The organism is Paracoccus methylovorus (genome assembly GCF_016919705.1).
Classification (GTDB): Bacteria; Pseudomonadota; Alphaproteobacteria; order Rhodobacterales; family Rhodobacteraceae; genus Paracoccus; species Paracoccus methylovorus.
The window spans coordinates 57672-110728 of sequence record NZ_CP070371.1; the positions used below are offsets into that span (position 1 = coordinate 57672).

The 53057-nt window shown below is 62.8% G+C and carries 63 protein-coding genes and 1 other RNA gene (2 of these 64 cut by a window edge); 39 read left to right on the plus strand and 25 right to left on the minus strand.

Annotated features, from left to right (window positions below; genetic code table 11):
* Positions 1 to 139: the end of a ribonuclease R gene (gene rnr, locus JWJ88_RS13415; protein ID WP_205296295.1), read on the plus strand. The gene continues 2123 nt to the left of window position 1, outside the view; the window shows 139 of its 2262 coding nt (coding positions 2124–2262); its start codon lies off the left edge, out of view; it ends in the stop codon at positions 137 to 139.
* Between the two features lie 216 nt (positions 140 to 355).
* Here the strand turns inward: rnr and JWJ88_RS13420 are convergent, their stop codons facing one another.
* Positions 356 to 1954: a phosphoenolpyruvate carboxykinase gene (locus JWJ88_RS13420; protein ID WP_205296296.1), complete on the minus strand. Its 1599-nt coding sequence runs from the start codon at positions 1952 to 1954 to the stop codon at positions 356 to 358.
* Between the two features lie 224 nt (positions 1955 to 2178).
* Between JWJ88_RS13420 and JWJ88_RS13425 the strand changes: the two genes are divergently transcribed.
* The 6 genes from JWJ88_RS13425 to JWJ88_RS13450 all read left to right on the plus strand — a co-directional run bounded on the left by JWJ88_RS13425 (position 2179) and on the right by JWJ88_RS13450 (position 5441).
* Positions 2179 to 2598 carry an HPr kinase/phosphorylase gene (locus JWJ88_RS13425; protein WP_205296297.1) on the plus strand — a complete coding sequence of 140 codons (420 nt, stop codon included), beginning with the start codon at positions 2179 to 2181 and terminating at the stop codon, positions 2596 to 2598.
* An 8-nt stretch (positions 2599 to 2606) separates the two neighbouring features.
* Entirely contained in the window at positions 2607 to 3566 is a 960-nt protein-coding gene (rapZ, locus tag JWJ88_RS13430; protein ID WP_205296298.1) for an RNase adapter RapZ, read from the plus strand.
* A 24-nt stretch (positions 3567 to 3590) separates the two neighbouring features.
* Positions 3591 to 4016 carry a PTS sugar transporter subunit IIA gene (locus JWJ88_RS13435; RefSeq protein WP_205296299.1) on the plus strand — a complete coding sequence of 142 codons (426 nt, stop codon included), beginning with the start codon at positions 3591 to 3593 and terminating at the stop codon, positions 4014 to 4016.
* A complete protein-coding gene (locus tag JWJ88_RS13440; protein ID WP_205296300.1) occupies positions 4013 to 4303 on the plus strand; it encodes an HPr family phosphocarrier protein in 291 nt (96 codons plus the stop codon). Before JWJ88_RS13435 ends, JWJ88_RS13440 begins: the two co-directional genes overlap by 4 nt.
* 9 nt (positions 4304 to 4312) lie before the next feature.
* Positions 4313 to 4924 (plus strand): TetR/AcrR family transcriptional regulator, encoded by a 612-nt coding sequence (locus JWJ88_RS13445; RefSeq protein WP_205296301.1) that lies wholly within the window; start codon positions 4313 to 4315, stop codon positions 4922 to 4924.
* A 100-nt stretch (positions 4925 to 5024) separates the two neighbouring features.
* Positions 5025 to 5441, plus strand: coding sequence for a DUF2852 domain-containing protein (locus JWJ88_RS13450; RefSeq protein ID WP_205296302.1), 417 nt, complete (start codon positions 5025 to 5027; stop codon positions 5439 to 5441).
* Positions 5442 to 5474: 33 nt separating this feature from the next.
* Here JWJ88_RS13450 and JWJ88_RS13455 read toward each other — a convergent pair whose 3' ends face one another.
* From JWJ88_RS13455 to JWJ88_RS13475, 5 genes are read right to left on the minus strand one after another with little or no spacing between them, the layout of a single operon-like run.
* On the minus strand, positions 5475 to 6854 hold the full coding sequence (locus JWJ88_RS13455; RefSeq protein ID WP_205296303.1) for a glutamate--cysteine ligase: 1380 nt from the start codon (positions 6852 to 6854) through the stop codon (positions 5475 to 5477).
* 49 nt (positions 6855 to 6903) lie between these two features.
* On the minus strand, positions 6904 to 7419 hold the full coding sequence (locus tag JWJ88_RS13460) for a hypothetical protein (protein ID WP_205296304.1): 516 nt from the start codon (positions 7417 to 7419) through the stop codon (positions 6904 to 6906).
* On the minus strand, positions 7416 to 7835 hold the full coding sequence (locus JWJ88_RS13465; RefSeq protein WP_205296305.1) for a GNAT family N-acetyltransferase: 420 nt from the start codon (positions 7833 to 7835) through the stop codon (positions 7416 to 7418). Before JWJ88_RS13465 ends, JWJ88_RS13460 begins: the two co-directional genes overlap by 4 nt.
* Positions 7832 to 8980, minus strand: coding sequence for a succinyl-diaminopimelate desuccinylase (gene dapE / locus JWJ88_RS13470; protein ID WP_205296306.1), 1149 nt, complete (start codon positions 8978 to 8980; stop codon positions 7832 to 7834). Before dapE ends, JWJ88_RS13465 begins: the two co-directional genes overlap by 4 nt.
* Before the next feature lie 27 nt (positions 8981 to 9007).
* Positions 9008 to 9781 carry a sulfite exporter TauE/SafE family protein gene (locus JWJ88_RS13475; RefSeq protein WP_205296307.1) on the minus strand — a complete coding sequence of 258 codons (774 nt, stop codon included), beginning with the start codon at positions 9779 to 9781 and terminating at the stop codon, positions 9008 to 9010.
* A 234-nt stretch (positions 9782 to 10015) separates the two neighbouring features.
* On the opposite strand from JWJ88_RS13475, the gene JWJ88_RS13480 reads away from it, so the two are divergent.
* Genes JWJ88_RS13480 through prpB form a run of 4 tightly spaced genes read left to right on the plus strand, consistent with a single transcriptional unit; the run spans position 10016 to position 14035 of the window.
* Positions 10016 to 10435, plus strand: coding sequence for an acyl-CoA thioesterase (locus JWJ88_RS13480; RefSeq protein WP_205296308.1), 420 nt, complete (start codon positions 10016 to 10018; stop codon positions 10433 to 10435).
* On the plus strand, positions 10422 to 11933 hold the full coding sequence (locus JWJ88_RS13485) for an MmgE/PrpD family protein (protein WP_205296309.1): 1512 nt from the start codon (positions 10422 to 10424) through the stop codon (positions 11931 to 11933). Before JWJ88_RS13480 ends, JWJ88_RS13485 begins: the two co-directional genes overlap by 14 nt.
* A 10-nt stretch (positions 11934 to 11943) precedes the next feature.
* On the plus strand, positions 11944 to 13116 hold the full coding sequence (gene prpC, locus JWJ88_RS13490) for a bifunctional 2-methylcitrate synthase/citrate synthase (RefSeq protein ID WP_205296310.1): 1173 nt from the start codon (positions 11944 to 11946) through the stop codon (positions 13114 to 13116).
* 1 nt (position 13117) lies between these two features.
* Complete coding sequence (gene prpB, locus JWJ88_RS13495) at positions 13118 to 14035, plus strand: methylisocitrate lyase (protein ID WP_205296311.1); 918 nt, start codon at positions 13118 to 13120, stop codon at positions 14033 to 14035.
* Between the two features lie 130 nt (positions 14036 to 14165).
* Here prpB and JWJ88_RS13500 read toward each other — a convergent pair whose 3' ends face one another.
* The 3 genes from JWJ88_RS13500 to JWJ88_RS13510 all read right to left on the minus strand — a co-directional run bounded on the left by JWJ88_RS13500 (position 14166) and on the right by JWJ88_RS13510 (position 18133).
* Positions 14166 to 15836 carry an ABC transporter permease gene (locus JWJ88_RS13500; protein WP_205296312.1) on the minus strand — a complete coding sequence of 557 codons (1671 nt, stop codon included), beginning with the start codon at positions 15834 to 15836 and terminating at the stop codon, positions 14166 to 14168.
* 54 nt (positions 15837 to 15890) lie between these two features.
* A complete protein-coding gene (locus JWJ88_RS13505; RefSeq protein ID WP_240200316.1) occupies positions 15891 to 16922 on the minus strand; it encodes an extracellular solute-binding protein in 1032 nt (343 codons plus the stop codon).
* 161 nt (positions 16923 to 17083) lie between these two features.
* The gene (locus tag JWJ88_RS13510) at positions 17084 to 18133 is read right to left on the minus strand and encodes an ABC transporter ATP-binding protein (protein WP_240200317.1); all 1050 of its coding nucleotides are present in this window, start codon (positions 18131 to 18133) and stop codon (positions 17084 to 17086) included.
* A gap of 263 nt (positions 18134 to 18396) precedes the next feature.
* Between JWJ88_RS13510 and JWJ88_RS13515 the strand changes: the two genes are divergently transcribed.
* The 3 genes from JWJ88_RS13515 (at position 18397) to JWJ88_RS13525 (ending at position 20981) form a co-directional block, all read left to right on the plus strand.
* The gene (locus JWJ88_RS13515; protein WP_205296313.1) at positions 18397 to 20052 is read left to right on the plus strand and encodes an acyl-CoA dehydrogenase family protein; all 1656 of its coding nucleotides are present in this window, start codon (positions 18397 to 18399) and stop codon (positions 20050 to 20052) included.
* A 77-nt stretch (positions 20053 to 20129) separates the two neighbouring features.
* Positions 20130 to 20546 (plus strand): META domain-containing protein, encoded by a 417-nt coding sequence (locus tag JWJ88_RS13520; RefSeq protein ID WP_205296314.1) that lies wholly within the window; start codon positions 20130 to 20132, stop codon positions 20544 to 20546.
* 51 nt (positions 20547 to 20597) lie between these two features.
* A complete protein-coding gene (locus JWJ88_RS13525) occupies positions 20598 to 20981 on the plus strand; it encodes an META domain-containing protein (protein WP_205296315.1) in 384 nt (127 codons plus the stop codon).
* On the opposite strand, the gene recO is transcribed toward JWJ88_RS13525, so the two are convergent.
* Positions 20953 to 21678 (minus strand): DNA repair protein RecO, encoded by a 726-nt coding sequence (gene recO / locus JWJ88_RS13530; RefSeq protein WP_205296316.1) that lies wholly within the window; start codon positions 21676 to 21678, stop codon positions 20953 to 20955. The genes JWJ88_RS13525 and recO overlap by 29 nt on opposite strands.
* Positions 21679 to 21741: 63 nt before the next feature.
* Between recO and ade the strand changes: the two genes are divergently transcribed.
* Entirely contained in the window at positions 21742 to 23529 is a 1788-nt protein-coding gene (gene ade, locus JWJ88_RS13535) for an adenine deaminase (RefSeq protein ID WP_240200318.1), read from the plus strand.
* Positions 23530 to 23574: 45 nt separating this feature from the next.
* On the opposite strand, the gene recF is transcribed toward ade, so the two are convergent.
* The 6 genes from recF to mutM all read right to left on the minus strand — a co-directional run bounded on the left by recF (position 23575) and on the right by mutM (position 29879).
* Entirely contained in the window at positions 23575 to 24657 is a 1083-nt protein-coding gene (recF, locus tag JWJ88_RS13540; RefSeq protein ID WP_205296318.1) for a DNA replication/repair protein RecF, read from the minus strand.
* Positions 24654 to 25772 carry a DNA polymerase III subunit beta gene (dnaN, locus tag JWJ88_RS13545; protein ID WP_205296319.1) on the minus strand — a complete coding sequence of 373 codons (1119 nt, stop codon included), beginning with the start codon at positions 25770 to 25772 and terminating at the stop codon, positions 24654 to 24656. The genes recF and dnaN overlap by 4 nt, the downstream gene beginning before the upstream one ends.
* Before the next feature lie 92 nt (positions 25773 to 25864).
* Positions 25865 to 27208 carry a chromosomal replication initiator protein DnaA gene (gene dnaA / locus JWJ88_RS13550; protein WP_240200319.1) on the minus strand — a complete coding sequence of 448 codons (1344 nt, stop codon included), beginning with the start codon at positions 27206 to 27208 and terminating at the stop codon, positions 25865 to 25867.
* Positions 27209 to 27715: 507 nt separating this feature from the next.
* Positions 27716 to 27985 carry a 30S ribosomal protein S20 gene (gene rpsT, locus JWJ88_RS13555; protein ID WP_205296321.1) on the minus strand — a complete coding sequence of 90 codons (270 nt, stop codon included), beginning with the start codon at positions 27983 to 27985 and terminating at the stop codon, positions 27716 to 27718.
* A 151-nt stretch (positions 27986 to 28136) separates the two neighbouring features.
* Positions 28137 to 28913, minus strand: a complete 777-nt coding sequence (locus JWJ88_RS13560; protein ID WP_205296322.1) for an enoyl-CoA hydratase — start codon at positions 28911 to 28913, stop codon at positions 28137 to 28139.
* A gap of 120 nt (positions 28914 to 29033) precedes the next feature.
* Positions 29034 to 29879, minus strand: a complete 846-nt coding sequence (mutM, locus tag JWJ88_RS13565; protein WP_205296323.1) for a bifunctional DNA-formamidopyrimidine glycosylase/DNA-(apurinic or apyrimidinic site) lyase — start codon at positions 29877 to 29879, stop codon at positions 29034 to 29036.
* A 99-nt stretch (positions 29880 to 29978) separates the two neighbouring features.
* Between mutM and ubiE the strand changes: the two genes are divergently transcribed.
* From ubiE to JWJ88_RS13585, 4 genes are all read left to right on the plus strand, one after another.
* The gene (gene ubiE, locus JWJ88_RS13570; protein WP_205296324.1) at positions 29979 to 30731 is read left to right on the plus strand and encodes a bifunctional demethylmenaquinone methyltransferase/2-methoxy-6-polyprenyl-1,4-benzoquinol methylase UbiE; all 753 of its coding nucleotides are present in this window, start codon (positions 29979 to 29981) and stop codon (positions 30729 to 30731) included.
* Between the two features lies 1 nt (position 30732).
* Positions 30733 to 32268 (plus strand): 2-polyprenylphenol 6-hydroxylase, encoded by a 1536-nt coding sequence (gene ubiB, locus JWJ88_RS13575; protein WP_205296325.1) that lies wholly within the window; start codon positions 30733 to 30735, stop codon positions 32266 to 32268.
* 67 nt (positions 32269 to 32335) lie between these two features.
* Positions 32336 to 33154 carry a TIGR00282 family metallophosphoesterase gene (locus JWJ88_RS13580; RefSeq protein ID WP_205296326.1) on the plus strand — a complete coding sequence of 273 codons (819 nt, stop codon included), beginning with the start codon at positions 32336 to 32338 and terminating at the stop codon, positions 33152 to 33154.
* A 99-nt stretch (positions 33155 to 33253) separates the two neighbouring features.
* On the plus strand, positions 33254 to 35032 hold the full coding sequence (locus tag JWJ88_RS13585; RefSeq protein ID WP_205296327.1) for an SLC13 family permease: 1779 nt from the start codon (positions 33254 to 33256) through the stop codon (positions 35030 to 35032).
* Positions 35033 to 35035: 3 nt separating this feature from the next.
* On the opposite strand, the gene JWJ88_RS13590 is transcribed toward JWJ88_RS13585, so the two are convergent.
* From JWJ88_RS13590 to JWJ88_RS13600, 3 genes are all read right to left on the minus strand, one after another.
* The gene (locus tag JWJ88_RS13590; RefSeq protein ID WP_205296328.1) at positions 35036 to 35869 is read right to left on the minus strand and encodes a lysophospholipid acyltransferase family protein; all 834 of its coding nucleotides are present in this window, start codon (positions 35867 to 35869) and stop codon (positions 35036 to 35038) included.
* The gene (locus tag JWJ88_RS13595; RefSeq protein WP_205296329.1) at positions 35866 to 36645 is read right to left on the minus strand and encodes a GNAT family N-acetyltransferase; all 780 of its coding nucleotides are present in this window, start codon (positions 36643 to 36645) and stop codon (positions 35866 to 35868) included. Before JWJ88_RS13595 ends, JWJ88_RS13590 begins: the two co-directional genes overlap by 4 nt.
* A 138-nt stretch (positions 36646 to 36783) precedes the next feature.
* Positions 36784 to 36963, minus strand: a complete 180-nt coding sequence (locus JWJ88_RS13600) for a DUF3553 domain-containing protein (protein ID WP_205296330.1) — start codon at positions 36961 to 36963, stop codon at positions 36784 to 36786.
* A 41-nt stretch (positions 36964 to 37004) separates the two neighbouring features.
* Between JWJ88_RS13600 and JWJ88_RS13605 the strand changes: the two genes are divergently transcribed.
* Positions 37005 to 37661 (plus strand): histidine phosphotransferase family protein, encoded by a 657-nt coding sequence (locus JWJ88_RS13605; RefSeq protein ID WP_205296331.1) that lies wholly within the window; start codon positions 37005 to 37007, stop codon positions 37659 to 37661.
* Positions 37662 to 37664: 3 nt separating this feature from the next.
* Here the strand turns inward: JWJ88_RS13605 and JWJ88_RS13610 are convergent, their stop codons facing one another.
* A complete protein-coding gene (locus tag JWJ88_RS13610; protein ID WP_205296332.1) occupies positions 37665 to 38606 on the minus strand; it encodes a hypothetical protein in 942 nt (313 codons plus the stop codon).
* Positions 38606 to 39877 carry a glutamate-5-semialdehyde dehydrogenase gene (locus JWJ88_RS13615; protein ID WP_205296333.1) on the minus strand — a complete coding sequence of 424 codons (1272 nt, stop codon included), beginning with the start codon at positions 39875 to 39877 and terminating at the stop codon, positions 38606 to 38608. Before JWJ88_RS13615 ends, JWJ88_RS13610 begins: the two co-directional genes overlap by 1 nt.
* A 16-nt stretch (positions 39878 to 39893) precedes the next feature.
* Here JWJ88_RS13615 and JWJ88_RS13620 point away from each other — a divergent pair, with 16 nt between their 5' ends.
* The 14 genes from JWJ88_RS13620 to JWJ88_RS13685 all read left to right on the plus strand — a co-directional run bounded on the left by JWJ88_RS13620 (position 39894) and on the right by JWJ88_RS13685 (position 48235).
* Positions 39894 to 40124, plus strand: coding sequence for a hypothetical protein (locus tag JWJ88_RS13620; RefSeq protein ID WP_205296334.1), 231 nt, complete (start codon positions 39894 to 39896; stop codon positions 40122 to 40124).
* A 597-nt stretch (positions 40125 to 40721) separates the two neighbouring features.
* Positions 40722 to 41021 carry a hypothetical protein gene (locus JWJ88_RS13625; protein ID WP_205296335.1) on the plus strand — a complete coding sequence of 100 codons (300 nt, stop codon included), beginning with the start codon at positions 40722 to 40724 and terminating at the stop codon, positions 41019 to 41021.
* Positions 41018 to 41278: a hypothetical protein gene (locus JWJ88_RS13630; protein WP_205296336.1), complete on the plus strand. Its 261-nt coding sequence runs from the start codon at positions 41018 to 41020 to the stop codon at positions 41276 to 41278. The genes JWJ88_RS13625 and JWJ88_RS13630 overlap by 4 nt, the downstream gene beginning before the upstream one ends.
* Positions 41279 to 41445: 167 nt before the next feature.
* On the plus strand, positions 41446 to 41661 hold the full coding sequence (locus tag JWJ88_RS13635; protein WP_240200320.1) for a helix-turn-helix transcriptional regulator: 216 nt from the start codon (positions 41446 to 41448) through the stop codon (positions 41659 to 41661).
* Between the two features lie 80 nt (positions 41662 to 41741).
* The gene (locus tag JWJ88_RS13640; protein WP_205296338.1) at positions 41742 to 42956 is read left to right on the plus strand and encodes a phage portal protein; all 1215 of its coding nucleotides are present in this window, start codon (positions 41742 to 41744) and stop codon (positions 42954 to 42956) included.
* A complete protein-coding gene (locus tag JWJ88_RS13645; protein ID WP_205296339.1) occupies positions 42943 to 43329 on the plus strand; it encodes a hypothetical protein in 387 nt (128 codons plus the stop codon). The genes JWJ88_RS13640 and JWJ88_RS13645 overlap by 14 nt, the downstream gene beginning before the upstream one ends.
* Positions 43329 to 44855, plus strand: coding sequence for a phage major capsid protein (locus JWJ88_RS13650; RefSeq protein ID WP_205296340.1), 1527 nt, complete (start codon positions 43329 to 43331; stop codon positions 44853 to 44855). The genes JWJ88_RS13645 and JWJ88_RS13650 overlap by 1 nt, the downstream gene beginning before the upstream one ends.
* Before the next feature lie 41 nt (positions 44856 to 44896).
* Positions 44897 to 45247, plus strand: a complete 351-nt coding sequence (locus tag JWJ88_RS13655; protein WP_322985968.1) for an HNH endonuclease signature motif containing protein — start codon at positions 44897 to 44899, stop codon at positions 45245 to 45247.
* Positions 45244 to 45729: a hypothetical protein gene (locus JWJ88_RS13660; RefSeq protein WP_205296342.1), complete on the plus strand. Its 486-nt coding sequence runs from the start codon at positions 45244 to 45246 to the stop codon at positions 45727 to 45729. Before JWJ88_RS13655 ends, JWJ88_RS13660 begins: the two co-directional genes overlap by 4 nt.
* Before the next feature lie 3 nt (positions 45730 to 45732).
* On the plus strand, positions 45733 to 46200 hold the full coding sequence (locus JWJ88_RS13665; protein ID WP_205296343.1) for a hypothetical protein: 468 nt from the start codon (positions 45733 to 45735) through the stop codon (positions 46198 to 46200).
* Position 46201: 1 nt separating this feature from the next.
* A complete protein-coding gene (locus JWJ88_RS13670; protein ID WP_205296344.1) occupies positions 46202 to 46504 on the plus strand; it encodes a head-tail connector protein in 303 nt (100 codons plus the stop codon).
* Positions 46504 to 46914 (plus strand): HK97-gp10 family putative phage morphogenesis protein, encoded by a 411-nt coding sequence (locus JWJ88_RS13675; protein WP_205296345.1) that lies wholly within the window; start codon positions 46504 to 46506, stop codon positions 46912 to 46914. The genes JWJ88_RS13670 and JWJ88_RS13675 overlap by 1 nt, the downstream gene beginning before the upstream one ends.
* Positions 46911 to 47642: a hypothetical protein gene (locus JWJ88_RS13680; protein ID WP_240200321.1), complete on the plus strand. Its 732-nt coding sequence runs from the start codon at positions 46911 to 46913 to the stop codon at positions 47640 to 47642. Before JWJ88_RS13675 ends, JWJ88_RS13680 begins: the two co-directional genes overlap by 4 nt.
* A 434-nt stretch (positions 47643 to 48076) precedes the next feature.
* Complete coding sequence (locus JWJ88_RS13685; protein WP_205296346.1) at positions 48077 to 48235, plus strand: hypothetical protein; 159 nt, start codon at positions 48077 to 48079, stop codon at positions 48233 to 48235.
* A gap of 29 nt (positions 48236 to 48264) precedes the next feature.
* On the opposite strand, the gene JWJ88_RS13690 is transcribed toward JWJ88_RS13685, so the two are convergent.
* Together JWJ88_RS13690 and JWJ88_RS13695 are read right to left on the minus strand one after the other, a co-directional pair.
* Positions 48265 to 49002 carry a DUF4145 domain-containing protein gene (locus JWJ88_RS13690; protein ID WP_205296347.1) on the minus strand — a complete coding sequence of 246 codons (738 nt, stop codon included), beginning with the start codon at positions 49000 to 49002 and terminating at the stop codon, positions 48265 to 48267.
* Between the two features lie 106 nt (positions 49003 to 49108).
* Positions 49109 to 49468 (minus strand): Arc family DNA-binding protein, encoded by a 360-nt coding sequence (locus tag JWJ88_RS13695; RefSeq protein ID WP_240200322.1) that lies wholly within the window; start codon positions 49466 to 49468, stop codon positions 49109 to 49111.
* 124 nt (positions 49469 to 49592) lie between these two features.
* Between JWJ88_RS13695 and JWJ88_RS13700 the strand changes: the two genes are divergently transcribed.
* The 5 genes from JWJ88_RS13700 (at position 49593) to JWJ88_RS13720 (ending at position 51493) form a co-directional block, all read left to right on the plus strand.
* Positions 49593 to 49742: an Arc family DNA-binding protein gene (locus JWJ88_RS13700; protein WP_240200323.1), complete on the plus strand. Its 150-nt coding sequence runs from the start codon at positions 49593 to 49595 to the stop codon at positions 49740 to 49742.
* A gap of 25 nt (positions 49743 to 49767) precedes the next feature.
* Positions 49768 to 49995, plus strand: coding sequence for a hypothetical protein (locus tag JWJ88_RS13705; RefSeq protein WP_205296349.1), 228 nt, complete (start codon positions 49768 to 49770; stop codon positions 49993 to 49995).
* On the plus strand, positions 49992 to 50225 hold the full coding sequence (locus JWJ88_RS13710) for a hypothetical protein (protein WP_205296350.1): 234 nt from the start codon (positions 49992 to 49994) through the stop codon (positions 50223 to 50225). Before JWJ88_RS13705 ends, JWJ88_RS13710 begins: the two co-directional genes overlap by 4 nt.
* Before the next feature lies 1 nt (position 50226).
* A complete protein-coding gene (locus tag JWJ88_RS13715; protein WP_205296351.1) occupies positions 50227 to 50469 on the plus strand; it encodes a helix-turn-helix transcriptional regulator in 243 nt (80 codons plus the stop codon).
* A 139-nt stretch (positions 50470 to 50608) separates the two neighbouring features.
* Positions 50609 to 51493: a tyrosine-type recombinase/integrase gene (locus JWJ88_RS13720; RefSeq protein ID WP_240200324.1), complete on the plus strand. Its 885-nt coding sequence runs from the start codon at positions 50609 to 50611 to the stop codon at positions 51491 to 51493.
* Between the two features lie 62 nt (positions 51494 to 51555).
* Here JWJ88_RS13720 and ssrA read toward each other — a convergent pair.
* Positions 51556 to 51909: a transfer-messenger RNA gene (ssrA, locus tag JWJ88_RS13725) on the minus strand.
* A 189-nt stretch (positions 51910 to 52098) separates the two neighbouring features.
* Positions 52099 to 53057: the 3' portion of an ABC transporter substrate-binding protein gene (locus JWJ88_RS13730; RefSeq protein ID WP_205296353.1), read on the minus strand. The gene runs 94 nt beyond the window's last position; the window shows 959 of its 1053 coding nt (coding positions 95–1053); its start codon lies off the right edge, out of view — the gene reads right to left on this strand; the stop codon is at positions 52099 to 52101.

The window sequence follows — 53057 nt, forward strand, 5'->3', positions numbered from 1 at the left end:
TCTGGAGGTCGAAGGGCGGCCCTTGCCACAAGGTGCGACGATGGGGGGGCGTGGCAAGGGGCCACTGCGCAAGCGCGCCACGCAAGCCCGGCTGGCAGAGATCAAGCGGTCGCAAAAGCGTCGACGGGTACGTCGGTAAGAGGGGGCTTTGCCCCCGCGCGTTCCGCGCTCCCCCAGGATATTTGAACACGAAAGAAGCATGGTCGAGTCGCCGTCGATCCTTCTTTCGTGCCGAAATATCCTGCGGGGGAGACAGCCGGTAGGCTGTCGGGGGCGCAAAGCCCCCCACCAACCTTGCATCAAGGAAAAGGGCGGCTGCGTGGACCGCCCTTGCATCATTTTCTGATTGATTGCCTTAGCCGATAGCTGCGGCGCGCACGTCGTCGTCGATCTTGTCAGCATATTGCGCGAAGTTGTCACTGAACATGCCGACAAGCTTGCGGGATTGGGTATCATAGGCCTCGGCATCCGTCCAAGTCTGGCGCGGATCGAGCAGCTTGTCCTCGACACCCGGGACCGAGACAGGAACCTCAAAGCCGAAGTTCGGATCCTTGCGGAACTCGACCTTGTTCAGCGAACCGTCCAGTGCAGCGGTCAGCAGGGCCCGCGTGGCCTTGATCGGCATGCGCTTGCCGGTGCCGAACGCGCCGCCGGTCCAGCCCGTGTTGACCAGCCAGCAGGTTGCGCCGGTCTGGGCGATCTTTTCCTGCAAGAGCTTGCCATAGACCTCGGGGCGGCGCGGCATGAAGGGGGCACCGAAGCAGGTCGAGAAGGTTGGCGTGGGTTCAGTCACACCGACCTCGGTGCCCGGGGTCTTGGAGGTGAAGCCCGACAGGAAGTGATACATTGCCTGCGCCGGCGTGAGGCGTGCGATGGGGGGCAGCACACCATAGGCGTCGCAGGTCAGCATGATCACGTTCTTCGGCTGCCCGCCCACCGATGTGGCGGAGGCATTCGAGATGTAATCCAGCGGATAGGCGCAACGCATGTTGTCGGTAAGAGAGTTGTCCTCGAAGTCGAGTTCCAGCGTGTCCGGGTTGTAGACCATGTTCTCGATCACGGTGCCGAACTTCGAGCAGGTCGCGTAGATTTCCGGCTCGGCCTCGGCCGAGAGATTAATGGTCTTGGCGTAGCAGCCGCCCTCGAAGTTGAAGATGCCGTGGTCGGACCAGCCATGCTCGTCATCGCCGATCAGCGTGCGTGAAGGATCGGCCGACAGCGTGGTCTTGCCGGTGCCGGACAGGCCGAAGAAGATCGCCGAGTCGTCGGAATTGTCCAAGGCGTGGTTGGCCGAGCAGTGCATCGGCATCACGCCCTTTTCCGGCAGGATGTAGTTGAGCAGCGTAAAGACCGATTTTTTGTTCTCGCCGGCATAGGCGGTATTGCCGATCAAAATCAGCTTCTTGTCGAAGTTCAGCGCGATGACGGTTTCCGAACGGCAGCCGTGTTTCGCCGGGTCGGCCTTGAAGCTAGGGCAGTTGATGATGGTGAAATCGGGCATGAAGCTGGCCAGTTCCGCGGCCTCGGGGCGGCGCAGCAAGTGGCGGATGAAAAGCCCGTGCCATGCCAGTTCTGTCACGACCCGAACATCAAGGCGCAACGCAGGATCAGCGCCGCCATAGAGGTCCTGAACGAAATAGTCCTTGCCTTTCATATGCTCCAGCATATCGGCATGAAGCCGGTCAAAGGCTTCGGGCTCCATCGGCTTGTTGTTTTCCCACCAGATGGTGTTTTCCACCGAGGGGGTGCGTACGACGTGCTTGTCCTTGGGCGAGCGGCCGGTATGCGCGCCGGTCGAGACCAGGAAAGTGCCGCCAAGGCCAAGCTTGCCTTCACCGCGCTGCAGGGCCGCCTCGACCAACGCCGGTTCAAGCAGGTTATAGTGAACCTCGCCGAGGCCCGTGATCCCCTGGTCTTCGAGACGGCAATTCGGGTTGACGCGCGGTTGGGTCATGGCAGCTGTGCTCCTGCTAGAATTCCGGGCCGGCAACCGGCCGTTGCGCGTCCTATAACACGGCATTTCCCGGGCGAAAGCGCACTTATTGGCAGGGTTAGCGCAATCACACATAGTTAGCGCAATCATTTGTCAGCACGTGGCCTTGGCTTAATGGATTCGTCACAAAGATAGCGCGACCGATATCGGCCACCGGGGCGATTCGGCAGTTGGAAAGGACCGCCATGATCCTGCATGCAAGCTGCATCGCCCATTGGGGCAGGGGACTGCTGATCCTGGGACCGTCGGGTGCGGGTAAATCCACGCTAGCGTTCGAGATGATGGCCAATGGTGCGATGCTTGTGGCCGATGACCGCACGGTGCTGCGCAGTGCGGGGCCACGAATCATCGCCGACTCGCCGGATACGATTCGCGGCCGGATCGAGGCGCGAGGTGTCGGAATTCTGCATGCCCAGCCGTATGGGCCGGTCGAACTGGCCTTGGCGGTCGATCTAGGGCGCCCCGAACCCGAGCGCCTGCCGCCCCACCGCCGGCTTGACCTTCTAGGCAGTTCGGTGCCCCTTGTCCTTGGTTCCGGCCGTATTCATCTTGCATCAATACTGATGCAATATCTTGTCGCGGGTCGGGCGGACACGGAAGGGTAAACCAAACTATGCCAGAGGCGATAAGCGCGATGGATAGTCACGATGAGCAGGCACAGCGGCTGGTTTTGATTACCGGCCCCTCTGGCGCCGGCCGTTCGACAGCCATCAACGTGCTGGAGGATCTGGGTTATGAGGCCATCGACAACCTGCCCTTGTCGCTGATTCCGCGGTTGCTGGACGGGCCGCCGCGGCCTGTGCCCCTGGCTTTGGGGCTTGATGTGCGCAACCGCGATTTTTCGGTGGCCAACCTGATCGAGTTGATCGACCGGTTGACCCGCCTGCCGGAATATGCGCCCGAAGTGCTGTTTCTCGACTGCGCGACCGAACAGCTTTTGCGGCGGTTCAATGAAACCCGCCGTCGGCATCCGCTGCGGGCCGAGGGCTCTCCGCTGGATGCGATCCGGGCCGAGCGGGACATGCTGGCCCCGATTCGCGCCCGTGCCGATGTGCTGGTAGATACCTCCGAACTGTCGCCTCACGACCTGAAGGCGGAGTTGTCCCGCTGGTTCGAGACCGAACCCGGGCGGCGGCTGACCGTGTCGGTGCAGTCCTTCTCTTACAAACGCGGGGTGCCGCGCGGGGTCGACATGATGTTCGATTGCCGCTTTCTGGCAAATCCGCATTGGCGGCCCGAGCTTCGACCCTTGGATGGCCGAGATGCGCCGGTTCAGGACTATGTGATGGCCGATTCGCGGTTCGAAGAGTTCTTCGGCAGGGTGCGGGATCTTGCACTTTTTACCCTGCCTGCCCATCTGGAAGAGGGTAAGGCCCACCTGGCGATCGGCTTCGGCTGCACCGGGGGTAGACACCGTTCTGTCACAATGGCGGAAAAAATGGCTGATGCGCTTGCGAAAGCAGGCTGGCAGGTGTCAATTAGACATCGGGAACTTGAACGCCGTGAAAAGGCGCCGGCACCTGGGGATGATGGCCATATGAGGGCCTCTCGCACAGCTTTGGCGCAAAGGTGAACGGCTGGTGCGTGGTGGAGCGAATTGATCGGGATTGTAATCGTGGCGCATGGGGGCCTTGCCAGGGAATATCTCTCGGCGGTCGAACATGTGGTAGGACCGCAGACCGGGATCAAGGCCGTTGCGATCGAGGAAAACCATGATCGGGGCGAAAAGCAGGCCGAAATCTGCGCCGCCGCCGACGCGGTCGATTCGGGTGACGGCGTGGTCGTGGTCACGGATCTGTTCGGAGGATCCCCTTCGAACCTGTCTTTGATGGCCTGTGCGATGCGGAATCGCTCGATTCTTTATGGCGCGAACCTGCCGATGTTGGTCAAACTGGCTAAATCGCGCAAATTGCCCGTCGCTGACGCGGTATCGCTGGCCAAGGATGCGGGCCGAAAGTACATCAACAGCTATGACGTATTGCCTGCCGATGTGCTTCCCATCCCGAAACGTGCCGCTTCATGAATGACATGACCAACGGGGCCGTCACCCGCGAATTGGCGATCATCAACGAAAAGGGCCTGCATGCGCGGGCCAGCGCGAAATTCGTCGAAACGGTAGAGCGATTCGATGCCCGCGCTACCGTTGAAAAGGACGGCATCAGCGTCTCGGGTGATTCGATTATGGGGCTGTTGATGCTGGCTGCGCCGCGCGGCAGTGCGATTCGCGTCATCACAAGGGGCGCGCAGGCGCGGGAATTGGCCGACGCGCTGACCGCCTTGGTCGAGGATTACTTCGGCGAAGGCATGTAAGGGCCGGACATGGCCCGAACATCTTATCATCATGGCAACCTGCGTCAGGCCTTGGTCGAGGCAACGGTGCAGTTGATCGAGGAAAAAGGTCCGCAGGCATTTACCCTGGCCGAGGCCGCTCGACTGGCCGGCGTCAGCGCAGCCGCTCCCTATCGCCACTTTACCGGGCGTGAGGAATTGCTGGAAGAAGTTGCCAGGCAAGGGTTTGTGGAATTTGCCGACCGTCTTGAGGCAGCCTTTGACGAGGGGCGACCGCGTCCGCTGACCGCTTTTTTGCGTATGGGGCAGGAATACCTGAATTTCGCCGCCGAGCGCCGCGGATCATACATGGCCATGTTCGAATCCGGTCTTTCAATTGCCGGCAATGCCGGACTGTCGCAGGCTTCAGAACGCGCACGCGGCGTTCTGGTGCGTGGGGCCGAGGCGCTGTTTGCGCAACTGCCCCACAGTCGCCGCCCGCCGCCGGGCATGGTCGCCGATCATATCTGGTCGCTAAGCCATGGCGTCGTCGAATTGTTCGGCCGCGGCAAGCCCGGCTCTCGTTCCCCGATCTCGGCGGCGGATATGCTGGAAAGCGGTGCGCTGATTTATCTGCGCGGGCTGGGCGTGATCTCCGATTAGAACGACCCCGACCAAAAATTTTCGCCTGATCTCTTGAACACGAGTCGCTATGCTCTATTTATGTAAATGTGATTAACATTTACATCGGAAAGGGACCGCAATGAACACTGACATCGCCCCGCGCCCCTCCGTCCTTGATCGGCTTGGCGCGATGCTTGCCGGTATCCGGGACTGGCTGGATGAACGCGGGAAGGGCGCATGGATCGCCGCAATGATCCTAGCCTTTATCGCCTGCTGGCCCTTGGGCCTTGCCGTTCTGGGCTACATGATTTGGAGCAAACGCATGTTTTCCTGCCGCCACCGCCATCATCATCACCGTCACAGCAATAGCCGCGGTTTCGCGGCGCCGACGGGCAACATCGCCTTCGATGCCTATCGCGAAGAGACGCTGAAGCGGTTGGAGGATGAGCATCGCGAGTTCCTCGACTTCCTGCAAAAGCTGCGCGAAGCCAAGGACAAGGCCGAGTTCGACCAGTTCATGCAAAGCCGCAACGAACCGAACGAACTGCAAAGCTGATGCGAAACGGGCCGGGGTTCACCCGGCCCTTTTTCAATAAGAGTATTCGGAATAGATGCGGCTCAGATCGCCAGCCCATTCGCCTTGATACTTTGCCAAAAGTTCGTCGGCGGGAACCATCCCGGTGTCGACACTCTCCTTGAGCGTGTTCAGGAAATGCGTCTCGTCCGGGACCAGCCCGCCGGAGCCGACCTGCGCCCGCGCCTTCAACCCGGCTTCCGAGATCGCCAGCACTTCGCGCGCCAGATCCTGGATCCGCAGGCCGTTCACCTCGGCATCCAGCGCAAAGCGCCCCGCGCCTTGCCGCCATGCCTCGCGCGTCTCTGCATCCCAAGCCTTGACCAGATCCCAGGCCGCATCCAGCGCCGACTGGTCGTAAAGCAGCCCGACCCAAAGTGCCGGCAGCGCGCAAAGCCGCCGCCAGGGGCCGCCGTCCGCACCGCGCATCTCGATGAATTTCTTGACGCGGGCTTCGGGAAAAACGGTGGTCAGGTGATCGGCCCAATCCGACAGCGTCGGGATTTCGCCGGGCAGGGCGGGCAGTTTGCCTTGCATGAAATCGCGGAAGCTTTGCCCCAGCGCGTCGATGTACTTGCCGTCGCGATAGACAAAATACATCGGCACATCGAGCACGTAATCGACCCAGCGTTCGTAACCGAAGCCCTCCTCGAAGGCAAAGGGCAGCATACCGGTGCGCGCATCGTCGAGGTTTTGCCAGATATGCGCCCGCCAGCTTTTCCAGCCGTTCGGCTTGCCGTCCAGGAACGGCGAATTGGCAAACAGCGCATTCGCCACCGGCTGCAAGGCCAGCGCCACCCGTAGCTTCTGCGCCATGTCCGTTTCGCTGGCGAAGTCCAGATTCACCTGTACCGTGCAGGTGCGGTACATCATCTGCGTGCCCAGCGTGCCGACCCGGCCCATGTAGTCGGTCATCAGCCGGTAACGGCCCTTGGGCATCATCGGCATCTGGTCCTGTGTCCAGATTGGTGCGGCGCCAAGGCCGATAAAACCGGCGCCCAATTCGTCGGCGACGGCGCGGACCTCGGCCAGATGTTGGTTCACCTCGTCGCAGGTTTGGTGGATGGTTTCCAGCGGTGCGCCCGAAAGCTCCAACTGGCCGCCGGGTTCCAGGCTGACATTGGCGCCGTTGCGTTCCAACCCGATGATTTTGCCTGCCTCAAGCACCGGGGTCCAGCCGAACCGTTCGCGCAGGCCATCCAGCATGGCCTTGACCGAGGGCTGACCGGCAGGCGCCTCATAGGGCAGCGGCATCAGGTCGGAGTGTCGATAGCCGAATTTTTCGTGCTCGGTGCCGATCCGCCAGTCTTGCCGGGGTTTTTCGCCCGACGCGATATATTCGACCAGCTGTTCGGGACGTTCGATCGGGCCGCCGCCCTGTTGGGGTATGGACATCGGTGGCCTTTCATCTGCCTTGCCAGCCACAGGTGGCAAGCAAGGCGCGTCAAGTCAAGCGGGCGCGCGCGGGCCTCGTCCAAACGGTTTGGATCGTGGGTGCATCCGGGGCCAGTGCCGAGGCGAGCCGCCCCATCTCGATCCCCGGCAGAGCAGCGAAGGCGTCGGCAAGACGCTCGGCCCCGGCGGCATCGATGGGTATCAGCAGCGCCTGCGCGTCAACGCTTTTCAGCCGCCAGTGACGGCGGCCGTTCAGGCGCATCAACCGGATCTCGTTCAACTCGCGCAGCGCGATCTCTCCGCCCAAAAGCCGGTTCGGGGAAAGATAGCGGATTGCACCCTCGTCCAGCTCGACCATGCCGGGTCCCAGCGTATCGTGACGGAACCGCATCCGGCGCCGCGCGTCCAAGGCCCAAAGCGCCGAGGCCCCCGCAATCGCCGCCCCGATGGGCCAAAGGATCCAGCCGCCCAGCGAAAACACCCATAACCCGAAGGCGGTGGCGACCAGCGCGCTGCCGGTCTCGGCCCAGGGGCGCAGCTTTTCGGCCAGCTCGGGGCGGATCATCCCAGATCCTGCGTCATGTCCCTGTGCGGGATGCCTGCATCGTCATATTCCGGCCCAAATGCGGTGAAGCCCAGCTTTTCGTAAAAGCCGATGGCGTGGGTCTGGGCCCCCAGTTTGGCGCGCGAGATGCCCCGGATGGTGCGCAATTCGTCCAACGCGGCGCGGATCAATGCAGCGCCGGCACCGGTGCCGCGTGCGGGTTTCAGGACGGCGACGCGACCGATCTTGCCGGTCGCACCCTCGATCAGGATGCGGGCGGTACCGATGGGCCGGCCGCCCTTGTCGCGCGCCAGCAGATGGATCGCCGTGCTGTCGCGGCCGTCCCATTCCTCGGCCTCGGGAACGGATTGCTCTACGATGAAGACCTCGCGCCGGATCGCACGGCAGGTCGCAAGGTCGGTGGTCTTTTCGATCATGCGAAGTAACGCTCCAAGATGCGGCGATAGATGCGGGCAAGCTGGCGGACCTGATCGGCTGGCACGCGCTCATCCACCTGATGCATGAAATGTCCCACCAGCCCGAATTCAAGCACCGGGCAGTGATCCTTGACGAAACGCGCGTCCGAAGTGCCGCCCGAGGTGGAGAGCACGGGATCAAGCCCGGTTTCCTCGCGCACCACGCCGGCGACCAGATCGACGAAGGGGCCGGGTTTCGTCAGAAAGCTTTCACCGGACACATCGGTCGAGATGGCGAAATCCACCTTGGTTTCGGCCGAGATCGCTGCCGCCCGCGCCCGGATCATGCGGTCGAGGCTATCCGGTGTATGCGCATCGTTGAAGCGGATGTTGATCGTGGCCCGCACCCGTTCGGGGATCACGTTCGAGGCCGGGTTGTCGCAATCCACCGTCGTCACCTGCAGCCCCGATGGGTCGAAATGCGCGGTCCCTTCGTCCAGCGGCTGGGCTGTCAACTCGTGCAGCAGCCGCAGCAGCGCATGGACGGGGTTGCGGGCGCGATGCGGATAGGCGGCATGGCCCTGAATGCCATGCGCCTCGACCTGCAAGGTCATCGAGCCGCGGCGGCCGATCTTGATCATCTCGCCCATGCGGTCGGGGTTCGATGGTTCGCCGACGATGCAGACGTCCATCCGCTCGTCCCGCGCCGCCATCCAGTCCAGCAGGGCGCGGGTGCCATGCTTGCCCGGCCCCTCTTCGTCGCCGGTGATGGTCAGGACCACCGCGCCGTCGGGGGGCGGGGTTTCGGTCACAAAGCCGATGGCGGCGGCGACAAAGGCCGCGACGCCGGATTTCATGTCGGTGGCGCCCCGGCCCCAGATCCAGCCGTCGGCCTCGTGCCCCGAAAAAGGCGGATGCGTCCAGCTTGCCGGATCGCCGGGCGGCACCACATCGGTATGGCCGTTGAAGCCAAAGGTCCTGACGCCCCTGGCCCCCCAGCGCGCGAACAGGTTCGGCACACCCTCGCGGTCCACGCGGTGGCATTCGAAACCAGCCGAACCCAGCACCTGTTCCAGCAGGATCAGCGCGCCGCCTTCGTCGGGTGTGACCGAGGGGCAGCGGATCAATCTTGCAGTCAGTTGGGCGGGGTCGGGGATCAGGGTCATGACGGGCCTTTCGCTATTGGCTTGTGGTTACACCGGCGGGGCTGCAAGCTCCAGCGCGCGGCGCAGCAGGTTGGCACCGGTCACCACCAGCAGGACCAGCGTCCAGCGCCGGAACTGCGCCACATTCAGCCGGTCATGCGCCAGATAGCCCAACCCCATTCCGACCAGTGCCGGGAGCACTAGAATTGCGGAAAACGGCAATGTCTGGGCGTTCAACAGCCCCGAGTGAATATGCGAAAGCGTCAGCACCGCCGCGCCGATAAAGAACACCACGCCCTGCACCCGCATCTGTTCGTCCTTGGGTACATGCAGGGACAAAAGCATGACCAGAAGCGGCGGTCCCCAGATGCCCGATATGCCACCGATCAGGCCGCCGATCACGCCGGTCGCGATCTCCATCCGGCGGCGATGGTGCACGGGCAGGGCCATGCTGCGGCCCATGATCTGCCATAGTGCGAAAAGCGTGATGGGCAGGCCGATCAGCGCATACATCAGCCATTGCGGGACGCGCGTGGCGAAAAAGGCGCTGACCGGGATGAACAGCACCACCATGCCGACATGCCAGCGCCAATCCCATGTCGCCTGGAACGCGGGTCTCCAGCCCTGACGCAAAGCCTGGCGGATATTGGTGACCAGCACCGGCAGGATCACCGCCGCCAGCGCCTGTTGCGCGGGCAGAAAGGACCCCAGCGCCGCCAGCATGATCATCGGCATGGCAAAGCCGATGGCGCCTTTCACGAAGCCAGAGAAAAGCGTGACCGCGATGGCGGTCCAGAAGTGGAATGGATCAAGGCCGAACATGGGCCGCAAGTTGCTGTGCCGCGTGATCCTCTGCAAGGGCCGTTATCGTCTCGCGGTGAAACTGCTGGGCGACCCGGATAAGGCGGAGAGGAGGCGCAGGCGGATCGGTCAACCTTTGCAACATTTGCAATTGGCACGGAATCCCTTTGCAATTCATCGCATTTTCAGTGCTTTATCCTTGGTTATTCGTTGTGAAAAGGTGGTCGGGCAAATCCTGCAAAGGTCTCCACCTCCATGCCTGCAGCCCCTGACATTCGAATGATCGAGATGATCTTTCCCGACGCGGCGAACCATTACGGGACGCTGTTCGGCGGCAATGCGCTGTCGTTGCTGGCAAAGGCGGCCTTCGTCGCGGCCACCCGGCATGCGGGGGCGGCGGTGGTGATGGCCCGCTCGGAACGGGTGGATTTCACCACCCCGATCAGGGTGGGCGACATGCTGGAACTGACCGCCCGCGTCACCCGCACCGGGCGCAGCTCCATGACGGTCGAGGTGACCGGCACCGTCAGCCCGATGGGCAATGCGCCTGCCCGCGCGGCACTGACAGGACAATTCGAAATGGTGGCGGTGGATGCGGATGGTCGTCCGCAGCCCATCGCCCGCACCCCGGCCAAGACAGTTGCAACGAAGGACATCAGCAATGATCACCCATGACGTGCGGACCTATAAATCCGCTGAATCCCTGCCGCGCGAAGATCAACTGGCGTGGAAGATCGCCCAGGTCGCGGCCGATCCGGTGGCGGTTGAACCCGCCGTGACCGAGATGATCATTAACCGGATCATTGACAATGCAGCCGTGGCGGCGGCCTCGGTCGCGCGGCGCCCGGTGGCTTCGGCGCGGGCGCAGGCTCTGTGCCATCCGATGGCATCCGGCGCTACGGTCTTCGGCCTTGATGGCCAGACCCGCGTCTCGCCCGAATGGGCGGCCTGGGCGAACGGCACCGCGGTGCGGGAACTTGATTTTCACGACACCTTTCTGGCGGCGGATTATTCGCATCCCGGCGACAACATCCCGCCGATCCTTGCTGTCGCGCAGCACACCGGCCAATCGGGTGCCGACCTGATCCGTGGCCTTGCGACCGGCTATGAAATTCAGGTGAATCTGGTGCGCGGGATCTGCCTGCACGAGCACAAGATCGATCATATTGCCCATTTGGGTCCCGCGGCGGCGGGCGGTATCGGCACGCTGCTGAACCTCCCTGCCGAGGTGATCTATCAGGCCGTGCAGCAGGCGCTGCATGTGACCACCACCACCCGTCAGTCGCGGAAGGGCGAAATCTCAAGCTGGAAGGCCTTTGCCCCTGCCTTCGCCGGCAAGATGGCGATCGAGGCGGTGGATCGTGTGATGCGCGGCGAAGGCGCACCCAGCCCGGCATGGGAAGGCGAGGATGGTTTCATCGCCTTCCTGCTGTCGGGTCCGAACGCCCGCTATCAGGTGCTGCTGCCCGAAAAGGGCGAGGCCAAGCGTGCCATTCTGGACACCTATACCAAGGAGCATTCGGCGGAATATCAAAGCCAGGCGCTGATTGACCTTGCCCGCAAGATGGGACCGCAGATCGGCGACCTTCGCCAGATTGACAGCATCGTGATCCATACCAGCCATCACACCCATTACGTGATCGGCACAGGTGCCAACGACCCGCAGAAGATGGACCCGAAAGCGTCGCGCGAAACGCTGGATCATTCCATCATGTATATCTTCGCGGTCGCGCTGGAGGACGGTGGCTGGCACCATGAGAAATCCTATGCCCCCGAACGTGCGGGCCGCCCGGAAACCGTGGCGTTGTGGCACAAGATCTCGACCCTTGAGGATGCGGAATGGACGCGCCGCTATCACGCCCGCGATCCGAAGGAAAAGGCCTTCGGCGGCCGCGTCGAGGTAAGACTCAAGGATGGTCGCATCCTCACCGACGAACTTGCGCTGGCCGACGCCCATCCCGATGGCGCGCGTCCCTTCGTGCGCGAGAACTATGTCCGCAAATTCCTGACGCTCTCGGACGGGATCGTCGCGGGCGCCGAGCAGCAGCGCTTTCTTGATGCCGCGCAGGCGCTTACCACGCTGAAGGCGGGGGATCTGGGCGCGCTCAACTTCACCGTCGGGGCAGATCGCCTTGGTGCGGCCCGTCCCAGCGGAATCTTTGACTGGAAATGAGGAGGGAGAGATGAGCGGTTCCGTCGTGAAACCGAAGAAATCCGTGGCGCTTTCCGGGGTGGTTGCGGGCAATACGGCGCTGTGCAGCGTCGGTCAGTCCGGCAATGACCTGCATTACCGGGGCTTTGACATCCTTGATCTGGCGGAGGCCTGCGAATTCGAGGAGGTTGCGCATCTGCTGGTCCACGGCAGCCTGCCGACCGCCCCGGAACTGCGCGCCTACAAGGCGAAACTCAAGGCCCTGCGAGGCCTGCCGAAAGCGGTGCGCGAGACGCTGGAGGCGATCCCTGCCGCCGCGCATCCGATGGATGTGCTGCGCTCGGGCGTGTCGGCGCTGGGCTGCGTGCTGCCCGAGGCTCATGACCACAATATCCCCGGCGCGCGTGACATCATCGACCGGCTGATCGCCGCGCAAGGGTCAATGCTGCTCTATTGGCATCACTACGCACAGAACGGCCGCCGCATCGAGGTCGAGACCCAGGACGATACCGTGGCAGGCCATTTCCTGCACCTGCTGCACGATATGGCCCCCAGTGCGGCCGAGGTGCGGGCGATGCATACCACGCTGAACCTTTACGCCGAGCACGAGTTCAATGCCTCGACCTTTACCGCGCGCACCATCGCGGGCACCGGCTCGGATGTCTATTCCGCCATCGCCGGCGCCATCGGTGCGCTGCGCGGACCGAAACACGGCGGTGCGAACGAAGTCGCATTCGAAATCCAGAAACGCTACGCCGACCCTGATGAAGCCGAGGCCGATATTCGTGCCCGGATGGCCGCGAAAGAGGTCATCATCGGCTTCGGCCACCCGGTCTATACCATTGCCGATCCGCGCAATGCGGTGATCAAGCGGGTGGCAAAACAGCTTTCGGATGCTGCCGGATCGACCCGGATGTTCGACATCGCCGCGCGGATCGAGACGGTGATGATGGACGAGAAGCGGATGTTCCCGAACCTCGACTGGTATTCGGCAGTGTCTTATCACCTGCTGGGCGTACCGACCGCCATGTTCACGCCGATCTTCGTCATCTCGCGCACCAGCGGATGGGGCGCGCATGTGGTCGAGCAGCGGCAGGACAACAAGATCATCCGTCCTTCGGCCAATTACATCGGGCCGGACAACCGCGCCTTTACCCCCATAGAACAGCGGGGCCTGCTGGCCGCGCCGCAACTGGAGGCCTGACATGCCCTATCTGATCGCAAACGATCTGCCGAAAGCCCCGGCGGGACAGCGCTTTCGCGCGGCGCTTTCGCGTCCCGACATCCTGCGCCTGCCCGGCGCCCATAACGGTCAGGCCGCATTGCAGGCCAAGGCCGCCGGCTTTGATGCGCTTTACCTTTCGGGCGCCGCGATGACCGCCTCGATGGGCCTGCCCGATCTGGGCATCATCACCGTGGACGAGGTGGCGTTTTTCATCCGCCAGATCGCGCGGGCGTCGGGCCTGCCTTTGCTGGTCGATGGCGACACCGGCTATGGCGAGGCGCTGAACGTCATGCACATGGTCCGCACCTTTGAAGAGGCCGGGGCCGGCGCCGTGCATCTGGAAGATCAGCTTTTGCCCAAGAAATGCGGCCATCTGAACGACAAAAAGCTTGCGAACGCGCGGGACATGGCCGCCAAGGTGGCCGCCGCCGCCCGCGCACGCCGCGATCTGGTTATCATCGCCCGCACGGATGCTGCGGCATCCGAGGGGATCGATGGCGCGGTCGCTCGTGCAAAGCTTTATATCGAGGCAGGGGCGGATGCGATCTTCCCCGAAGCGCTGACCAGCATTGAGATGTTCAGGGAAATCCGTGCCCGGCTGCCCGGCGTGAAGCTGCTGGCAAACATGACCGAGTTCGGCAGAACCCCCGCCCTGACCGCGCAAGAGTTCGAGGATCTGGGCTATGACATGGTGATCTGGCCGGTTTCGTCGCTGCGGGTCGCCAACAAGGCGCAGGAGCGGCTTTATGCGGCGCTGGCCCGTGATGGCGCGGCGACCGCGATGATTCCGCAGATGCAGACCCGCGCCGAGCTTTACGAGGTGATCGGTCTCAATGCCTTCGAGATGCTGGACCACAGCATCGCCCAATCGGTCGTGCCGGAGTGGCAGCAGGGCTGAGCGGCCGGGGTATCGCCCACCGGCTCTTTGGTGGGCCAGGGTGCGGATATTCCGGGGGCTTGGGAAACAAGCCTCAATCGCCTTGCATTTCTCCTCGATCTTGCGCGCTGCCCCTTGATCGCGGGCTTGGTCACGCCTTGACCCGTCCCAGCCGCGAAAGCACGACGACCGGCAAGATACCGATCAGCACGATCAGAAGTGCGGCAATCGCGGCTTCCTCATAGGTGCCTCTGGCGGCCTCGCCATAAAGATGGGTCGCCAAGGTCTCGAAATTCAGCGGTCGCAATAGCAATGTCGCCGGCAATTCCTTCATGCAATCCACGAAAACCAGCAGGCCCGCCGAGGCGATGGCGGTTTTCGACAGGGGCAGGTGCACGCTTCGGAATACGCCCGTGGAGGTCCGGCCCAGCATCCGGGCCGCATGATCCAGCGAGGGCGGGATGCGGCTGAACCCGGCCTCGATTCCTCCGGTAGAGATCGCCATGAACCGCGAGGAATAGGCCAGCACCAAGGCGGCCCCTGATCCCAGCAGCAAAAGGCCCGGCGCATTGCCGGTCAGCCGCTCGACTCCGCTGGCCCAGAAGCGGTCGAACAGGCCGACGGGATAAAGCAGCCCGATGGCCAGAACCGTCCCCGGGACCGCGTAGCCCAGCGTCGAGGCGCGGGCTGCAAGGGATGTCAGCCGGCCGGGATAGCTTCTGGCGGCATTGGCAAGCACCAGACCGCACAATAGCACGAGCAGGGTGGCAATCGCCGAGACCGCGACGGTGTTGACGATCTCGGTCCAGATCCGTGGTGAGATGCCGGCAAAACTGATGCGCTTCCAGGCCTCGCGGCACAGATGAATTGCCGGGACGATAAAGCCGAGAGTGATCGGAAAGAGGCACAGGCTGAACGCGCTTGCCGCGCGCCATCCGCTCAATCGGGCAGGAGACATGACGCGGGGCCTCTGCGCTGCCGTGGCGTAGCGCTGGTTGCGGCGTGCGTGGCGTTCGAAAAGCACCAGCAGGACCACGATCACCAGCATGGCAAGCGCGATTTGTGCGGCCCCCGGCAGGTCCGACCGGTTTACCCAGGCCGAGTAGATCGATGGCGTCAGTGTCCTGACGCCCAGAAACTGCGAGGCTCCGATGTCGTTCAACGTCTCCATCAATGCAAGGCTGGTGCCAACCGCGATCGCTGGCCGGGCGAGCGGAAACGCCACCTGCCGGAATACGCTTTGGCGGCGTGCGCCAAGGGTGCGGGAAACCTCCACCAGATTTGCCGCCTGCGTCAGGAACATCGCCCGCGTGGTCAGGTAGACGTAAGGATAGAGCACCAACCCCAAAAGAATGATGCAGCCCCACATCGAACGGATGTCGGGCAGGCGAAACTCGCGCGGGCTGGAATAGCCCAGAAGTCCTCGCAAGGCACCCTGCACCGCTCCGACGGGATGGAGAATGTCGAGATAGGCATAGGCGATGATATAGGTGGGAACCGCCAGCGGCAGCAGCAGCGCCCATTCGAAAATGCGCCGCCCCGGAAAGTCGTAGGCGGTCACCATCCAAGCCGTCGTGGTGCCGATCAACGTCACCAGTATGCCCACTCCGGCAAGCAAAATGATCGTGTTCTTCAGTGCCGTCGGCAATACGTTTGCAAGCATGTGTGGCCAAAGGCCGGCGCTGCCCTGGAATGCGATCAGGACAAGAGACACCACGGGCAGGCAGACCAGCACCGCGATAAGCACCGCGCCCAGACGCCATCCCGCCCCGGAACGGCGCCATGGCATGAAGTTCATCGGGTTCGTTTCGGCAGTTTTCATGAATAAAGCGGAGCGGGCGACAGCCTTGAGAGACCGTCGCCGATAACTCCGTGGTCAGTTGTCGAAGCCGACCTGCTCAGCCATCTGGCTGGCGGCAGCGCGGAACTTTACGCCCTCCACGATATCGATCGTGTCCGGGGTCAAAGCGCCATATTCCGCGATCAACGGATCGACGGTGGCGTTCGCATTGACCGGATACTCGAAGTTCGCTTGGGCATAGATCGCCTGCGCCTCGTCCGAAACCAGATATTCCAGGAAGCGGACCGCCTGATCCTTGTTGGGCGCGTGTCGGGCGACGGCCGCGCCGGTGATGTTGACCTGCGTGCCGCCGTTCTCGAAGGTCGGCAGGATCATCCGGATTCCCTTGGCCCATTCTTCCTGCTCGGGGCCGCCGGCACCGCTGCGCATCAGGCCGACGTAATAGGAATTGGCGACGCCGATGTCGCAGAGGTCGCCCATGATGTCGCGTGCCACGTCGCGATCTCCGCCCGCTGCCGGACGGGCGAGGTTGGCCTTCAGGCCGGTCAGCCATTCCTTGGCCGCTTCCTCACCATGATGTGCGATGAACGAGCCGGTCAGCGCGACGTTATAGGGATGCAGGCCGGACCGAATGCAGACCCGGCCTTTCCATTCGGGATCGGCGAGTTGCTCATAGGTGATCTCGGTCAGGTCCAGGTCTGTGGCCGCATAAACCGCACGGGCCCGCATCGAGAGGGCGAACCAATGGCCTTCGTCGTCTCGCAATGTTGCGGGAATTACGCTGGTAAGAGCCTCGGATTCGATGCTCTGCGTCAGTCCCTTTTCGACCAGATCGACCAGAACCCCGGCATCGACCGTCATCAGCACGTCGGCAGGCGATTTGTCACCCTCCGCGATGACGCGCTCGGCGATCCCGTCCTGCAGGAAAATGGTGTTGACCGTAACGCCTGTCGACTGCGTGAAGGCGTCGATCAGCGGCTGGATCAGTCCAGGTTCGCGGGTCGTGTAAAGGTTGAGCTCCTCTGCGAGGACACCTTGTGTGCCCGCAAGAAGGGCCAGCGTCGAACTGAGCATAATTCCGGTAAACTTCGTGGATTCCATTGCCATGACGCTCCTTGAAACATGAGTGAAATAGTGGGTTTTGCGACCTGCCGACCAAGGATAAGCATAGTTGACTGTAGCAGTAAAGTATTTGCGCAATTCCACTGCGGCCGTCTGGAAAGACAATATCCTTGCTGGGGAAGGTTATCGCCCCGCGGCCTGCGTTTTCAGAAAACAAAGACCTGCTCGGGAGGCACGGAAATGCGTGCCATATCCCCCGAACGCAGACGCAGTCGTTCGGTTGAACGAATTTTCAGAGGTTCTGCAAGTGCGGCGACAGAGACGCGGATCTGCTCGATCTCACCCATCAGGGCGCAGTCCACGACCGTGCAATCCACCCCAAGTGTATCACAATTGACGCGCAGGCATTGGGGCCGCACATAAAGGGTCGCGATATGGCCATCGGCAAAACCGGGGGCTTTGAAACGTCCGAGAGGAGTTTCCAGAAAACCATTCCAGCACGCGCCCTGGACTTTATTGAAGGTCGAAAAGAACTCGGCCGTATAGGCATCAGCCGGCCGGTCGTAGAGGTCACCCCCCGAACCTTCCTGTACGATTTCACCCGACCGCATCAGCACCACACGGTCACCCGAGGACAGGGCCTCTTCGGGATCATGCGTCACCATGATGACGGTCGTGCCCAACTCGCGCAGCAGAGAAATCGTCTCCGAGCGGATACCATCGCGCAGTCCACGGTCGAGATTCGAGAACGGCTCGTCCATCAGCAGAATCTGCGGTTGCGGCGCCAATGCCCGCGCCAGTGCCACCCGCTGCTGCTCGCCCCCCGAAAGCATGTGCGGAAACCGCCGGGCAAGGTGTCCCAGGCCGAGCCGGTCGATGATCTCATGGCACCGCGCCCGCGCGGCTTTGCGCTCAAGGCGTTTCAGGCCAAACAGGATATTGTCCGTCACGCTCAGATGCGGGAACAGGGCATAGTCCTGGAACATGAAGCCGATATTGCGTTCTTCCGGCTCTACATAGCTGTTCGGCCCGGATATTTCGTGCCCATCAAGAAAAACGCGTCCCCGATCCGGCATCTCGATACCGGCGATGACACGCAAGAGCGTCGACTTGCCACAGCCGGAATGGCCGGCCAGACAGATCAGCTCCCCCCGTGCCACGCAAAGCGAAATGTCGTTGAGCGCCATAACGCTGCCGAACCTGCGAACGACGCCATCGAGTTCAAGCTGAGGGCGCAGGGAGGTCAACTGATTCATTCTTTTCTTCCGTATGGACTCTCGAGTCTCTCCGACGCTGGACAGGTTGCGTCATCAGTCTGAGACGGCGAGGTTTCCCTGAACCGTAATATTAGTGTTTCTGTCAGTCGTAGCCAACCCGGACAGCAAACACTGAAACAGGCCAAGCACGCGCTGCCAGCACAAGGACATTTTAGTTCGCTACACGGCGCATATGCGCATGATAGTTGCGCTGCAAATGCAAAGACGCTAGTCATGCTGCAACGCCGCACAAGGATTCTGCCATGAAGGACATGCCCGCGATGCCAGCCGATACGCCCTCTGTCTTGCTTGGGCTTGCAGCCGAGGCGCTGCCCGAACTCGAATCCCTGCAATCCAGCGCGACCGAGGCATTGCGCACGCTGGTGGCCCCAACCGGCAAGCCGCAAGCGATACTGCTGGAACAACATCAACATGCGGCGCATGCCCTGTCGTGGCTGGCGACCTATGTCGAATCGATGCGCCAACTGACCGGCTGGGCGGCGCGGTTGTCCGAGGCAGGTTCGCTGGGCCGTACCGAGGCGCTGATCCTGCAAATCGGACTTGGCGAATACCTGGCCCAGATCGCGGGCGGTATCCCGATGAGCCAGACGGAATTTGCCCGGCTTTCGGATTTGGGTCTGGATTGGCAACCGGGCGAGGCCGCGGGCAGGCTGATGGGTGGCAATACCGCACCTGCGCGGGCTGAACTGGCGCGGCTGATGCAGGACAATCATGGCCGGGCGACCTTTGGCGCCACCGGGCTGGACGAGGATCTGGAGATGATCCGCGATCAGTTCCGCCGTTATGCCGACGAACGCGTCATCCCCAATGCGCATGAATGGCACCTGAAGGATCAGTTGATCCCGATGGAGATCATCGAAGAACTGGCCGAGCTTGGCGTCTTTGGCCTGACCATCCCCGAGGAATATGGCGGATTGGGCCTATCGAAAGCTTCGATGGCCGTTGTGACCGAGGAGCTGTCGCGCGGCTATATCGGCGTGGGCAGCCTTGGTACCCGCAGCGAGATCGCGGCCGAATTGATCCTGTGCGGCGGCACCGAGGAACAGAAGGCGAAATGGCTGCCCGGCCTTGCCTCGGGTCAGATCCTGTCCACGGCGGTATTCACCGAGCCGAACACCGGCTCGGACCTTGGTAGCCTGCGCACGCGGGCCGTCCGCGATGGCGACGATTGGGTCGTGACCGGCAACAAGACCTGGATCACCCATGCGCAGCGCACCCATGTCATGACGCTGTTGGCCCGCACCGATCCCGAGACCACCGATTGGCGGGGCCTGTCGATGTTCCTGGCCGAAAAAACGCCGGGCACCGACGACAATCCCTTTCCGACCCCCGGCATGACCGGCGGCGAGATCGAGGTGCTGGGCTATCGCGGCATGAAGGAATACGAGCTTGGTTTTGACGGCTTTCGCGTCAAGGGCGAGAACCTGTTGGGCGGCGAACCCGGCCGTGGCTTCAAGCAGTTGATGGAAACCTTTGAATCGGCGCGCATCCAGACCGCCGCCCGCGCGGTCGGCGTGGCGCAATCGGCGGCCGAGATCGGCATGCAATATGCCATTGACCGCAAGCAGTTCGGCAAGTCGCTGATCGAATTCCCCCGTGTCGCCGACAAGCTGGCCATGATGGCGGTCGAGATCATGATCGCCCGGCAACTGACCTATTTCAGCGCCTGGGAAAAGGATCACGGCAGGCGCTGCGATCTGGAGGCCGGCATGGCGAAGCTGCTGGGTGCCCGTGTCGCCTGGGCCGCGGCCGACAATGCCTTGCAGATCCACGGCGGCAACGGTTTCGCGCTGGAATATACCATCAGCCGCGTGCTGTGCGACGCGCGCATCCTGAACATCTTTGAAGGTGCGGCCGAGATTCAGGCGCAGGTTATTGCACGCAGGCTACTGGACTAGGATGAAATTCCGGCCCCGGCTGGACAGCGGGGGCCGTTAAGGCATTATGGCGGCAATAGAACATAACGGAGCTGCCAATGACCCGCATCCCGATGATTTCCGCGGCAATCGCCGCCACGCTTGCCCTTGCTGCCTGCGAACCGACCTCTGGCAACACACCGGGCAGCAACGTCCCGACCGGCCCCTATGTGCTGGTTGGCATCGGTTCCGACACTGTGCCGCAGCGCAACGTCGGCATGACGATCGAGGCGGACGGCTCGGTTTCAGGGCAGGGCCCCTGCAACCACTATTCGGCCAAGCAGACGGCCGAGCCGCCAGCTTTCGCGCTGGGACCGCTGACGACCTCCAGGATGGCCTGCGCCGGCAACGCCGGCCGGCTGGAAACGCGCTTTTTCGAGGCTCTCTCGGCCGCCAACGGCATTACTTATGAAGGTGGTGTGCTGACGATCCAGGGTCCGACCTACCTGACCTTTGAGCCGGGCTATCGCAAATAGGGATCGGGCCGACGGGTGCCCGCGCGGTGCCCGGCCGGCAAGGAGCGAAAGATGCGTAAATACCTGCTGATTCTGCCGCTGGTGCTGGCTGCCTGCACGCCGGATTCCGAGGCTGCGGCCCCGATTCCCGGCGATTACGAGTTGATCGCCGTGGAAGGGGTCGAGGTCTTGGGCCAGCCTACGCTGCGGATTGCCGAGGATGGGGCGGTTTTCGGGCAGGGGCCTTGCAACATGTTTACCGGCCAGAACCGCGCCACGCTGCCAGCGCTGGATCTTAGCGCCTTGGCCACGACCCGCCGCGCCTGCCTGCAAGAGGGTGGCGAGCATGCCTTTTTCCAGGCGCTCGGCGCAGCGCGAGAGGCAAAGCGCGAGGGCGAGGAACTGATCATGACCGGCCCGGATGTCACTATCCGCTGGCGGGCCGTGACGCAGTAAGCCGCGCCACCAGCCGTGCGCGGGCGGGAGGCAGGGGCTTGCCTACATGCGTTTCGGCAAGTCGGGATTGCAGAAAGTGGCCGGTCAGGGCCAGCGCTTCCTCGATCCCGCCATTGCTGCGCCCGCCCAGCATTGCGGGCAGGGGCAGCAACCTTGGCGCCCAATCCCCTGCGGCCTGCGCGCTGACTGCCCGGCCCGTGCGCGGGCTGACATAGGCCAAGCCTTCGCGCATGCCCGTTACGGCGCAGCTTTCCAGATCAAGACCGAAGCCCAGCTCATCCAGCAGTCGCATTTCCCAATGCAGATAGGCTTCGGCCCAATCGGCCCCCGCGTCCATCAGGTCCAGCAGTATCTCGGTCGCATCGGCAAGGCGGGGGTGCGGATCACGCTCGGGCAGGGCGAAAAGCAGCAGCGAGGTGACGGCATTCACCCCTGCCAGCGCATCCGCCCCCGCGATCAGACCCGGCCGCGCCCGCGCCGGCTCGACGGCGAATGTGCCCAGTTGATCCTCCAGCCGTGCGCGCCAACGCAGGCTGAGCCGGTTGCCCGGTTGCAGCATGGCCGCGCGTCTGGCGCTGGCGCCGCCCGGCACAAGGCCACGGATCAGCCCCGCCTCGCGCGACAGCACGGACAGGATCACGGCATTTTCGCCGTGCCGGTGCAGGGTCATCACGCTGGCCTCGCCGCTCCATTCCATCGCGCCGCCTTTCCTTTCGCGTCACCCTGCCGCAATCTGGGGGTCATGAACAAGGAGACAGGCATGTTGAGATCGTGGACCCTTTCGCAGGCGCGTCTGGTCGAGGTGGCAGCGGGGCGTGCGCCGGCCGATCTGGTGATCCGGGACGGGCAATGGGTCAACGTCCACACGCGCGAGGTCATCGCCGGTATCGACATTGCCGTAGCCGATGGCCGCGTGGCCTATGTCGGTCCCGATGCAGGGCCATCCATCGGGCCGGAGACGCAGGTGATTGAAGCCGAGGGCCGCTTTATGGTTCCCGGCCTGATCGACGCGCATATGCATGTCGAATCGGGGATGCTGACGCCCGCCGGTTTTGCTGCTGCCGTCATCCCGCACGGCACCACGACGATCTTTCACGACCCACACGAGATCGCCAATGTGCTTGGCCTTGAAGGCGTGCGGCTGATGCGCGACGAATCGCTGCTGCAACCGATCAGCATGTTCACCCAGATGCCCAGTTGCGCGCCCTCGGCCCCGGGGTTGGAGACGACCGGCCAGCCGATTACCGAGGGCGAGGTGGCGCAGGCCATGGGCTGGGAAGGAATCGTCGGGCTGGGCGAGATGATGAACTTTCCCGGCGTTGCGGCGGGTGATCGGCAGATGCTGGCCGAGATCGCCGCAACCCGGGCGGCGGGCAAGACCGTTGGCGGCCATTATGCCAGCCCTGATCTGGGCCGGCCCTTTCATGCCTATGTCGCAGGCGGTGCCGCGGACGATCACGAGACCACGACCGAGGCGCAGGGTATCGCCCGCGTGCGGCAGGGCATGGGCTGCATGATGCGCCTGGGCTCGGCCTGGTATGATGTGGCCAGTCAGATCACCGCCATTACCGAAAAGGGCCTCGATCCGCGCTTCTTCATTCTTTGCACCGACGACAGCCATTCCGGCACGCTGGTCCACGACGGGCATATGAACCGCGTGGTGCGCCACGCCATCGACTGCGGTTGTGATCCACTGGTCGCGATCCAGATGGCGACGATCAATGCCGCCAGCCATTTCGGGCTGGAGCGCGAACTGGGCAGCATTACCCCGGGGCGGCGGGCGGATGTAATCCTGTCCTCGGACCTCAGGGCGCTGCCTGTCGAGACGGTGATTGCCCAAGGGCGGCTGGTGGCCGAACAGGGCCGGCTGCTGGTCGATTGCCCGCGTATCGACTGGCCCGAAACGGCGCGCAGTTCGGTGTGTCTGGGCCGGGTGCTGTCCGGCAAGGATTTTGCCGCGCGCGCCACGGGCGAAAGCAGGGGCGACAGCGCAAAGGTGTGGGTGATCGGTGTGGTCGAGAATCAGGCCCCGACCAAGGCGCTGACCGCCGACCTGCCGATCCGGGACGGTGTGATCGAGGGGCGGGACGACATTTGCCATATCGCGCTGGTCGAGCGGCATCGCGGCACGGGTGGGGTGGTGAACGGCTTTGTGTCGGGCTTTGGTTATCGGGGCCGGGTGGCGGTGGCCTCGACAGTGGCGCATGACAGCCATCACATGATCGTCGTCGGGACCGACCGTGACAGCATGGCTGCTGCGGCCAATCATCTGGGGGCGATCGGCGGCGGCGTCACCGTGTTCCGTGACGCAGAGGAGCTGGCGACGGTGGCCCTGCCCATCGCCGGCCTGATGTCCGATCTTCCGGCCGAAGAGGTGGCCGAGGCGGCGCAAGGCATCGTCAAGGCGATGCAGGATTGCGGCTGCATGTTGAATAACGCCTATATGCAGCACTCTCTGCTGGCGCTGGTGGTGATACCGGAACTGCGAATCTCGGACCTGGGCATCGTCGATGTGACCCGATTCGAACTTGTGGACCTGCTGGTCTAGCTTGCCCATGCCAAAGCGCCCGCCCGACAGGTGCTTCTCTGTTGTTCAAATACCCATCGTGCTGCGGCGCGAGGTATCGCCCTCGCGCGCGACCGCGACGAACTGCGCCCGCCCGCGCAATGCCTCGAACAACTCCGGCCCGGTGCCTGTCAGCCAGACCTGCGCGCTGAGTGCGCAGATCTCGTCATAAAGCGCCGCACGGCGGTCGGCGTCCAGATGAGCCGCGACCTCGTCCAGCAGCAGCACCGGGCGTTCCTCGACCAGCGCCCGGGCGTTGGCGAGGATCAGCGACAACAGCAACGCCTTTTGCTCGCCGGTCGAGCTGAGCGCAGCGGGCATCGCCTGCGGTCCCCAATGCGCGCCAAGATCGGCGCGATGCGGTCCGGTCAGCGTGCGGCCTGCCGCCATATCGCGGCCGCGCCCCTCGGCCAGACGGGTCGCGATACTTTCCGGGTCGGGATCGTCGGAAAAGCCCTCGCCCGGCAACAGCGTCAGGCCGGCCGAGGGAAAGGCGGTTTCGGCCCCGTCTTGCGCCGCGGTGATCCGGGCAATGGCGTCAAGGCGGTTGCGGGTCAGCGCCGCGCCCATATCCGCCATCTGCGCCTCCAGTGCGCGATACCAGCCGGCGTCGCGCTCCTCGTCCCGCAGCAGGCGGTTGCGTTCGCGCATGGCCTTTTCATAACCCAGCGCATCCTCGGCATGGCCGGGGATAAAGCTCAGCGTCACGCGGTCAAGAAACCGCCGCCGCTGCTCCGGCGCGTCGGTCCACAGCCGATCCATCGCCGGGGTCAGCCAAATCACCCGCATCAGCCGGCCCAGTGCAAGCTGTGTCGAGGGCTTGTCGTCGATCATCACCTCGCGCGGCTGGCCGGGCAGGGCACGGGTCAGCACGTGGCGCGCGCCGATCTCGGCGCGGATCTGCCAGCCGAGTTCCGGCCCTCTGCGGGCCTGATCGCCGGGGGCGGCGCCGCGCATGCCCCGGCCGGGCGACAGCATCGAGATGGCTTCAAGGATATTGGTCTTGCCGGCCCCGTTCGGCCCATGGATGGCGACGGGTTGGCGGTCGGCTTCGATCTCGAGTCTGGACCAGCTGCGAAACTGGGTCAGGTGCAGGCGTGTCAGCGTCACACGCGCATAGGCATGACCACATAGACGGCGGTCGTGTCGCCACCCTCGCGGATCAGCGCCGCATCACCCGAGCCATTGAACAGGAAGACGGCGTTCTCGCGTTCTATCTGGCTGGCGATCTCATGCAGGTATTTGGCGTTGAAGCCGATCTCCAGCGGTTCGTCGGCATAGGCCACCGGCAGTTCCTCGTCTGCCGCGCCCGCGTCGGGGGCGTTCACGGACAGCACCAGACGATCTTCGTCCAGCGCCAGCTTGACGGCGCGCGAACGCTCGCTGCTGACGGTCGCAACCCGATCGACTGCCTTGGCGAAATCGCCGGCATCGACCTCGAGCTTACGGGTGTTGCCCGAGGGAATCACCCGGCTGTAATCGGGGAAAGTGCCGTCGATCACCTTGGAGGTCAGGGTGATGGTGGGGGTTGCGAAACGCACTTTCGTCTCGCTGACCGAAACTGCGATCTCGGCCTCGTCATCGTCCAGAAGCTTGCGCAATTCGGCCACGGTTTTGCGCGGCACGATCACCCCGGGCATGTCCTCGGCACCCGGCGGCAGGGCTGCGTCGATCCGTGCCAGGCGGTGGCCATCGGTGGCCACGCAGCGCAGGCTGGGCCCATCTTCGGATTGCGCGACATGCATATAGACGCCGTTCAGGTAATAGCGCGTCTCTTCGTTCGAGATGGCGAATTTCGACTTGTCGAACAGCCGCCGCAGCACGGCCGCAGGGGCGGTGAAATTCGCGCTGTATTCCGATGACGACATGACCGGAAAATCCTCGCGCGGCAGCGTGGCGAGGTTGAAGTTCGACCGGCCGGCCTGCACCGACAACCGCCCCGACGCAGCGTCAAGGCTAAGCTGCACCAGCGACCCGTCGGGCAGCTTGCGCGCGATGTCGTTCAGCATCCCGGCAGAAACGGTGGTGGCGCCGGGCCGCTCGACCTGCGCGTTCGCGCGATCCACGATTTCGGTGTCGAGGTCGGTCGCGCGAAAGCTGACACCCTCAGGCGTGGCCTCGATCAGCACGTTGGCAAGGATCGGAATGGTGTTGCGGCGTTCGACCACGGACTGGGCCTGAGATACGGCTTTCACCAGATCGGCGCGTTCGATCGAGAATTTCATGGTCAACCCTTATGTCGTTCCGGCCTCAACTCGTACCCTGCGGCGCGGGGCGCCAATGTGGCACAATCACGCGCAAGGTCAAGCACATGCGTTCAGGCTTCAAGAAGGCGGCGCAGCAGGTCGATATCCTCGGCCAGACTACGGTCCGAGCCGCGCAATTCCTCGATCTTTTTCACCCCATGCATGATGGTGGTGTGATCGCGCCCGCCGAAACGGCGCCCGATCTCGGGCAGGCTGCGCGAGGTCATCTGCTTGGCCAGATACATGGCGATTTGCCGCGGCCGGGCGACGATGCGCACGCGCTTGGGCCCGATCATATCGGCCAGACGGATGTTGTAATGTTCCGCCACCTTGCGCTGGATCTCTTCGATAGAGACCTTGCGGTCATTGGCGCGCAGGATATCGGCCAGGCACTCCTGGGTCATGTCCAGCGTGATCTCGCGCCCCATCAGGCTGGCAAAGGCAAACAGCCGCTGCAGCGCGCCTTCCAGCACGCGGACATTCGAGGTGATGCGATGGGCCAGAAACTCCAGCACGCCCGGCGCGATCTGCAGGCCGGGATATTGCGTACGGAAACTGTCGGTCTTGCTTTGCAGGATGCCAAGGCGCAGCTCGTAGTCGGTTGGGTGAAGGTCCACGACAAGGCCGCATTGCAGGCGCGACTTGATACGCTCTTCCATATCCTTGATCTCGCCCGGCGCGCGGTCGGCCGAGATGACGATTTGCTTGCCCTGATCGACCAGCGTATTGAAAGTATGGAAGAATTCCTCTTGCGTGGAATCCTTGCCCGCGATGAATTGCACGTCATCGACCATCAGCACCGAGACGGTGCGGAACAATTCCTTGAAATCCATCACGGTCCGGTCGCGCAGCGCCTGGACGAAGCGGTACATGAACTGCTCGGCAGACAGGTAGAGCACCCGTGCCTCGGGCTGGCGGATCTGAAGCTCGCGGGCGATGGCGTGCATCAGGTGGGTCTTGCCCAGCCCCACGCCGCCGTAAAGGAACAGCGGGTTGAAAGTGACAGGCCCCCCCTCGGCCACGCGGCGGGCCGCAGCATGGGCCAGTTCGTTCGGCTTGCCGACGACGAAATTCTCGAAGGTAAAGCGGCTGTCCAAGGGCGCGGCCAGTTCTTCCTCGCTGGCCGGGCGCGGGGCAGGGCGCTTGACGGCCGGGGCGGCTGCTTGGCGCGCAGTCTGGCTGCGGGTCTCAAAGCTCAGGCGCTGCACGGGTCCGCCCATGCGGTCCAGCACCTTGACGATGTCGTCGCTGTAATGACGCGACACCCAGTCGGACAGGAATCGGGTCGGACAGGCGATCGTGGCGGTGCCATCCTGCACGCCGGTCAGGCGAAGGGGCTCGATCCAGGTCGAGAAACTGTCGGCTCCGACGATTTTCTGAAGTTCCGCACGCGCCTGCCCCCAAAGTCTTTCCATCTCGCCCAGTTCCGTCTCTTGTCCCGCATTCCGCCGGGATTTTCCGGCGTGTGGCGATTCGGTGCCGCGACCTGGACTCATGACGTTTCGGCAACAAAAGACCCCGGCCGCCAAAGCGACTTGCGGGCCGTGGTGCGGCCGAAACTTGCAGACACGCAGCACAGGCCGGTGGCAGCCGGCTTGCGCATTGTCGGTAGCGGATCTTGTCCGATCCTGCTGCCGCCCTGCCTGTCGGCGGCAGAGCCGACGGTTCAGGGCATGTCCCCCAGGCGCGACGTGAATCGCAGGAAACACGCTAGCAAGAACTGCTGCCGGCCAGCAACTGATCTTCTCGCTTGACAGTCACTTTGCCGGATCGAATCTGGCAGATGGACGACAATGGGATGACAGTGCCAATAACGCTGAAAAGCCAAGGGAAAACCGGGGCTTCCTCATGCAAAAGGGCGCGTCTGGATAGACTGCGCCCTTGGCAAATTCTACTGGCAGTTGCGAAAATGCCGCAGCAACTCAGGCGGTGGCCAGTGCCTTAACCCGCGCGGAAAGCCGCGACATCTTGCGGGCAGCGGTGTTCTTGTGGATGACGCCTTTGGTCACGCCGCGCATCAATTCGGGTTGGGCGTTCTTCAGGGCTTCGCTGGCGACTTCGGCGTTGCCGGTGGCGATAGCTTCCTCGACGCTGCGCAGGAAGGTGCGGATACGCGAGCGGCGGGCTTTGTTGACGGCGGTGCGGCGCTCGATCTGGCGAGCGCGCTTTTTCGACTGGGGCGTATTGGCCATGGGTGCGGTCCTATCTCTTCTTCATGTCTCGGTTGCGCAAAGCCCATAGCCCCGTCCAAAAGCGGACAGATACGATTCTTGCCTTAAGCGGGCCCACGCGCATGTAAGCCCGGCCCTATACATAGGTCCACGCCGAAAGCCAAGCGCGAAATCAACGGTCGCGGAACTGCGGCTCGCGCTTTTCCAGAAAGGCGGCCATTCCTTCTTTCTGATCCTCGGTCGCAAATAAGGCATGGAAATTGCGGCGCTCGAACAGGATCCCTTCGCGCAGCGTGGTTTCATAGGCGCGGTTCACCGCCTCCTTGGCGGCCATGATGGCGATTTGCGATTTCTCGGCAATCCGCTTGGCCGCCGCCAGCGCCTCGGGGATCAGCTTGGCTGCGGGGATCACCCGGCTGACAAGGCCCGAGCGTTCTGCCTCGGCCGCATCCATGAACCGGCCCGTCAGATGCATTTCCATCGACTTCGATTTGCCGACGAAACGGGTCAACCGTTGGGTGCCGCCGATCCCGGCCATGACACCCAGGTTGATCTCGGGTTGGCCGAATTTGGCATTGTCGGCACACAGCATAAAGTCGCAGGCCATGGCCAGCTCGCAACCGCCGCCAAGCGCATAGCCCGCAACGGCGGCGATGATCGGCTTGCGGGTGGCGGTGATGCGGTCGATTTCCGCGCCGAACAGGTCGTCGGTATAGACGTCGACAAAGCTTTTGGTCGCCATTTCCTTGATGTCGGCGCCAGCGGCAAAGGCTTTCTCGCTGCCGGTCAGGACGATGCAGCGGATCTTCTCGTTCTTGTCGGCATCGGCCAGCGCGTCGCCCAGCTCGCCCAGCAACTGCGAGTTCAGCGCATTCAACGCCTCGGGCCGGTTCAGCCGGATCAGCGCCACATAATCGTCGATCTCGACGGTGAGGGTCTGGTAAGCCATCGACTCTTCGCCTTTCGCAAGCAAGTTGACCGCGACTCGTAACAAATGCGTCACTGCATGGCCAGCGCCGCTTCTTTCGTGCCCAAATATCCCGGCCGGAGGCAGCGGCCAGCGGCCGCTTCACTTCTGGCAAAGCGGACAGAAATAGCTCGACCGGCCGGATTGCACGATGCGCTGGACCCTTCCGGCACAGCCCGGCGTAGGGCAGGCGGCATCCTCTCGGCCATAGACGCGAAAGGAGTGCTGGAAATACCCAAGCTCGCCGGTCGCCTGCCGATGATCGCGCAGGGACGACCCGCCGGCCGCGATGGCCTCTTCCAACACATCGCGGACATGGCCGACCAGTGCCGCGATCTCATCGGGCGCGATCTGCCCGGCCAGCCGCCGCGGGTCGATTCCGGCGCGGTGTAGTGCCTCCGAGACATAGATATTGCCCAGCCCCGCAACGATCCGCTGGTCCAGCAGCGCCGCCTTGACCGGCATGCGCCGCCCGGCGAATGCGCGCGACAGCACCTCTGGCGTGAAGGCGTCGGATAAGGGTTCGGGTCCCAGATGCGCCAGCAGTGGATGCGTCGCACCCGGAGCCACCAGATCGACCATGCCGAATCGCCGCGCGTCGTTGAAGGTGATGCGTGTCCCCTGATCGGTCCAGAATACCACATGGTCGTGGCGCGGCAGGATGGCCGGCTCGCGATGAAACTCCCCCTGCGATTCCCCCTCGATCAGCATCCGACCCGACATGCCCAGATGCAAAAGCAGGCTGCCCCGATCTTCCAGGTCGGCGAGGATGTATTTGGAGCGACGGCGCAGCGCCACCACCCGCGCGCCGGTCAGCACCTGCACCAGATCGGGCGGTAAGGGCCAGCGCAGGTCTGGGCGGCGGGCCTCGGCGCGGGTGATGACCCGCCCTTCAAGATGCGGCTGAAGGCCGCGTCGGACGGTTTCGACCTCTGGCAGTTCTGGCATTTTCTTCCCGTTCGTCGCATGGTGCGGCCCGCGTCGTTGCTATGGCGCGCGGTGCGCTTTCGGACTATCTGGGCGCGAAACGACGGATGGACAAGCAACATGACCCCTGACGAGCCAAACGAAACCCATTTCGGCTTTCGCACCGTGGCCGAAAAGGACAAGGCCGGGCTGGTTCATGGTGTCTTCTCGCGCGTGGCCTCGCGCTATGACGTGATGAACGACCTTATGAGTGCGGGCGTCCACCGTGTCTGGAAGACGGCGATGATGGATTGGCTGGCCCCACGCGATGGCCAGCACCTTCTGGATGTGGCAGGCGGCACCGGCGATATCGCCTTTCGGTTCCTGGAGCGCGCCTCGGGTGCCCGCGTCACCGTTTGCGACATGACCGAATCGATGCTGGTCGAAGGCCGCAAACGCGCCGAGGCCGACAGACTGGCCGACCGCCTTGGCTGGGTCACCGGCGATGCGATGCAACTGCCCTTCGCCGACAACAGCTTTGATCGCTATACGATCAGCTTCGGCATCCGCAACGTCACCCGTATCCCGGATGCGCTGGCCGAAGCGCGGCGCGTGCTGCGCCCCGGCGGGCGGTTGATGGTTCTGGAATTCAGCCAGATGCCGGTGCCGATGCTGCAATGGCTTTACGATCGCTATTCCTTCAACGTGATCCCGGTCATGGGGCAGATCGTCGCCAACGACCGCGACAGTTATCAGTATCTGGTCGAATCGATCCGCAAATTCCCCGATCAGGAGTCATTCGCCACCATGATCCGCGAAGCAGGATTTGGCCGCGTGCAATGGCGCAACCTGTCCATGGGTATCGCCGCGCTGCATTCCGGCTGGAAACTTTAGCATGCGCGGACCCCACAACATCTGGCGCCTGATCCGAACCGGCGCGACCTTCGAACGCACCGGCGCGATGAAAGTTGCGCTGGACGCCATGAACGCCCCTGCCCGTATCCGTATCGCGGCGCGGATCCTGGGCTGGCCCTTTGCCTGGCTTGGCTACAAGGGCGATCCGGCCATGCCGCCCGTCACCCGTGCCATCACCGCGCTTGGCCCGGCCTATGTGAAATTCGGGCAGATCCTCTCGACCCGGCCGGACGTGGTGGGGGTGGATCTGGCCAATCAACTTGCCATGCTTCAGGATCGGCTGGCGCCCTTTTCGCAAGAGCAGGCGCGCCGCACCGTTGCTGCGGAACTGGGGCGGCCGGTCGAAACGCTGTTCAGCGAGTTCTCGGAGCCCGTGGCTGCGGCCTCGATCGCGCAGGTCCATCGGGCGCGGCGTCTGGACAACGGGCGCGAGGTCGCGGTCAAGGTGCTGCGCCCCGGCATCGAATCCGCCTTTCGCCGCGATATCGACGCCTTCCATTTCGCTGCCACCATGATCGAGCGGCTTTCGCCCGCCACGCGCCGCCTGCGCCCGCTGGGCGTGGTCAACCACTTCGAATCGGTGGTGGCCGGAGAGCTGGACCTGCGGCTCGAAGCGGCCTCGGCCTCGGAATTCGCCGAGAATACGGCGGGCGACGAAGGCATGGCCGTGCCGGTTCCCTATTGGCACCTCAGCGCCCGGCGCGTGCTGACCACCGACTGGGCCGAGGGCCTGCCGCTGGGCGATGTCGCCGTGCTGCGCGCGGCCGGGCACGACCTGCCCAGGATTGGCGCACGGGTGCTGCAGCTTTTCCTGTGCCATGCGCTGCGCGACGGTTATTTCCACGCCGACATGCATCAGGGTAACATGAAGGTGGCCGCGAACGGCGAAATCATCATCTACGATTTCGGCATCATGGGCGAAATCGACGAATACACCCGCCGCGTCTATGCCGAGATCCTGATGGGCTTTATCCGCCGCGACTATGAGCGGGTGGCGCGGGTGCATTTCGAGGCGGGCTATGTGCCGCGCGACCGGGATATCAAGGAATTCGCCCGTGCCCTGCGCGCGGTGGGCGAGCCGATCTTTGGCGCCGATGCCAGCCGTATCTCTATGGCCAATCTGCTGGCCTATCTGTTCGAAGTCACCGAGCGCTTTGGCATGGCCACCCGGACCGAGCTGATCTTGTTGCAGCGCACCATGGTGGTGGTCGAGGGAGTCGCCCGTTCGCTGGATCCGCAGATCAACATATGGGAGGTCGCACGCCCCGTCGTGGAAAGCTATATCCGCGACAATCTGGGACCCAAGGCCGCAGCGCGCGATCTGACCCGCGCGGTGCAGGTTCTGGGCCGCTTTGCGCCGCTTTTGCCGGAATATCTGGAACGCCGCATGCCCGAGTTGCTGCGCGAAGCGCCGCCCCCGCCCGAGCCGCGCAGACGCTGGGGTTTTGCCGGCGGCATGGCGCTGGGGGCCGTGGTGGCCTTGGCAGGGGCGGCGCTTGGCGCATGGCTGGGATAGGCCTGCGCACCCGCGATCGCTTGTCGGGGCTTGAGCGTGCCCCGGCTTTCGCCTAACGCTGTGGCCCATGCGGATTCTCTATCTTGGCGATGTGATGGGCCGCGCGGGTCGGCGCGCGATTTCAGAGGGGCTTGGCCCGCTCAAAGAGCGGCTGGGCGTGGATTTCACCATCGTGAATGGTGAAAACGCCTCGGGGGGAATGGGGCTGACCGGGGGTCATGCCAAGCTGATCCTCGATTCCGGGGCGGATTGCGTCACGCTGGGCGATCATGCCTTCGACCAGAAAGAGATGCTGTCGTTTATCGAGACAGAGCCGCGCATCATCCGGCCGCTGAATTATTCCAAGGTGGCGCCGGGCCGCGGGGCGCGGGTTTTCGAGGCGACGCGCGGGCGCAAGGTGCTGGTTGCGCAGGTGCTGGGCCAGGTCTTCATGAAACGGCCCTTCGACGATCCGTTTTCGGCCATCGACGCGGTGCTGCGTGCCCATCCGCTGGGTGGGTTGGTGCAGGCCAGCGTCGTCGATATCCATGCCGAGGCGACCAGCGAAAAGATGGCCATGGGTCACTGGTGCGACGGGCGCACAAGCCTTGTCGTCGGCACCCATACCCATGTGCCCACCGCCGATACGATGATTCTGAACCGTGGCACCGCTTATCAAAGCGACGCGGGCATGTGTGGTGACTATGACAGCGTGATCGGCATGGAAAAGGCCGAGCCGCTGCGGCGCTTTCTGACTGGCATGGCCTCGGAACGCTTTACCCCCGCCGAAGGCGAGGCGACGCTGTCGGGGGTGCTGGTGACCACCGACGACCGCAGTGGCAAGGCTGTTGCCGTGGAACCCGTGCGTCAGGGTGGCAGGTTGGCAGCCACGCAGCTTCCCGCCTGAACGGGAAAGATCCCGTGCTTTTGCTTGCGACCGCGTAGGAAATAATTCTATTACCCATCGAAAGAGCCGTGATTTAGCGGCGCCACGGGGCAGGATTGCATGCTGGGCTTTGAGCTGACTGGAAACAATGCAGCATTAGCGATGCTGCTTATCGTGACTGTCATGTTCATCGAGTTTATTCGCGAAAAGCGCCCGCCCGAGGTCGTCGCCATCGGCACCGCCGCGGTGATGATGCTGCTGGGCCTGCTGCCGATCAAGGATGCCGCCAGCGTGCTGTCGAACTCGGCCCCTTGGACCATTGCCTTCATGTTCATGATCATGGGGGGCCTGCTGCGCACCGGCGCGCTGGAGATCATGACCGGTCTGGTGACCAAGCGCGCTGCCTCGCAGCCGATCCTGACCATCTGCCTGACCTTTGGATTCATCATCGTCGCCTCGACCGTGATGAACAATACGCCAGTGGTCGCGGTGATGATCCCGATCCTGATCCAACTGGGGCTGCGGGCGAATATCGCCGCGTCGAAGCTGCTGATTCCGCTTAGCTATATGACGATCCTGTCCGGCATGATCACGCTGATCGGCACCTCGACCAACCTGCTGGTGGATGGGGTGGCGCGCGAACAGGGCATGGCCCCCTTTGGCATTTTCGAGATCGCCCCGGTGGGTATCGCTTTGACCGTGGTGGGCATCATCTATTTCTCCACCATCGGTTGGAGGCTTTTGCCCGACCGCACCTCGCTCGCCGGATTTCTGGGCGCAAGACGCGAGATGAAGTATTTCACCGAGGTCGCCATCCCCGAGGATTCCAGCCTTGTCGGCCAGCCGGTGCTGTCGGCGCCAATCTTCAAGCGCGACGCGGTGCGGGTGATCGACGTGTTGCGCGGCGATGCCTCGCTGCGGCGCAATCTGGCCGAGGTGGCGCTGGAACCCGGCGACCGCGTCGTCTTGCGCTCGGAAATGGCCGATCTGCTGGAAATGCAGGCCAACAAGAACTTCCAGATGGTCGATAAGCTCAGCTCGGTCGCGACCGAGACCGTCGAGGTGCTGATTTCGCCCGGTGCGCGGCTGGTCGGACGGCGTCTGGGGGATATGCGGCTGCGTCGCCGCTATGGCGTCTATGCGCTGGCCGCGCATCGCCGCAGCCAGAACATCGGCCGCCAGCTTGATGATCTGGTGGTGCAAGTGGGCGATACGCTGCTGCTGGAAGGCGCGCCCGAGGATATCGCACGGTTGGCCGCCGACATGGAACTGGTCGATGTCTCGCGCCCCTCGGCCCGGCCTTTCCGGCGCGAGCGCGCGCCTATCGCGATTGTGTGTCTGCTGTCGGTGGTCACGCTTGCGGCGCTGGACGTTGCGCCAATCATGGCGCTGTCCTTCATGGCGGCGGCGACCATCCTGATCACCCGCTGCGTCGATGCCGAAGAGGCCTTTGCCTTTGTCGATGCCCGATTGTTGGCGATGATCTTTGCCATGCTGGCGGTGGGCGAGGCGTTGGAGCATACCGGCGCCGTCAATCTGGTGGTCGATGCGGTGGCGCCCTATCTTGCCGGCCTGCCGCCCTTTGCCACGTTGATCGCGGTTTATTTCCTTGGCCTTTTCATGACCGAGGTGCTGTCGAACAACGCCGTCGCGGTGCTTTTGACGCCGGTGGCCATCGCGCTGGCGAAATCTCTGGGCCACGATCCGCGCGCCTATGTCGTGGCGGTCATGTTTTCGGCCACCGTCGCCTTTGCGACCCCTATCGGCTATCAGACTCATCTAATGGTCTACGGCCCAGGTGGCTATAAGTTCAGCGATTTCATCAAGGTCGGGGTGCCGCTGGATATCATCTGCGGTATCGTGGCTTGTCTGACGATTCCGATCTTTTGGCCGCTTTAGGCGTTAGCCGGCGTCAAAACCTGCGCGGACCTCGGCCTCGGCCATCGCGGCAAGTGTCTTGCGGGACTGGCCCTCGACCGGGATCGGCGGATGTAGCCGCACGGTCACCGCGCCTTGCGGGTGTTGCGCCAGCACCGCCAGCAGATGCGGTCCCAGATCCATGTCGCCCCACCAGCCGTAAAAACGCGGATCGCGGCCGGGGGGCGCTTGATAGGTCGCACTCATCGGCTGGATGGCCAGTCCTTTTGGCAGCACGGGGTCCAGAAAGCCCTGAAACAGCGTCGGTTTAAAGGGTAGCACGCGGCGGCCATCGCTGCTGGTGCCCTCGGGGAAAAACAACAGGCGGTGACCGGCGCGCGTGCGTGCGGCAAATTCCTCGGCCTGCTCGCGGGCAAGGCGGGGGTCCCGGGCGACGAAATGCGTATCGGTCACGCGGGTCAGGATGTTGATGCCCGGCCAGCCCGCCACCTCGGCCTTCGAGACGAAGAACACCGGCTGCGCCGCATTCAGCACAAAGATGTCCAGCCAGCTTGAATGATTCGCCACCACCGCGCCGGGACCCAGCATGGGTTGCCCGAGGCAGCGCCACTTCAGCCCCATGATCCGCAGACAGATGCGGCAAACGCCCTGCACCCATGGTCCGGTGACCGGACGACGCGGGCCGGTGAACATCCGCTCGGCAAGGCGAAGCGGCAAGATCAGCAGGACGCCAAGCGCCAGCACCACAACGATGCCGCCACCCCGCAGCAGGACCAGCAGCCAGCCAAGCGTATCGGGGCGTGGAATGGCCGGCGGCGCAACACCGTCGCGCCAGGTCGCGCGGTTGCCCTGGCTCATTGCCCCTGCCGGGTTTCGTAGAACTTGAGGTGCTTTTGCGACATGGCCTTGGTATCGACCATCAGGAATACATCGGTGGTGTTGAACGCGTGGTCCAGCCAGGCGCCTTCGCCCACCACGCCGCCCAGCCGCAGATAAGCCTTGATCAGCGCCGGCATCCCCGCCATGGCGGCGCGGCGATCCAGCTCTTCGGGGGCGATCAGGTCCATCCGGTGATAACCGTCGGGGCGGGCGCGGGGTCGGATCGACTCGGGGGCCAGATGGTGATGATGCAGCCATGACAGCGGTTGCGCCAGCGTCTGCACATCGGTGCCATGGAACGATGCGACGCCGAACAGGATATCAATCCCGCGCGCCAGCACATATTCCGCCAGCGTGTTCCACATCAGGAACATCCCCGAGCCGCCGCGATAGGCCGGATCGACGCAGGACCGGCCCAGTTCAAGCAGCGACCGCCCCGAGGTGCGCAGTGACGTCAGATCATATTCGCTGTCGCAATAGAATCGGCCGAATGTCTCGGCCCGGTCACCGGGGAACAGGCGATAGACGCCCACCACATGATCCAGAGCATCGCGCGAACGCCGGTCGTCCACCAGCACCAGATGATCCACCACCGGGTCGAATTCGTCGCGCTCAAGCCGGTTGCGGTGATCGACCAGCGCGCCGTCGCCGCCCAACTCTTCGACAAAGACGCGATAGCGCAATCGCTGCGCGGCCAGAAGGTCGGCTTCGTCCGTTGCCAGACGGGTTGCGAAATAGGACGTCTCTGGCGTCATCGTTATGGTCCGGAACCCCGCCTGATTTCATCTGGTTCCGTGTCTAGGCGGGGGGGCTGGACATTGCAACCGCAAGCGCGCCGAGCGGCCGTTGCGTGACGTGCTCAATTATAAGTTGAATTAGCCTGAACTATTCGCCTATGAGGGGTCGCCTGCAACCAGTTCAAGATTGATATGTCTGCCATTCACGACCTGTTTGCCCGCATTGGTAAAGTTGATGGTGATACGGTCACCGATGCGGGACTGGACCTGTCCGGTCCCCCACTCGGGCGCGCCGGGATGGCGCACGATCATGCCGGGTTCCAGGATTTCATTCATCTCACGCCCTTTCCGTAAGGCAATATGCAGGCTAATCCCCCATGAACGATCTGACAATCCAACGCCCGTCCAAAGCCCACGGCGTCCCTGCGCCCGAGCGTATGGCCGCTTTGGCCGGCTCGCGGCTTTGCCATGACATCGTTTCGCCACTTGGCGCGATCGGCAACGGACTGGAACTGTTGCAGCTTTCGGGGGACTGGCCGGGGATCGGCCACAGCCCCGAAATGCAGCTTATCGCCGAAAGCGTCGAGGCGGCGCGGGCACGATTGCGCTGGTTTCGCGTGGCTTTTGGCCATGCCGCACCGGACCAGCGGTTAAGCCTGACCGAGCTGGCCGCGCTTTTTGCCGATGCCGAGAAAGCCGGTCGCATCCGCCTGCGGCTTGACGCCGAGGGCGATCTGCCGCGTCCCGAGGCGCGCATGATCCTGCTGGCGCTAATGTGCTTTGAAACCGCCATGCCCTGGGGTGGAAGCGTTCTGGTCTGCCGAGGCGCCCAAGGCTGGCGGCTGGTCGCCGAATGCAGCCGCTCCAAGTCCGACCCGGCATTGTGGTCCTGGCTTGATCCCGATCCGCAGCGTGAGCGCCCCGAGCCCGGCTCTTCCGAGGTGCATTTCCTGTTGCTTGGCAGTTTTGCCCGGGCGGACAATCGCCCGCTTATCTGGGAGCTGGACGAAACCGGGGGTGAGATCTCGTTTTGACCCTCAGATCCCGGCGGCCTTCAGCGCGCGATCCAACCGGCGCGCCCAGGCCGGGGGGATATCGGGCTCCTCGTCCAGCAGCAGCGACAGCCGCTCGGCTGCATCCGGGTCGCCGTTTTCCAAAAGCAATACCCCCGCCTGAAACCGGGTGCCCGCAGGGGCGTCGGTGGTCAGCGCCCGTAATTCGCGTATTGCCCGGACGGGGTGGCGCGCCAAGGCGGCAGTCGCCAGGTTCAACCGATAGGTTTTGGACGCGCGGCGCGCGTGGCGATGCATCTGGCGGATCGCCGTGACATCCAGCCGGTCCTGTACCACCATTTCGGCGATCCGGCCGACACCTCCCGCTGTCACGATCACCCCGGTTGCCGGATGCCCGCCGAATGGCAGGGAAAGGGGCGACAACCGCGGGAATCCGGCCCGGATCAGCGCGGCATGATTCCTGTCGGCGCGGATGGTGGGATCATAGATCAGAATTCCGCTCAGGTCGGGGTTGCCCTGCGTTTCAGGTCTGGGCATGGGTAGGCCGATTTGGGCGAACTTCCCGTGCCGGCCGGGATCAAAAGGCGCAACCTCGGGATCGATGCAATATTGCGGTGAAACCGCCATGACGCGAGTGGCATGACAGGCTGCCGAATAAAGCAACGCCGCATAGCCACCCATCGAGAAACCGCTTGCCACGACCTCGGCATAGCCTCGCGTGACGCGCGCCAGAGCCTCGGCCAGCGCCGCGCTGCGGTCCGAGACGAACCAGTCGCGCCTCGCGGTCTGCACCACCAATGCGTCGATCCCCAATCTCGCTGCGAAATGCGGAGCTGAGACCGGACCGAAGCCCGCCATCCGGTCGCGGCCATGTTCAAAACTGACGATGGCGCCGCGCCCGTTACCCGTTCCGCGAAACAGCGTGATACGGTGGCGGGCGTCCTGATGCAGCCTTTCGGGACGCATCAGGGGCGGATGGTGCCGTCGCCGGTAACCAGATATTTGAAGCTGGTCAGTTGCTCGGCGCCCACCGGTCCGCGGGCATGCATCTTGCCGGTGGCGATGCCGATCTCACCGCCCATGCCGAACTCGCCTCCATCCGCGAATTGCGTTGAGGCGTTGCGCATCAGGATGGCGCTGTCCAGCCCTTTGAAGAAACGCTCGGCAGTGGCGTCGCTTTCGGTCAGGATCGATTCGGTATGACCCGAACCGTAGCGGCGGATATGGGCGATCGCCTCGTCCACACCATCCACCAGTTTCGCGGCGATGATCTTGTCCAGGAATTCTTGCCCGAAATCCGAAGGCTCGGCCGAAATGGTGCCCGGGATCTTTGCCAACTCGCCCTCGGCCCGCACCTCGACGCCGGCGTCCAGCAGATCCTGCACCAGCACGGGGCCGTGTTTCGTGTAGAACTGCCAGTCGATCAGCAGGCATTCGGCAGCACCGCAGATGCCGGTGCGGCGGGTCTTGGCATTCAGAACCACGCGACGGGCCTTGTCTAGATCGGCGTCGCGGTCGGCATAGACGTGGCAGATGCCCTCCAGATGGGCAAAAACCGGGACGCGGGCCTCCTTCTGCACCAGCCCCACCAGACCCTTGCCGCCTCTCGGCACGATCACGTCGATGAATTCCTGCGCGCGCAGCATGGCGGCGACAGCCTCGCGGTCGCGGGTCGGCACCATCTGCACCGAAGCCTCGGGCAGCCCGGCTTGCTTCAGCCCCGTGACCAGCGCCTTGTGGATGGCGGCCGAGCTGTTGAGGCTTTCTGAACCGCCGCGCAGGATCACCGCGTTGCCGGCCTTGAGCGCCAGCGCGGCCGCATCGGCGGTAACATTCGGCCGGCTTTCATAAATCACGCCGATAACGCCCAAAGGCGTCGCAACGCGCTGGATATGCAACCCGTTCGGCCGGTCCCATTCGGCCAGGATCTTGCCGACCGGGTCCTCCTGCGCCGCGACCGAGCGCAGCGCCTCGGCCATGGCGCGGATGCGTGCGGGATCCAGCAACAGCCGGTCGAGCATGGCGGGGCTCAGCCCTTTCGCTTCGGCGTAGTGCATGTCCTCGGCATTGGCGTCGAGAATTGCATTCTCGGACTTCAGGATCGCTTCGGCGGCACCGATCAAGGCGGCATATTTGCGCTCGGCCGTTGCCTCGGCCAGCGCAGCGGCGGCCTTGCGGGCCTTTTGCCCAAGATCCGCGATCAGTGCATCGGCATCGGAAGAGGTCAGGTCTTTCATGGCGGCATCCCCTTGCATGACGGCTGAAATAGGGCGCGATGGAGCGAAAAACCAGATGAAAAGGGGGGAAGGTGCAGGAATTTGCGCGGAAATGGTAAGCGCATTGTTCCTGCAAGAAAAGCGCTTTTCAAGCGCTTCGGAACAGATCGAGGGCGTATCGAGAACAATCCGCTTCACTGTAAAGCGCTTATTCTCCTGGATCGGTCGTGACGATGGCGGATCGCAAGAAGAGAACCGTTGTCGATGAAGGCCGTCGCGTAATGGCGAATTCCGTCAGGATGGACCTTCCTTTGTCGGTAGAGCTTCTTTCCGTGGATTGCGGTGACGCTAGCTTTATTGCACCCCTCGCTGCAGTGCTGCATACCCCGCACCCCGTTTCAGGGCATCATCCGACATTTCCCTCGGGCTGGCCTATTCGGTGTTTGCTCGCGCCCAGCCTGAATTTGGGCCTGACGGGCCTGAAATCGGCGGCTGATGGGCTTGAGATTTTCATGGGGTTAGGGGGCGTCACTTCATGAATATCAATGTCTTAGATATGCTTTTTGGGCCTGACGGGCTTGACGGGCCTGAAAATCCCGCGCGCACGTAAGAGGCGTATTCTAGCAAGGCGAAGAAAAAAACGTCTTCCGCGTAAAGGTTAAACTTTCAAGCCCATCAAGCCCGTCAGGCCCAAAAAGAAAGGTTAACCCATTGAATATAAACAATCGAGGGTAAGGGTTTTCGCCTCATTTTCAAGCCCATTTCCAGTTTCACTAAGCCCGTCAAGCCCACTGCTAAACATCGAAATACAATATGTAGTATTTATGATTGATTATAATACAATATGTAGAGATGGGTTCGCGAAATGAGACAACCAGCGAAACACTTCCGAAGAACGACCAGCGATGATCAGGCCAAAGTCATCATCCAGCGGATTATGGCCATCGACTACGAGCTGATGTCCATCGGCACCGGGGGGTCGAACATGGGCCGGGCCCCGCTCAATGCGAAAGCCTCGGATGTGCTGCTACGGATGCAACGCCAGCTGCGTATCCTGCGCATCGACATGGAGGTTGAGCGCGGCTTTGATTGCGCGCCTGTTGTCCCGGATCGTCAACCGGCTCGCGTCTGGCCTCGGGCGTATCGGCGGAGGAAAGGCAGATGATCGGGCAGACCTTCGCAGCCGTTGACCGGATCGAGATCGTGGGCGGATCGGCAAGTGGGCTGCGCACCCGTCGCGGTGCGCTGGCGGCGCTCGGGGTGCCAATGACCTGCCCGGATCGGTTTCTGGTCCTGTTGGTCGAGGATGATGGCGGACAGGCAGTGCTTTGGGACGGTGCGAGCTATGCCGAGGCGATCCTTGGGGCGGAACGGCGCGCGGTTGTCTGGCGGGTGCCGGTGCTTGACCGGGTGGTCGAGTGAGGGCCGGGGGGTGGTCTTCGTCTTTGGCCCTTTGGTGGGGACCGGCGGGGGGAGGCGAACGCTACATTTGCGCTAAATAGGCTTTTTTCGTTTTAAGTCAAAGCGCTGAAGGTGGTATGTTACGGAAAGTCCGGGGAATGACAATGCTGAAACAGGGAAAAAACGATATGCCGCCGCTGGACCGCTGGCGCGTCGATGCGATGCTTGAGCCTGAACGGAAAATCTGGGGGCTGAACCAGATCGCCGAGGTGCTGGGCGTGAGTGTCAATACGGCCCGCACATGGGCGCAGTTGCCGAATGTGCCGATCTACAAGCCGTCCGGTTCGGGAAGCTATTTTGCCTTCCGCTCCGAACTTCTCGCATGGCTTCGCCGCAAGACCTAAACGGATTTGTAGGAATTTGGAGGATTTTGTAGGAATTTGGAGCTTCTCTGACCGGCGCGGCACCCCGCATAAACTGGTCCATGAGCATCTGGACCTATCTTCGCAAAGCCTTCACGCCCGAGCAAAAGTCGCTCGCCTCGCCCGATGCGGCGATGGAGGTCATCTTCGGTGCCGAGACAACTTCGGTCGGCGCTGTGGTATCGTCGCAAGCGGCACTGCGGGTGCCCGCCGTCGCCAATGCGATCCAGCTTATCAGCGAGGCGGTTGCCAGCCTTGACGTGACGGTGAAGCGGATCGAGGGCAGCGCCGAGGTTGATGTTCCCGATCACCCGGCGCTTGCCATCCTGCGCGGTGAGGCGAACGACTGGACCTCGGGTTTCGAGATGATCCGGCAGATCGTCATTGACGCCCTGAAAAGCGATGCGGGCGGCCTGGCGTGGGTCAACCGGGTGAACGGCAAGCCGCATGAGATAATCCGCTACGCCACCTCGGCAATGCGCTTCGACACCGATCTTGAGACGGGCGAGCGGTTCTATTGGCTGATGAATCGACCGATCCCGGCGCGCGATGTGATCCACCTGTTGCCGCCGCTGGGTCGTGCGCCCCTGTCGCTGGCGCGGGAAGCTATCGGGATTGCGCTGGCGCTGGACCGTCACGCAAGCAAACTGTTCACCCGTGGCGCGCGTCCGTCTGGGGCGCTGCTGATCCCGCAAGGCATTGGCGAGGAAGCGGTGAAGGCGGCGCGGAAGGCGTGGCGCACCGCGCATGAGGGCGAGGATCAGGGCCGCACGGCGATCCTTTATGACGGCATGACGTTCGAGCCGTTCACCTTCAACTCGACCGATGCGCAGTTCCTTGAAAACCGCCGCTTCCAGATCGAGGAAATCGGGCGGGCGTTCAACATCCCGTCGCCCATGCTTGGCGCATTGGAGCGGGCCACATGGTCCAACTCGGAACAGAAGGGCCGCGAGTTCCTGTCCTACACCCTTGAGCCGTGGTTGCTGGGGCTGGAAGGGGCGTTGCGGCGGGCGCTGTTTTCGGATGCCGAGCGGCGCGACCATGTGATCCGCTTCGACCGCGACGACCTGACGCGGGCCGATCTGGCGACCCGCGCGACGGTCATCAACAGCCTGATCGCCAGCCGCACCATCAACCCGAACGAGGGCCGGGGCTGGCTTGGCGTGCCGCCTCGCCCGGGCGGCGATGAATTCCTTAACCCGAACATCAGCGCGGCACCTGTTCCGCACCTGATCGGAAAGCCCGTTTCCAAGGAAGAAACCGATGCAACTGAATGACATTCTCATGGATGCTCAAGGCCAAGACACCGGGCGCGACTTCGAACTGGTCGATCCTGTGACCGGCCAGCCCACCGGGATCAAGCTGCGCATTGCCGGCCCTGACAGCGCCACGCAGGCCCGCGCCCGGTTGCAAATGGTAGATGATCTGGCCGACGCCGCCGATGGCGAGGGCAAGGTTCCTGCGGCGGATCGTGAGCGGGTGCGGCTCAACACGCTGGCGCGCTGCGTTCTTGGCTGGGAGATCAGCGAAAACGGCGAGCCGGTTCCCTTCAATCACGCCTCGGTCGTGCGCCTTCTCAGGGCGGCGCTCTGGGTTCAGCAACAGGTCGATGCCTTCGCCTCCGACCGTGCGGCGTTCCGGGGGCAGTGATGGATCGGATCGAGTTCAAGGCGCAGTTCAGCGTTGACGATGAAGGCCGGATCGAGGGCCTTGCCTCCGTATTCGGGACTGCGGATCGCGGTGGCGATATCGTTCACAAGGGCGCGTTTTCCGGCGCATCATTCCCCATTCCCATGCTTGACGGCCACGATCAGGCCGAGGTGATCGGCGTCTGGCAAGAAGGCGTCGAGACGAGCGAGGGGCTGCGGGTCAAGGGCAAGCTCACCCTTTCGGTGCCGCGAGCGCGCGAGGTCCGGGACCTGATCATGGACAAGGCCCTGCAAGGCCTTTCCATCGGTTATCAGGCCACGCGCAAGGCGGCGCGGCGCGGCGGCGGGCGCGATCTTCATGCCGTCGATCTTCTCGAAATCAGCGTGGTTGCGGTGCCGATGCACCCCGGCGCGCGCATCACGTCAGCAAAGGACATGACCATGACGGACAAGACCGAAGATAAAACCGTGGACAAGGACGAGGGCGGCATCGCGGCACTGGAAGCCAAGATGGCCGATCTTGAGAAGAAGGCCGACACCGCGCCGCTGGTAGCACGGCTGGACAAGATCGAGGCCAAGGTGAACCGCCCGCGCGGCGATGCCGAGGCCGGGGAAGCGGACGAAAAGAAGGCGGCGTTTGTCGAATACCTGCGGTCTGGCGTTGTCGAGGGCAAGGCCCTGACCACGGCCAGCGACACGGCCAACCACATCCTTGCGCCCGAACAGGTCGAGACGGACTTTCTGCGCAACCTGATCGAGTTCAGCCCGATCCGCACCATCGCGGATGTGCGCAGCACCAGCGCCGCCAAGGTCATCCTGCCCATCCGCACCAGCGTTACCAACGCGGTCTGGGTTGGCGAGACGCAGGCCCGCACTGGCAGCGCACCGGGTTTCGATCAGGGGGCTGTCGAGATCAGGGAACTTGCCACCTTTGTTGATATGTCGCTGCAACTCTCCGAGGACAGCGCCAACGTGCTGGGCGAGGTCAATCTGGCCTTGGCCGAGGACTTCGGCCAGAAGGAAAGCCTTGCCTTCGTCAACGGCAGCACGGCGCTTGAACCCTCGGGCTTCATGGTAAATGCCGACATTGCCGCCACCGACAACGGCCATGTTGCAAATCTCGATCCCGATGCACTGATCGCGATGATGTATTCGCTGCCCGCGACCTACCGGCAGGCGGGCACATGGGTGATGAACGGCAGCACTCTGGCAACCATCCGCACCCTGAAAGACGGGGATGGGCGCTATCTGTGGCAGCCGAGCTATCAGGCCGGACAGCCCGAAACCATCCTTGGCCGTCCGGTGGTCGAGGCGGTGGACATGCCTGACGTCGCGGAAGATGCCGAACCCATCATTTTCGGGGACTTCAAGCGCGGCTATCGCATCTATGACCGGCTGTCGCTGTCGATCCTTGCCGATCCGTTCACCCAGCGCCATCTGGGGCTGGCGCGCTATCACGCCCGCCGCCGCGTCGGCGCTGATGTGGTTCGCCCGACCGCCTTCCGCAAGCTGGTCATGGCCGTCTGATGCCGGTGCGCGCGCCTCGCATATGCTCCTGCGGCAAGGTGGTGGCTTCGGGGGCCACCTGCCCATGCCAGGCGAAGCGCGCGGCGGAACGCAAGGCGCGGTTCGACAAGACCCGGCCAAACAGCAGCCAGCGCGGCTATGGGCGCAGTTGGGAGAAGGCCCGCAAGGTCTTTCTCGCGCGGCCCGAGAACCGCTTCTGCAAATGGCCGGGGTGCGATCTGGGCCACAAGGGCGGGCCTGCACTGGCGTCCCATGTCGATCACATCATTCCGCACAAGGGCGATTCTGCGCTGCGGGACGATCCGCGCAACTGGCAGGGGCTTTGCGCCCATCATCACAACAGCGCCAAGCAAAGGCTGGAACGGCGCAACATCCGAAAGGCTATGCCATGACCATCTATGCAACGAACGGCACGCGCGTCTATATCGGCGGGCCTCTTGCCGCGAAATCGGCCGACTTCGTTTTTGCCGACTTTTCGGCCCAGACGGCGCTCTGGACAGAAATCGGGGAAGCCGAAGGGCTTGGGACCGTGGGCGACACCTCGACCGAGATCACCTTTGATGCCATCGCTTCGCAGCGGACGCGGCGTCTCAAGGGCGCCCGCAACGCCGGCACCATGGAAATCGTCTGCGGCATCGACGCCAAGGACGAGGGCCAGATTGCGGCCATCGCGGCTGAAAAGACCCCGCACGACTATGCGATCAAGCTGGTTCTGAACGACGCCCCGGCAGGTGGCACCCCCTCCGAGCGTTACTTCGTCGCCAAGGTCGCATCGGCTGCGGAACAGTTCGACACCGCCAACTCGGTGATGAAGCTGAATATCTCGCTCTGGGTGAACAGCAATATCGTTCATGTGGATGCGGCCGAGGCCTGAGCCATGCTTTACCCGACCGCTGGTGCCCGGCTCTATATCGCCGACGCCCCTGCACGGGGCGCTGGTGGCGTTCTGCCTGTCGCGGGCTGGGTCGAGATCGGCGAGACGGAAGCCCTTGGTCTGTTGGGCGTGCAATGGGGTGTAGCGTCCACAGATCTGGCAACCGAGGAATATGACGGCCCTGACGGCTACCTGGTTGAGTATTCCGTGAAGACTGCCCTGCGCCAGTCGCCCATGCAAATTGTCTTGGGCAATGATCCGTCTGATCCGGGGCAGGTGCTTCTCTGGACTGCCGCACGCTCGACTAACCACTACCCTTTCCGTCTGGTGCTTCCAGATGGCGTCTCAAGCCGGGCGTGGTTCGGGTTGGTTACGGCCCTTGTCGAGGTTTTCGACAGCGCGAACTCGGTGATGAAGCTGCAAGCGGATGTGCTGCCTGCGACGCCAATCATCCGCAATGATGGAGCCTGACATGGCAATCGTCACGCTTGAACAGATGAAAGACCAGCTTGGGTTGACGGCAGATCAGGACGCAGATGACGCCCTGATTTCCGGCAAGATCGAAGCCGCCCAGGATCACGTCGAACGCTTGCTGGGATACACCTTTGCCGAGCGTTACCCCGATCCGGCCATCATCCCGGCATCGCTGAAAGAAGCGGTGATGCAGCTTGCCGCATGGTGGTTCGAGAACCGCGAGGCGGTCAGCGACGTGAGCCGCAGCCTGCCGTTCGGCGTGGCCGAGATTGTCAATGAATATCGAGAGTGGGCGTTCTGATGGCGGATGATGGCGGTCTTTCCAGCTTCCAGAAGCGCATGCGGGCCATCCCCAAGGCTGCCCGCGAGGCGGTCAAGCCTGCGCTGATGAAATCGGCCTATGAGATACAGGACGCCATGGAGGCGCTGGCCCCCGAGGATACGGGCGACCTGATAGGCTCGATCACCGTCACCGGGCCGGGGCAATCCACGCCGCCCTATAGCCAGCCGGGCGGCTCAATGGTGGTCCCTGAAAACGAGGTGGCAATCACTGTGGGCAATACCGCCGTGCGCTATCCCCATCTGGTCGAATACGGCACCGTCAATTCGCAAGCGCAGCCGTTCTTCTGGCCGGCCTTCCGCATGACCCGAAAGCGGGCCTTGGCTCGCATCAAGCGGGCCATCGGCAAAGCAATCCGGGAGGCGAAATGAATATCGATCTGGAAGTGCAGAAAGCCATCCGCGCCCGCCTGACCACCACTGCCGTGGGCGTTCCCCCGGTGCAGATCCTCGACACCAACCAGAAGCCCGCCGCGCTGCCCGCGATTATCCTTGGCGACAGCCAGGCCGTGGACGAGGGCACCAGCCTGCGTCGCGCCCATATCGGGACAAGGCGAAGAAGGCCGAGCATTCGCCCTTCGACCGCGACAGCTTCCTGCAATTCAACCTCAACCGCTGGCTGGATCATCGCTGCAAGACGAGAACGGGAAGCCCGGCGCGGCCAGCTTGGCAAGGGCCGGTTCGAGATGCTGGTGAAGGAACTGGTGGCGGTGATCCGGCTGGCGTTCGAGGCTGGCGCGACGGCCACGCTGTTCGGGCTGGAAGGCCCCTTGCGCGCCGGTATCAGGGCCGACCTCTGCCGGCAGGGCTGGCGCTGGCAGGACGCCGACGACATGGCCCGCGAGATGCTGAACGAAGCTTTCCGGGCGGTGCGGGCCACCCGTCCGGGCTGGGATGAAGGACAACCGGAATGGATCATTCACGCAGGAACCCTGATCGAGCGGACCCGCTGCGTTCGCTGTCACGTGCCATTGCCCGAGGGTCATTTCAAGTTCTGCGGGGACGTGTGCAAGAGCAGTTATCACAGCAACCTCAGCCTGCTGAAAAGCGCGGGGGAGGATCAAGTGATAAAGATCGTGACGAAGCATCGCTCGATCTGACTGCGCGGTGTGCGCACTGTGCCGCGCCATTACCTGAGAACCACCACGCAAATCGAAAATACTGCTCGACCAGATGCTATAAGCAGAGCGTCCGGCAACTGGAGCGTGAGGCGGCTCTGGCCTTGAAGCAGGGGAAAACCTGCGCCCAGTGTGGAACTCCGATGCCGCTTACTCGCCGTCTTGCCGCAAAGTTCTGCTCCTTGGAATGCAATCATCGCGCCAACAGAGGTATAAGGGAGACGCGAGCCTGCCGTCATTGCGGCAAGGGCTTCCGTCCACGCCGTAGGACGCAGGAGTATTGCTCGAAAACCTGCCAGCTTGCAGCGGTGCGTGATGCACAATGGGCGCCATGCGAATGGTGCGGGGCATTGTATCGACGGCGGCGCGCCGTTCAGCGGTATTGCGGGGCGTCCTGTTCGTCCAAGGCAAAACACGTGGCGGGGGTGCTGCGGCATTACCCGCGCAAGCTGACCGCGCGGCTTCTGGACCGGACATTCGAGCGGATACGCCCCAAGCGCCGCTATGTCATGCAACTCACACCCGCCCGCCTCGACCGCTTGTTCGACGCGATCTTGCGGAAGATAGCGCCCTGAGTCAGAAGCCTGACACCAATTCGCTTCGGCTATGCCCCTGTGTCAGGGGGTAGTTGAGGGGTGCGGAGTTCCTTTTTGCTGTCTGCCATCTCTTTGAGGGCAGCAAGTCGAGCGCCACGCTTTTCCCGTGCGATATACCATTCGTCGAACAGCATCTCGGTCAGCTCGATCAAGAGCTGCGCTTCGTCGGGTTCCACCGGAATAATGAGATCGATATCCTTTTCCATATGGGCGCCGATGTTGCCAATTGCTCTAATCCGGTCGATGGCATCGACGCTCTCGTCCGATACGCCCCTAGGCGCGGTTCCTGCGTCCACCGCCCCTCTTAGTGCTTTGATTTCTTGATCCAAGCTATGCTTTTTGATGTTGCAGAAATCTCTTATCATGCTTTGGAGGCAGCGACGGATCAGGGTCGCAGCGGCCTTTGGACTTAGGTCGCGGATGCGGCAAGCCTCAGTATAGTCTTCCCTGATAGCTTGAGGAATGTAGTCAGGAATGGGTCGAGCTGCCCCTTGTGGGCGCAATGTCCAAGACTCGAGAGAACCGGGCGTCGGACTCATGCGACCGATTGCGTCAGTTCTCATATTTCTAAGGCGACCGATTAGGGTGGTTTGCGCACAGTCAGGGTTGGCGCAAGTAGTGGCTTCGATTGTAAAGCCTATCTGTCCTTCTGCGTTTTTCTCCACATGGATATGAACTGTTTCAACATAGCGCTGGTCTGCTTGGACAATCTGCCGGATCTGGCAATAGGGGCAGGTATAATGCATGAGGGGCTCACTGACTTGCTCTGGGTACAAAGATGCATGACTGCGTTCAGCAGTTCAGCGCGTTCGCCAGAAGCTTCGTTTGCTCGTTGGGGATCAGGATCATTGGTTAGTCATCTGACTCGGGCTTGGTGTGTCGAACCTTAAGCTGACGTCGAAGCTGGTTAAGGAAATCTATTGATCGTTCAAGCTCTTGCTTGAACGTATCCTCAATGATTTCGCTGCGCTCTGTCCAGTCTTCCATTCCCATCCTGCGAGCATCTTCAGGGCCTGCGCCCGCGCTGACTGCGAGTTCATAAGGCAGGTCTGCCTCAAGCCAGTATTCCAACGCCATGACGATTTCGGCGTTCATACTGCGGTTGTTTCGTTCTGCGGCGGCCTTGATCCGGTCCCGCATCCCATCGGGAAGGCGGAGCATGAATTTATCGTTGAGCGCGCGATTTTCAGTGTTCTGTGCCATGATGGCCATTGGACGCATTTTCTAGATTGACGCAATAGCGTCCATCGGACACTATAAGTCCATCGGACACTATGAGGGCAAAATGCAACACCGAACCTGCACTGAAAGATACATTGTCAGGATGCCAGACGGAATGCGGGACCGAATCAAGGCGATGGCGGGCGAGAACGAGCGTTCGATGAACGCGGAAATCGTCTTTCATCTTCGCAAGGCCATCGCTGCAGCCGGCCAGAACGAACAAGACCGCCAGGGCGGCCACCCTGACGGTCTCATGCAATCCTAAACCACGAAGAAAAAGGATCTTGCCCATGAACATGGTGCAAACGTCGAGCGATATCAATCCCCCTTGCGGGCAGACCTACGAACAGGACCACGATGCAACCTACCGGTTGGCGAGCGAGGTTCGCGCGCTGGCAATGGCCCTGCAAACGGTGATCGAGGCGAACGACCTCAATAGCAACAAGCATCCCGCGTGGATGCTGTCTGATATGCTGGTCGCGGCAACGCTCGACCTGGAGCGGAGGGTCGGCCTATGACCCCCTCGCTCGAAGCCTATCTTGCTGAACAACAATCCCTCGCCTTGAAAGTGCGCTGCGCGGCAGGGGCGTTGGAGAATATGCTGGATGCCGGGTTCGGTAACACGGAAGCGGCGTCGGAAGTCGCCAGCAAGCTCGGTTTGCTGGCGCATAATCTGCAAAATGCTTTGGATATCACCAACCTCGAGAAGGTGGCGCGATCCGATCATGCCATCGAAAGGGGGTGCTGACATGGCCCGCCGTCCTGCATTGGGGGACCGTCCCCCGGCTTATCCCGACAAGTCGACACTCGCGGCGGAACTCTGCGTCTCCGAGGCGACGGTCGATGATTGGACCAAAAAGGGCATTCTGCCCAAGCCGTGCCGCCTGGCGGGTTCTGTTCGGTGGTGCTGGGCCGATGTTGAGGCAAAGCTGACCCCGCCGGCCGGCGATCCCGTCAGTCCATTCCAAAAGGTGTTGCACGATGTCATTTAAGATTTCACTGCCGCGCGGGGTCCATCGCGTAAAGTCCCGGGGCCGGACCTACTACTACTATCAAGAGGGGCGGGGAACGGTGCAACCCGGCGCTCGCATCCGCCTTCCTGACGATCCTCGGCAACCCGAGTTCTGGGCCATGATCAACAAGATTGAGGGGGTTCCCGAGCGGACGGATACGATTGGCGCGCTGATTGATGCATATATCGCGGCTTGGCCTGGTCTGCGGAAGAAGCTCGCGCCGTCTACGCAGGACTATTACCGGCGTTATCTGGCGGTGGTGAAGAAGATCTGGGGCAACCTACCTGCCGCCGACCTGATGCCGGCCGATGTGGAAGCGCTGATCGTCAAGATCGGGACGGAGAAGCCGGGCAGGGCAAACAACATCCTCTATGCGCTGCGCAGCATGTGTTCCTGGGCGAGGGGGCCGGTGGGTCACCTGACGACCGACCCGACGCATGGCGTGAAGACATACCAGAGCAATGAGGGACACAAGCCTTGGACGCCGGAACAGATCGCATTTGCCGAGATGAACTTCACGGGGGTGCTGCGGCGGGCATACTTCTTGGCGCGCTACACAGGCCAGCGGGCCAGCGACATTGTTCGGCTGGGGTGGACTGACGTGGACGGCGAAACGCTGTCTCTGCGGCAGAAAAAGACCGGAGTGCGGCCCGTCTGTCCGATCTTCCCCGAACTGGCGGCCGAGATGACGACCTGGGAAAAGCGCCCGGGTCCCTTCCTGCTGCAAGGCGTTGGCAAGAGCGCCGGCAAGCCCATCAGCACGAATCAGCTGTGGAAGGTGTTTGACGAGTTCAGGGGCAAGCATCCGGAACTGGATGGGGCGGTATGGCACGGCCTGCGCGCCAACGCAGTCACCAGCCTGAGGCGGCTTGGATACACAGGACCGCAGATCAGCGATGCAATAGGATTGTCGGTGGAAATGGTCGAGCGATACAGCCGCCATGAGGACAAGAAGGCCGGCGCTCACTCTCTGCTGAGGGATTATCGTGAACGCAAACTGTAAAACTTCGCAAAACTGGACAACAGAAGCCCAAGGAAAACAGCACGGTATGAGATGGATAATAAGGTGCAGGATTCTGTTGCCAGGCTCCTGCGGGCCCCGCCTTACGCTGCTAGGCGGAAGGGCTTAAGTTTCGGTTACCCGAGCTGCTTACGCAGCCAGAGCGACCGGAGCACGGTTGTCGTTGGCAACTGTACATTTTGCACCGATAACGGTGGTAGCTCACCGAGACAAAGCAAACAGCTTTAGACGTTCGTCGATCCTGTTTCGGCCCCATGTGCCCCCAACGAGGGATTTTGGTGGAGCCGCCGGGTACCGCCCCCGGGTCCGATCCGCTTATTACCTGCGCGTTTATGTCCATAGCCCGGGCGAACCCGAACGGCTTGAATATAGGGCCGGTGCCGGCTGCACGCAAGAGAGGGGAACGCCGTTCCCCTCTTGGCCCGCGGTACGGGCCAATTCACCCCTTGGGATATTTCGACACGGAAGAATACGCCAAGGTCGAAACGCGGCGCGCGCCCTTCTCTGTTGTCCAAATACCCATGCGGGCCGTGCCATGGGCGAAATGCCCTGCCAGTGGGGCGGGGCGATGCAAGCAAGGGGCGGGATCAGAAGCCGGCCTTGATCTTTTCGAATTCCTGCAATTGGCGTTCACGCTGCTGGGGGTCGTTCGGGGTCTGGGCCAGGATCGGGGCATCCACGGCCGAGAGTCCCTCTTGGACCGCCGGCTCGTCCTTGATCGTGTCCATGGCCACGGTTGAGGTGTGGCCGTAGCCGATCGTGTCCAGAAGGCCTTTTGCTGCTTCGGGGGCGAGCCAGGCGTTGATGAAATCGTAGGCTTTATCTTCGTTGCCCGGCCCGTTCTTGAGATTGACGAAGCCGCAGAAAAAGGTCGAACTGCCCTCTTTCGGGGCGCGCTGGAAACCCACTGGGAAGCCGTCGTTTTCCAGCAGCACCACGCCATCGTTCCAGGACCATGCGACGTCCACCGCGCCCGAGGCCATCAGTTGCGCCTGCTCGGCCGGGTCGGCCCAATAGGCTGCGACGTTCTGATGCGCCTGGCGCAGCCAGTCGGCAGCGGCGTTGAACTGGTCGTCGGTGACTTCGGTCCAGTCGGTGGTGCCGGTCGCAAGATAAGCCAGCGCCCAGACGTCGTCAGCCGAATCGGGCAGCGAGGTACGGCCTTGATATTTCGGGTCGGTAAAGATGTTCAGGCTGGCGACGTCCTCGGGCGGGACATTGTCCGTGTTATAGGCGATGGCGGTCGCGCCCCAATCGGTCGGGATATACCAGACGCCCTGATCATCCTTGAAAATTTCCGATTCGAGGAACTTGGGATCAAGGGTTTCAAAGGCCGGAATCCTGGACACGTCCCAAGGCTCGATCAACCCGGCATCGCGGTATTTCGAGACCATCTGGGAACATGGATGCGCCAGGTCCGCTTTGAAGCCCGAGGCCAGCTTTTGATAAGCCTCGTCGTCATCGCCATAGAAGGCGAAGGTCGGGCTGTCGCCATGCTGGTTGATATAGCCTTGGAAGATCACTGGCTCCTCGAACCCGGCCCAGT

Bases quoted from the DNA above. Each gene is read 5' to 3' on its own strand.
- JWJ88_RS13630 (WP_205296336.1), top strand. From the start codon at position 41,018: ATGATCGGGCAGACCTTCGCAGCCGTTGACCGGATCGAGATCGTGGGC.
- JWJ88_RS13670 (WP_205296344.1), top strand. From the start codon at position 46,202: ATGGCAATCGTCACGCTTGAACAGATGAAAGACCAGCTTGGGTTGACG.
- JWJ88_RS13690 (WP_205296347.1), bottom strand. From the start codon at position 49,002: ATGCATTATACCTGCCCCTATTGCCAGATCCGGCAGATTGTCCAAGCA.
- JWJ88_RS13680 (WP_240200321.1), top strand. From the start codon at position 46,911: ATGAATATCGATCTGGAAGTGCAGAAAGCCATCCGCGCCCGCCTGACC.
- JWJ88_RS13675 (WP_205296345.1), top strand. From the start codon at position 46,504: ATGGCGGATGATGGCGGTCTTTCCAGCTTCCAGAAGCGCATGCGGGCC.
- ade (WP_240200318.1), top strand. From the start codon at position 21,742: ATGTTGAGATCGTGGACCCTTTCGCAGGCGCGTCTGGTCGAGGTGGCA.
- JWJ88_RS13595 (WP_205296329.1), bottom strand. From the start codon at position 36,645: ATGACGCCAGAGACGTCCTATTTCGCAACCCGTCTGGCAACGGACGAA.
- JWJ88_RS13520 (WP_205296314.1), top strand. From the start codon at position 20,130: ATGACCCGCATCCCGATGATTTCCGCGGCAATCGCCGCCACGCTTGCC.
- JWJ88_RS13465 (WP_205296305.1), bottom strand. From the start codon at position 7,835: ATGATCGAAAAGACCACCGACCTTGCGACCTGCCGTGCGATCCGGCGC.
- JWJ88_RS13645 (WP_205296339.1), top strand. From the start codon at position 42,943: ATGCAACTGAATGACATTCTCATGGATGCTCAAGGCCAAGACACCGGG.
- JWJ88_RS13620 (WP_205296334.1), top strand. From the start codon at position 39,894: ATGACGGCTGAAATAGGGCGCGATGGAGCGAAAAACCAGATGAAAAGG.
- JWJ88_RS13500 (WP_205296312.1), bottom strand. From the start codon at position 15,836: ATGAAAACTGCCGAAACGAACCCGATGAACTTCATGCCATGGCGCCGT.
- JWJ88_RS13650 (WP_205296340.1), top strand. From the start codon at position 43,329: ATGGATCGGATCGAGTTCAAGGCGCAGTTCAGCGTTGACGATGAAGGC.
- JWJ88_RS13585 (WP_205296327.1), top strand. From the start codon at position 33,254: ATGCTGGGCTTTGAGCTGACTGGAAACAATGCAGCATTAGCGATGCTG.
- prpC (WP_205296310.1), top strand. From the start codon at position 11,944: ATGAGCGGTTCCGTCGTGAAACCGAAGAAATCCGTGGCGCTTTCCGGG.
- dnaN (WP_205296319.1), bottom strand. From the start codon at position 25,772: ATGAAATTCTCGATCGAACGCGCCGATCTGGTGAAAGCCGTATCTCAG.
- dapE (WP_205296306.1), bottom strand. From the start codon at position 8,980: ATGACCCTGATCCCCGACCCCGCCCAACTGACTGCAAGATTGATCCGC.
- rapZ (WP_205296298.1), top strand. From the start codon at position 2,607: ATGCCAGAGGCGATAAGCGCGATGGATAGTCACGATGAGCAGGCACAG.
- JWJ88_RS13705 (WP_205296349.1), top strand. From the start codon at position 49,768: ATGAACATGGTGCAAACGTCGAGCGATATCAATCCCCCTTGCGGGCAG.
- JWJ88_RS13445 (WP_205296301.1), top strand. From the start codon at position 4,313: ATGGCCCGAACATCTTATCATCATGGCAACCTGCGTCAGGCCTTGGTC.
- JWJ88_RS13560 (WP_205296322.1), bottom strand. From the start codon at position 28,913: ATGGCTTACCAGACCCTCACCGTCGAGATCGACGATTATGTGGCGCTG.
- JWJ88_RS13615 (WP_205296333.1), bottom strand. From the start codon at position 39,877: ATGAAAGACCTGACCTCTTCCGATGCCGATGCACTGATCGCGGATCTT.
- JWJ88_RS13440 (WP_205296300.1), top strand. From the start codon at position 4,013: ATGAATGACATGACCAACGGGGCCGTCACCCGCGAATTGGCGATCATC.
- JWJ88_RS13420 (WP_205296296.1), bottom strand. From the start codon at position 1,954: ATGACCCAACCGCGCGTCAACCCGAATTGCCGTCTCGAAGACCAGGGG.
- JWJ88_RS13580 (WP_205296326.1), top strand. From the start codon at position 32,336: ATGCGGATTCTCTATCTTGGCGATGTGATGGGCCGCGCGGGTCGGCGC.
- JWJ88_RS13425 (WP_205296297.1), top strand. From the start codon at position 2,179: ATGATCCTGCATGCAAGCTGCATCGCCCATTGGGGCAGGGGACTGCTG.
- JWJ88_RS13460 (WP_205296304.1), bottom strand. From the start codon at position 7,419: ATGATCCGCCCCGAGCTGGCCGAAAAGCTGCGCCCCTGGGCCGAGACC.
- JWJ88_RS13505 (WP_240200316.1), bottom strand. From the start codon at position 16,922: ATGGCAATGGAATCCACGAAGTTTACCGGAATTATGCTCAGTTCGACG.
- JWJ88_RS13480 (WP_205296308.1), top strand. From the start codon at position 10,016: ATGCCTGCAGCCCCTGACATTCGAATGATCGAGATGATCTTTCCCGAC.
- JWJ88_RS13720 (WP_240200324.1), top strand. From the start codon at position 50,609: ATGATCAACAAGATTGAGGGGGTTCCCGAGCGGACGGATACGATTGGC.
- ubiE (WP_205296324.1), top strand. From the start codon at position 29,979: ATGACCCCTGACGAGCCAAACGAAACCCATTTCGGCTTTCGCACCGTG.
- mutM (WP_205296323.1), bottom strand. From the start codon at position 29,879: ATGCCAGAACTGCCAGAGGTCGAAACCGTCCGACGCGGCCTTCAGCCG.
- JWJ88_RS13525 (WP_205296315.1), top strand. From the start codon at position 20,598: ATGCGTAAATACCTGCTGATTCTGCCGCTGGTGCTGGCTGCCTGCACG.
- prpB (WP_205296311.1), top strand. From the start codon at position 13,118: ATGCCCTATCTGATCGCAAACGATCTGCCGAAAGCCCCGGCGGGACAG.
- JWJ88_RS13485 (WP_205296309.1), top strand. From the start codon at position 10,422: ATGATCACCCATGACGTGCGGACCTATAAATCCGCTGAATCCCTGCCG.
- JWJ88_RS13665 (WP_205296343.1), top strand. From the start codon at position 45,733: ATGCTTTACCCGACCGCTGGTGCCCGGCTCTATATCGCCGACGCCCCT.
- JWJ88_RS13600 (WP_205296330.1), bottom strand. From the start codon at position 36,963: ATGAATGAAATCCTGGAACCCGGCATGATCGTGCGCCATCCCGGCGCG.
- JWJ88_RS13710 (WP_205296350.1), top strand. From the start codon at position 49,992: ATGACCCCCTCGCTCGAAGCCTATCTTGCTGAACAACAATCCCTCGCC.
- dnaA (WP_240200319.1), bottom strand. From the start codon at position 27,208: ATGGAAAGACTTTGGGGGCAGGCGCGTGCGGAACTTCAGAAAATCGTC.
- JWJ88_RS13700 (WP_240200323.1), top strand. From the start codon at position 49,593: ATGCGGGACCGAATCAAGGCGATGGCGGGCGAGAACGAGCGTTCGATG.
- JWJ88_RS13610 (WP_205296332.1), bottom strand. From the start codon at position 38,606: ATGCGTCCCGAAAGGCTGCATCAGGACGCCCGCCACCGTATCACGCTG.
- JWJ88_RS13695 (WP_240200322.1), bottom strand. From the start codon at position 49,468: ATGGCCATCATGGCACAGAACACTGAAAATCGCGCGCTCAACGATAAA.
- rpsT (WP_205296321.1), bottom strand. From the start codon at position 27,985: ATGGCCAATACGCCCCAGTCGAAAAAGCGCGCTCGCCAGATCGAGCGC.
- ubiB (WP_205296325.1), top strand. From the start codon at position 30,733: ATGCGCGGACCCCACAACATCTGGCGCCTGATCCGAACCGGCGCGACC.
- JWJ88_RS13605 (WP_205296331.1), top strand. From the start codon at position 37,005: ATGAACGATCTGACAATCCAACGCCCGTCCAAAGCCCACGGCGTCCCT.
- JWJ88_RS13660 (WP_205296342.1), top strand. From the start codon at position 45,244: ATGACCATCTATGCAACGAACGGCACGCGCGTCTATATCGGCGGGCCT.
- JWJ88_RS13455 (WP_205296303.1), bottom strand. From the start codon at position 6,854: ATGTCCATACCCCAACAGGGCGGCGGCCCGATCGAACGTCCCGAACAG.
- JWJ88_RS13475 (WP_205296307.1), bottom strand. From the start codon at position 9,781: ATGTTCGGCCTTGATCCATTCCACTTCTGGACCGCCATCGCGGTCACG.
- recO (WP_205296316.1), bottom strand. From the start codon at position 21,678: ATGGAATGGAGCGGCGAGGCCAGCGTGATGACCCTGCACCGGCACGGC.
- JWJ88_RS13510 (WP_240200317.1), bottom strand. From the start codon at position 18,133: ATGAATCAGTTGACCTCCCTGCGCCCTCAGCTTGAACTCGATGGCGTC.
- JWJ88_RS13715 (WP_205296351.1), top strand. From the start codon at position 50,227: ATGGCCCGCCGTCCTGCATTGGGGGACCGTCCCCCGGCTTATCCCGAC.
- JWJ88_RS13640 (WP_205296338.1), top strand. From the start codon at position 41,742: ATGAGCATCTGGACCTATCTTCGCAAAGCCTTCACGCCCGAGCAAAAG.
- JWJ88_RS13450 (WP_205296302.1), top strand. From the start codon at position 5,025: ATGAACACTGACATCGCCCCGCGCCCCTCCGTCCTTGATCGGCTTGGC.
- JWJ88_RS13515 (WP_205296313.1), top strand. From the start codon at position 18,397: ATGAAGGACATGCCCGCGATGCCAGCCGATACGCCCTCTGTCTTGCTT.
- JWJ88_RS13625 (WP_205296335.1), top strand. From the start codon at position 40,722: ATGAGACAACCAGCGAAACACTTCCGAAGAACGACCAGCGATGATCAG.
- JWJ88_RS13590 (WP_205296328.1), bottom strand. From the start codon at position 35,869: ATGAGCCAGGGCAACCGCGCGACCTGGCGCGACGGTGTTGCGCCGCCG.
- JWJ88_RS13635 (WP_240200320.1), top strand. From the start codon at position 41,446: ATGCCGCCGCTGGACCGCTGGCGCGTCGATGCGATGCTTGAGCCTGAA.